At 45.5% G+C, this 57,497-nt stretch carries 56 protein-coding genes and 11 tRNA genes (1 of these 67 running past the window's edge); 43 read left to right on the forward strand and 24 right to left on the reverse strand.

Features of this window, described 5'->3' with window-relative positions; genetic code table 11:
* Positions 1 to 10: 10 nt before the first annotated feature.
* The 11 genes from CXF70_RS14190 to CXF70_RS14240 all read left to right on the forward strand — a co-directional run bounded on the left by CXF70_RS14190 (position 11) and on the right by CXF70_RS14240 (position 1,133).
* A tRNA-Phe gene (locus CXF70_RS14190) sits at positions 11 to 86 on the forward strand.
* A gap of 19 nt (positions 87 to 105) precedes the next feature.
* Positions 106 to 181: transfer RNA gene (locus CXF70_RS14195), tRNA-Thr, on the forward strand.
* A gap of 3 nt (positions 182 to 184) precedes the next feature.
* A tRNA-Tyr gene (locus CXF70_RS14200) sits at positions 185 to 268 on the forward strand.
* A gap of 6 nt (positions 269 to 274) precedes the next feature.
* Positions 275 to 348 (forward strand) — tRNA-Trp (locus tag CXF70_RS14205).
* A gap of 21 nt (positions 349 to 369) precedes the next feature.
* A tRNA-His gene (locus CXF70_RS14210) sits at positions 370 to 445 on the forward strand.
* A 44-nt stretch (positions 446 to 489) separates the two neighbouring features.
* Positions 490 to 565, forward strand: a tRNA-His gene (locus CXF70_RS14215).
* A gap of 9 nt (positions 566 to 574) precedes the next feature.
* Positions 575 to 646 (forward strand) — tRNA-Gln (locus tag CXF70_RS14220).
* Positions 647 to 653: 7 nt separating this feature from the next.
* Positions 654 to 728 (forward strand) — tRNA-Gly (locus tag CXF70_RS14225).
* Between the two features lie 6 nt (positions 729 to 734).
* Positions 735 to 808 (forward strand) — tRNA-Cys (locus CXF70_RS14230).
* A 9-nt stretch (positions 809 to 817) separates the two neighbouring features.
* Positions 818 to 901 (forward strand) — tRNA-Leu (locus CXF70_RS14235).
* A gap of 148 nt (positions 902 to 1,049) precedes the next feature.
* Positions 1,050 to 1,133, forward strand: a tRNA-Leu gene (locus CXF70_RS14240).
* 90 nt (positions 1,134 to 1,223) lie between these two features.
* Here the strand turns inward: CXF70_RS14240 and CXF70_RS14245 are convergent.
* Both CXF70_RS14245 and CXF70_RS14250 read right to left on the reverse strand, forming a co-directional pair.
* Positions 1,224 to 2,270, reverse strand: a complete 1,047-nt coding sequence (locus tag CXF70_RS14245) for a C45 family autoproteolytic acyltransferase/hydrolase (RefSeq protein ID WP_084242620.1) — start codon at positions 2,268 to 2,270, stop codon at positions 1,224 to 1,226.
* Between the two features lie 102 nt (positions 2,271 to 2,372).
* The gene (locus CXF70_RS14250; RefSeq protein ID WP_101803232.1) at positions 2,373 to 3,035 is read right to left on the reverse strand and encodes a B3/B4 domain-containing protein; all 663 of its coding nucleotides are present in this window, start codon (positions 3,033 to 3,035) and stop codon (positions 2,373 to 2,375) included.
* A gap of 67 nt (positions 3,036 to 3,102) precedes the next feature.
* Here CXF70_RS14250 and queG point away from each other — a divergent pair, with 67 nt between their 5' ends.
* From queG to CXF70_RS14270, 4 genes are all read left to right on the forward strand, one after another.
* Positions 3,103 to 4,248 carry a tRNA epoxyqueuosine(34) reductase QueG gene (queG, locus tag CXF70_RS14255; RefSeq protein WP_084242619.1) on the forward strand — a complete coding sequence of 382 codons (1,146 nt, stop codon included), beginning with the start codon at positions 3,103 to 3,105 and terminating at the stop codon, positions 4,246 to 4,248.
* Between the two features lie 9 nt (positions 4,249 to 4,257).
* Complete coding sequence (gene trmL / locus CXF70_RS14260) at positions 4,258 to 4,731, forward strand: tRNA (uridine(34)/cytosine(34)/5-carboxymethylaminomethyluridine(34)-2'-O)-methyltransferase TrmL (protein WP_101803233.1); 474 nt, start codon at positions 4,258 to 4,260, stop codon at positions 4,729 to 4,731.
* Between the two features lie 338 nt (positions 4,732 to 5,069).
* Positions 5,070 to 5,369 carry a hypothetical protein gene (locus tag CXF70_RS14265; protein WP_199172844.1) on the forward strand — a complete coding sequence of 100 codons (300 nt, stop codon included), beginning with the start codon at positions 5,070 to 5,072 and terminating at the stop codon, positions 5,367 to 5,369.
* 103 nt (positions 5,370 to 5,472) lie between these two features.
* The gene (locus CXF70_RS14270; protein WP_101803235.1) at positions 5,473 to 6,303 is read left to right on the forward strand and encodes an aldo/keto reductase; all 831 of its coding nucleotides are present in this window, start codon (positions 5,473 to 5,475) and stop codon (positions 6,301 to 6,303) included.
* 39 nt (positions 6,304 to 6,342) lie between these two features.
* On the opposite strand, the gene CXF70_RS14275 is transcribed toward CXF70_RS14270, so the two are convergent.
* Genes CXF70_RS14275 through CXF70_RS14285 form a run of 3 tightly spaced genes read right to left on the reverse strand, consistent with a single transcriptional unit; the run spans position 6,343 to position 8,140 of the window.
* Entirely contained in the window at positions 6,343 to 7,188 is an 846-nt protein-coding gene (locus tag CXF70_RS14275) for an RluA family pseudouridine synthase (protein ID WP_101803236.1), read from the reverse strand.
* Between the two features lie 54 nt (positions 7,189 to 7,242).
* Positions 7,243 to 7,713 (reverse strand): thioredoxin family protein, encoded by a 471-nt coding sequence (locus CXF70_RS14280; RefSeq protein WP_101803237.1) that lies wholly within the window; start codon positions 7,711 to 7,713, stop codon positions 7,243 to 7,245.
* 1 nt (position 7,714) lies between these two features.
* Positions 7,715 to 8,140, reverse strand: a complete 426-nt coding sequence (locus tag CXF70_RS14285; protein WP_084242613.1) for a disulfide oxidoreductase — start codon at positions 8,138 to 8,140, stop codon at positions 7,715 to 7,717.
* A gap of 131 nt (positions 8,141 to 8,271) precedes the next feature.
* Between CXF70_RS14285 and CXF70_RS14290 the strand changes: the two genes are divergently transcribed.
* The 4 genes from CXF70_RS14290 (at position 8,272) to CXF70_RS14305 (ending at position 13,644) form a co-directional block, all read left to right on the forward strand.
* On the forward strand, positions 8,272 to 9,816 hold the full coding sequence (locus tag CXF70_RS14290) for a carbon-nitrogen hydrolase family protein (RefSeq protein ID WP_084242612.1): 1,545 nt from the start codon (positions 8,272 to 8,274) through the stop codon (positions 9,814 to 9,816).
* Between the two features lie 121 nt (positions 9,817 to 9,937).
* Complete coding sequence (locus tag CXF70_RS14295) at positions 9,938 to 11,641, forward strand: phospho-sugar mutase (protein ID WP_101803238.1); 1,704 nt, start codon at positions 9,938 to 9,940, stop codon at positions 11,639 to 11,641.
* A gap of 231 nt (positions 11,642 to 11,872) precedes the next feature.
* Positions 11,873 to 12,988, forward strand: coding sequence for a GAF domain-containing sensor histidine kinase (locus tag CXF70_RS14300; RefSeq protein WP_101803239.1), 1,116 nt, complete (start codon positions 11,873 to 11,875; stop codon positions 12,986 to 12,988).
* Between the two features lie 14 nt (positions 12,989 to 13,002).
* Entirely contained in the window at positions 13,003 to 13,644 is a 642-nt protein-coding gene (locus CXF70_RS14305; RefSeq protein ID WP_084242609.1) for a response regulator, read from the forward strand.
* A gap of 444 nt (positions 13,645 to 14,088) precedes the next feature.
* Here the strand turns inward: CXF70_RS14305 and rsgA are convergent, their stop codons facing one another.
* Positions 14,089 to 15,144, reverse strand: coding sequence for a ribosome small subunit-dependent GTPase A (gene rsgA / locus CXF70_RS14310; RefSeq protein ID WP_101803240.1), 1,056 nt, complete (start codon positions 15,142 to 15,144; stop codon positions 14,089 to 14,091).
* Positions 15,145 to 15,515: 371 nt separating this feature from the next.
* On the opposite strand from rsgA, the gene CXF70_RS14315 reads away from it, so the two are divergent.
* The 5 genes from CXF70_RS14315 to CXF70_RS14335 all read left to right on the forward strand — a co-directional run bounded on the left by CXF70_RS14315 (position 15,516) and on the right by CXF70_RS14335 (position 21,646).
* Positions 15,516 to 16,724: an acyl-CoA dehydrogenase gene (locus CXF70_RS14315; RefSeq protein WP_101803241.1), complete on the forward strand. Its 1,209-nt coding sequence runs from the start codon at positions 15,516 to 15,518 to the stop codon at positions 16,722 to 16,724.
* Between the two features lie 16 nt (positions 16,725 to 16,740).
* Complete coding sequence (locus CXF70_RS14320; RefSeq protein ID WP_101803242.1) at positions 16,741 to 17,805, forward strand: phosphotransferase family protein; 1,065 nt, start codon at positions 16,741 to 16,743, stop codon at positions 17,803 to 17,805.
* 113 nt (positions 17,806 to 17,918) lie between these two features.
* On the forward strand, positions 17,919 to 19,118 hold the full coding sequence (locus tag CXF70_RS14325; RefSeq protein WP_233208651.1) for a cytochrome P450 family protein: 1,200 nt from the start codon (positions 17,919 to 17,921) through the stop codon (positions 19,116 to 19,118).
* A 145-nt stretch (positions 19,119 to 19,263) separates the two neighbouring features.
* Complete coding sequence (locus tag CXF70_RS14330; RefSeq protein ID WP_101803244.1) at positions 19,264 to 20,565, forward strand: DUF2254 domain-containing protein; 1,302 nt, start codon at positions 19,264 to 19,266, stop codon at positions 20,563 to 20,565.
* A gap of 19 nt (positions 20,566 to 20,584) precedes the next feature.
* On the forward strand, positions 20,585 to 21,646 hold the full coding sequence (locus CXF70_RS14335; RefSeq protein ID WP_101803245.1) for a mechanosensitive ion channel family protein: 1,062 nt from the start codon (positions 20,585 to 20,587) through the stop codon (positions 21,644 to 21,646).
* Between the two features lie 41 nt (positions 21,647 to 21,687).
* Here CXF70_RS14335 and CXF70_RS14340 read toward each other — a convergent pair whose 3' ends face one another.
* The 3 genes from CXF70_RS14340 to CXF70_RS14350 form a co-directional block, all read right to left on the reverse strand.
* Positions 21,688 to 22,251, reverse strand: a complete 564-nt coding sequence (locus CXF70_RS14340) for a hypothetical protein (protein ID WP_101803246.1) — start codon at positions 22,249 to 22,251, stop codon at positions 21,688 to 21,690.
* Between the two features lie 3 nt (positions 22,252 to 22,254).
* Positions 22,255 to 23,157 (reverse strand): cation diffusion facilitator family transporter, encoded by a 903-nt coding sequence (locus CXF70_RS14345; RefSeq protein ID WP_101803247.1) that lies wholly within the window; start codon positions 23,155 to 23,157, stop codon positions 22,255 to 22,257.
* A 65-nt stretch (positions 23,158 to 23,222) separates the two neighbouring features.
* Entirely contained in the window at positions 23,223 to 24,539 is a 1,317-nt protein-coding gene (locus tag CXF70_RS14350) for a hemolysin family protein (RefSeq protein ID WP_199172843.1), read from the reverse strand.
* Positions 24,540 to 24,738: 199 nt separating this feature from the next.
* Here CXF70_RS14350 and chrA point away from each other — a divergent pair, with 199 nt between their 5' ends.
* Genes chrA through CXF70_RS14365 form a run of 3 tightly spaced genes read left to right on the forward strand, consistent with a single transcriptional unit; the run spans position 24,739 to position 27,803 of the window.
* Entirely contained in the window at positions 24,739 to 25,908 is a 1,170-nt protein-coding gene (chrA, locus tag CXF70_RS14355; protein WP_101803248.1) for a chromate efflux transporter, read from the forward strand.
* Positions 25,909 to 25,925: 17 nt separating this feature from the next.
* Complete coding sequence (kynU, locus tag CXF70_RS14360) at positions 25,926 to 27,179, forward strand: kynureninase (RefSeq protein ID WP_101803249.1); 1,254 nt, start codon at positions 25,926 to 25,928, stop codon at positions 27,177 to 27,179.
* On the forward strand, positions 27,180 to 27,803 hold the full coding sequence (locus CXF70_RS14365; protein WP_233208652.1) for a cyclase family protein: 624 nt from the start codon (positions 27,180 to 27,182) through the stop codon (positions 27,801 to 27,803).
* Between the two features lie 36 nt (positions 27,804 to 27,839).
* Here CXF70_RS14365 and CXF70_RS14370 read toward each other — a convergent pair whose 3' ends face one another.
* Entirely contained in the window at positions 27,840 to 28,274 is a 435-nt protein-coding gene (locus CXF70_RS14370) for an arsenate-mycothiol transferase ArsC (RefSeq protein ID WP_084242596.1), read from the reverse strand.
* Between the two features lie 167 nt (positions 28,275 to 28,441).
* Positions 28,442 to 28,963: a universal stress protein gene (locus CXF70_RS14375; protein ID WP_084242595.1), complete on the reverse strand. Its 522-nt coding sequence runs from the start codon at positions 28,961 to 28,963 to the stop codon at positions 28,442 to 28,444.
* Positions 28,964 to 29,610: 647 nt separating this feature from the next.
* Between CXF70_RS14375 and CXF70_RS14380 the strand changes: the two genes are divergently transcribed.
* Positions 29,611 to 31,347 (forward strand): ABC transporter ATP-binding protein, encoded by a 1,737-nt coding sequence (locus CXF70_RS14380; RefSeq protein WP_101803250.1) that lies wholly within the window; start codon positions 29,611 to 29,613, stop codon positions 31,345 to 31,347.
* 2 nt (positions 31,348 to 31,349) lie between these two features.
* Positions 31,350 to 33,104, forward strand: a complete 1,755-nt coding sequence (locus CXF70_RS14385) for an ABC transporter ATP-binding protein (protein WP_101803251.1) — start codon at positions 31,350 to 31,352, stop codon at positions 33,102 to 33,104.
* 552 nt (positions 33,105 to 33,656) lie between these two features.
* On the opposite strand, the gene CXF70_RS14395 is transcribed toward CXF70_RS14385, so the two are convergent.
* Entirely contained in the window at positions 33,657 to 33,860 is a 204-nt protein-coding gene (locus tag CXF70_RS14395) for a YheE family protein (RefSeq protein WP_084242591.1), read from the reverse strand.
* Between the two features lie 73 nt (positions 33,861 to 33,933).
* Here CXF70_RS14395 and CXF70_RS14400 point away from each other — a divergent pair, with 73 nt between their 5' ends.
* The 3 genes from CXF70_RS14400 (at position 33,934) to CXF70_RS14410 (ending at position 36,330) form a co-directional block, all read left to right on the forward strand.
* A complete protein-coding gene (locus CXF70_RS14400) occupies positions 33,934 to 35,091 on the forward strand; it encodes a DUF445 domain-containing protein (protein WP_338088700.1) in 1,158 nt (385 codons plus the stop codon).
* 12 nt (positions 35,092 to 35,103) lie between these two features.
* Entirely contained in the window at positions 35,104 to 35,451 is a 348-nt protein-coding gene (locus CXF70_RS14405) for a YlbF family regulator (RefSeq protein WP_101803253.1), read from the forward strand.
* 99 nt (positions 35,452 to 35,550) lie between these two features.
* Entirely contained in the window at positions 35,551 to 36,330 is a 780-nt protein-coding gene (locus tag CXF70_RS14410; protein ID WP_101803254.1) for an enoyl-CoA hydratase, read from the forward strand.
* A gap of 51 nt (positions 36,331 to 36,381) precedes the next feature.
* Here CXF70_RS14410 and CXF70_RS14415 read toward each other — a convergent pair whose 3' ends face one another.
* The gene (locus tag CXF70_RS14415; protein WP_084242588.1) at positions 36,382 to 36,567 is read right to left on the reverse strand and encodes a YhzD family protein; all 186 of its coding nucleotides are present in this window, start codon (positions 36,565 to 36,567) and stop codon (positions 36,382 to 36,384) included.
* A 133-nt stretch (positions 36,568 to 36,700) separates the two neighbouring features.
* Here CXF70_RS14415 and CXF70_RS14420 point away from each other — a divergent pair, with 133 nt between their 5' ends.
* From CXF70_RS14420 to yhaM, 5 genes are all read left to right on the forward strand, one after another.
* Positions 36,701 to 37,600, forward strand: a complete 900-nt coding sequence (locus CXF70_RS14420; protein WP_084242587.1) for an ABC transporter ATP-binding protein — start codon at positions 36,701 to 36,703, stop codon at positions 37,598 to 37,600.
* Positions 37,593 to 38,840: an ABC transporter permease gene (locus CXF70_RS14425; protein WP_101803255.1), complete on the forward strand. Its 1,248-nt coding sequence runs from the start codon at positions 37,593 to 37,595 to the stop codon at positions 38,838 to 38,840. The genes CXF70_RS14420 and CXF70_RS14425 overlap by 8 nt, the downstream gene beginning before the upstream one ends.
* Positions 38,841 to 38,951: 111 nt before the next feature.
* Positions 38,952 to 40,169, forward strand: a complete 1,218-nt coding sequence (locus CXF70_RS14430; protein WP_101803256.1) for a metallophosphoesterase family protein — start codon at positions 38,952 to 38,954, stop codon at positions 40,167 to 40,169.
* Positions 40,170 to 40,173: 4 nt separating this feature from the next.
* Positions 40,174 to 43,014 carry an ATP-binding protein gene (locus CXF70_RS14435; protein WP_145990740.1) on the forward strand — a complete coding sequence of 947 codons (2,841 nt, stop codon included), beginning with the start codon at positions 40,174 to 40,176 and terminating at the stop codon, positions 43,012 to 43,014.
* Positions 43,011 to 43,949: a 3'-5' exoribonuclease YhaM gene (yhaM, locus tag CXF70_RS14440; RefSeq protein WP_084242583.1), complete on the forward strand. Its 939-nt coding sequence runs from the start codon at positions 43,011 to 43,013 to the stop codon at positions 43,947 to 43,949. Before CXF70_RS14435 ends, yhaM begins: the two co-directional genes overlap by 4 nt.
* A gap of 65 nt (positions 43,950 to 44,014) precedes the next feature.
* Here yhaM and CXF70_RS14445 read toward each other — a convergent pair whose 3' ends face one another.
* From CXF70_RS14445 to CXF70_RS14475, 7 genes are all read right to left on the reverse strand, one after another.
* Positions 44,015 to 44,899 carry a peptidylprolyl isomerase gene (locus CXF70_RS14445; protein WP_101803258.1) on the reverse strand — a complete coding sequence of 295 codons (885 nt, stop codon included), beginning with the start codon at positions 44,897 to 44,899 and terminating at the stop codon, positions 44,015 to 44,017.
* Positions 44,900 to 45,038: 139 nt separating this feature from the next.
* Positions 45,039 to 45,224 carry a hypothetical protein gene (locus CXF70_RS18480; protein ID WP_084242581.1) on the reverse strand — a complete coding sequence of 62 codons (186 nt, stop codon included), beginning with the start codon at positions 45,222 to 45,224 and terminating at the stop codon, positions 45,039 to 45,041.
* Between the two features lie 59 nt (positions 45,225 to 45,283).
* A complete protein-coding gene (locus tag CXF70_RS14455) occupies positions 45,284 to 45,829 on the reverse strand; it encodes a DUF3267 domain-containing protein (protein WP_084242580.1) in 546 nt (181 codons plus the stop codon).
* 110 nt (positions 45,830 to 45,939) lie between these two features.
* Positions 45,940 to 46,497, reverse strand: a complete 558-nt coding sequence (locus CXF70_RS14460; protein ID WP_084242579.1) for an HTH-type transcriptional regulator Hpr — start codon at positions 46,495 to 46,497, stop codon at positions 45,940 to 45,942.
* Between the two features lie 141 nt (positions 46,498 to 46,638).
* The gene (locus CXF70_RS14465; RefSeq protein WP_101803259.1) at positions 46,639 to 47,085 is read right to left on the reverse strand and encodes a YtxH domain-containing protein; all 447 of its coding nucleotides are present in this window, start codon (positions 47,083 to 47,085) and stop codon (positions 46,639 to 46,641) included.
* Positions 47,086 to 47,209: 124 nt separating this feature from the next.
* Positions 47,210 to 47,740, reverse strand: coding sequence for a tryptophan transporter (locus CXF70_RS14470; protein ID WP_101803260.1), 531 nt, complete (start codon positions 47,738 to 47,740; stop codon positions 47,210 to 47,212).
* 105 nt (positions 47,741 to 47,845) lie between these two features.
* Positions 47,846 to 48,277, reverse strand: coding sequence for an HIT family protein (locus CXF70_RS14475; protein ID WP_101803261.1), 432 nt, complete (start codon positions 48,275 to 48,277; stop codon positions 47,846 to 47,848).
* 464 nt (positions 48,278 to 48,741) lie between these two features.
* Between CXF70_RS14475 and CXF70_RS14480 the strand changes: the two genes are divergently transcribed.
* Both CXF70_RS14480 and CXF70_RS14485 read left to right on the forward strand, forming a co-directional pair.
* Positions 48,742 to 49,491, forward strand: a complete 750-nt coding sequence (locus CXF70_RS14480; protein ID WP_101803262.1) for an ABC transporter ATP-binding protein — start codon at positions 48,742 to 48,744, stop codon at positions 49,489 to 49,491.
* A complete protein-coding gene (locus CXF70_RS14485; RefSeq protein WP_101803263.1) occupies positions 49,475 to 50,680 on the forward strand; it encodes an ABC transporter permease in 1,206 nt (401 codons plus the stop codon). Before CXF70_RS14480 ends, CXF70_RS14485 begins: the two co-directional genes overlap by 17 nt.
* A gap of 49 nt (positions 50,681 to 50,729) precedes the next feature.
* On the opposite strand, the gene CXF70_RS14490 is transcribed toward CXF70_RS14485, so the two are convergent.
* The 3 genes from CXF70_RS14490 to CXF70_RS14500 all read right to left on the reverse strand — a co-directional run bounded on the left by CXF70_RS14490 (position 50,730) and on the right by CXF70_RS14500 (position 53,593).
* A complete protein-coding gene (locus CXF70_RS14490; protein ID WP_101803343.1) occupies positions 50,730 to 51,896 on the reverse strand; it encodes a M20 metallopeptidase family protein in 1,167 nt (388 codons plus the stop codon).
* Between the two features lie 132 nt (positions 51,897 to 52,028).
* Complete coding sequence (locus CXF70_RS14495; RefSeq protein ID WP_084242573.1) at positions 52,029 to 53,027, reverse strand: sodium:calcium antiporter; 999 nt, start codon at positions 53,025 to 53,027, stop codon at positions 52,029 to 52,031.
* 56 nt (positions 53,028 to 53,083) lie between these two features.
* A complete protein-coding gene (locus tag CXF70_RS14500; protein WP_101803264.1) occupies positions 53,084 to 53,593 on the reverse strand; it encodes an antibiotic biosynthesis monooxygenase family protein in 510 nt (169 codons plus the stop codon).
* A 208-nt stretch (positions 53,594 to 53,801) separates the two neighbouring features.
* Between CXF70_RS14500 and hemE the strand changes: the two genes are divergently transcribed.
* The 3 genes from hemE (at position 53,802) to CXF70_RS14515 (ending at position 56,677) form a co-directional block, all read left to right on the forward strand.
* Positions 53,802 to 54,842, forward strand: coding sequence for a uroporphyrinogen decarboxylase (gene hemE / locus CXF70_RS14505; RefSeq protein WP_101803265.1), 1,041 nt, complete (start codon positions 53,802 to 53,804; stop codon positions 54,840 to 54,842).
* Positions 54,843 to 55,182: 340 nt separating this feature from the next.
* Positions 55,183 to 56,115, forward strand: a complete 933-nt coding sequence (hemH, locus tag CXF70_RS14510) for a ferrochelatase (protein WP_101803266.1) — start codon at positions 55,183 to 55,185, stop codon at positions 56,113 to 56,115.
* An 88-nt stretch (positions 56,116 to 56,203) separates the two neighbouring features.
* Positions 56,204 to 56,677 (forward strand): FixH family protein, encoded by a 474-nt coding sequence (locus CXF70_RS14515; protein ID WP_101803267.1) that lies wholly within the window; start codon positions 56,204 to 56,206, stop codon positions 56,675 to 56,677.
* Between the two features lie 101 nt (positions 56,678 to 56,778).
* On the opposite strand, the gene yhfH is transcribed toward CXF70_RS14515, so the two are convergent.
* Complete coding sequence (gene yhfH / locus CXF70_RS14520; RefSeq protein WP_101803268.1) at positions 56,779 to 56,901, reverse strand: protein YhfH; 123 nt, start codon at positions 56,899 to 56,901, stop codon at positions 56,779 to 56,781.
* A gap of 142 nt (positions 56,902 to 57,043) precedes the next feature.
* Here yhfH and lplA point away from each other — a divergent pair, with 142 nt between their 5' ends.
* Positions 57,044 to 57,497: the start of a lipoate--protein ligase gene (gene lplA, locus CXF70_RS14525; protein ID WP_101803269.1), read on the forward strand. Its footprint extends 539 nt past the window's final position; 454 of the gene's 993 nt are visible here — the first part of the coding sequence; the start codon lies at positions 57,044 to 57,046; its stop codon lies off the right edge, out of view.

A 57,497-nucleotide genomic window follows, 5' to 3' on the forward strand; every position in this document is an offset into this window, starting at 1 on the left:
ACAAAAATATGGGTCAGTAGCTCAGTTGGTAGAGCATTAGATTGAAGCTCTAAGTGTCGGCGGTTCGATTCCGTCCTGACCCACCATATTTTAAATTTTCTCCATGCCGGAGTAGCTCAACTGGTAGAGCAACTGACTTGTAATCAGTAGGTTGAGGGTTCAAGTCCTTTCTCCGGCACCACACGGTGGGGTAGCGAAGTGGCTAAACGCGGCGGACTGTAAATCCGCTCCTTCGGGTTCGGCAGTTCGAATCTGCCCCCCACCACCAGTTTTTAGGGGCATAGTTTAACGGTAGAACAGAGGTCTCCAAAACCTCCGATGTGGGTTCGATTCCTACTGCCCCTGCCATTTTTATAAAAATACATCTTGGCGGTCGTGGCGAAGTGGTTAACGCACCGGATTGTGATTCCGGCACTCGGGGGTTCAATTCCCCTCGTCCGCCCCATTTTTTAAAAACATAATTTAATGCACTTATAAAATAATAACGTGGCGGTCGTGGCGAAGTGGTTAACGCACCGGATTGTGATTCCGGCATTCGGGGGTTCAATTCCCCTCGTCCGCCCCATCTTATTATTGGGGTATAGCCAAGCGGTAAGGCAACGGGTTTTGATCCCGTCATGCCCTGGTTCGAATCCAGGTACCCCAGCTTTAATGCGGAAGTAGTTCAGTGGTAGAACGCCACCTTGCCAAGGTGGAGGTCGCGGGTTCGACCCCCGTCTTCCGCTCCAAAAATTGGCGGCATAGCCAAGTGGTAAGGCATGGGTCTGCAACACCCTTATCACCGGTTCGAGTCCGGTTGCCGCCTCCATTATATTTTGCCGGCGTGGCGGAATTGGCAGACGCGCGGGACTCAAAATCCCGTTCCTTCACGGGAGTGTCGGTTCGACCCCGACCGCCGGTATCACAAAAGGGCCTGCCTGCCCTTTATAAACATCGATTCTGATATCAGAGTCGGTGTTTTTTTATATATAAGTTTCGATGCTCTTTAAAAACTGCTTGTCTAATTAATAGGTAGTATGTTATATTATTTATTGTCGCTTAGACATTTTGCCGGCGTGGCGGAATTGGCAGACGCGCGGGACTCAAAATCCCGTTCCTTCACCGGAGTGTCGGTTCGACCCCGACCGCCGGTATTATCCTTACTGTATGCCAAGCGGTAAGAAGAAAAAAGCCCTGACCAATAGTCAGGGCTTTTTTCTATCTTAATATAATGAAATTTTAAACTACATTTCTGACATATGTGCAAAAGGCAGATGGGTGTCTATTTTCCCGTTGATGCGTTTTGCATATAACCGTTCACCATCCACCCATTTTTGAAAATCCATCATTAAGGGGAGACGATCAGGTCCCAATGCAAAACCTACTTCAAGGCTATGAGGGAAGTAGGAAGCGGTGTGCAGCGTACCAGATGCGGTGCTGTATTTCATTGAGAAGACACCGCTGTCCAGATCGTTGAGCAGTCTGAATGCACTGTAGGCGTCTTCAGATTGCTTTTGGTGCGTTAGTAATGCCTGCTCACGGCGCTTTGAATCATCTGACTGGTAACGGTTTTCTTCTGTCAGCAATTCGAAGTGATTAGTGGATACAGAAGCTTCCCGAACAACAACAGATCGTGGAGATGCTTCTACGACCACTGATCTTCCGCTGCGGTCCAGCAATACATAACTGAACGAACGGCGGTGGGGGAGTTCTTCCAAAAGTTCGATTGCTTCATTGATATCGGCACAGTTTTCGAGGATTAAGCGGCCGATCATATTGCAGATGAAGCCGTCTTCCGAGTTACGGCGATTGATGAAATTATAGCCCATGGACAAGCCTTTTTCGTTGAGTCCATCGGTACGGCCGGTAATTTGCATGGTAGGTCCGATTGTTGCGTATCCGCCGTCAGTTGGTTGATAAAGCGCAAATCTCCCTTCATATCCTTGTGGAGAACTGTCATAATTGCGGATCATGAAATCAGAGCCGGTTAAAATGGAACAGCCACTTCTCGTGTATTCAAGGTAATAGCCGCCGAATTCACGGATGGCATCGTGCATGTTCCAACCGAGCGCATCCGCCAGGCCATTGATTTCTTCCCAAACTCTTGGGGCATATGTGAGCAGCATGTCTCTTGCTTCTTTTTCGTTGATCATCAAGTGACGGTTGGAGGTGCCAAATTGTTTACGGCGATTTGGCAGGATAAGTGAATCTTTCAGTTTCAATCCTTGCATATAACCGAAATCGTAATGGCTTCCCCGGAACTGGATTACATCAGTATAGATAGGTTTCAAAGTAAGATCCCTCTTTTATTCAGATTAATCCGAGTGTACTGCATGTAAGCGCTGCACGAAAAGAAATATGCCTGAGCAGCGTTAAACGGCTCAGGCATATTGTTAAATGACATAAAAATCTGCTTCTCCGCCGTTGATGCCGGTAAACATATTGGCGGCGGCCGCTAGTAATTCGAGTGCTGTGTCACGGTCCATGGAAGGGCGCAGATAAAAGATATGCAAAGCGTTTGTAGTCTGTTCGGTTACAGCGGTTCTTTTGGAGTCGACATATGGGCTGCCGAATGCACCTTGCTGGTCTTTTGTAACGAGTATATTCGCCAACGTATTCAGCCGGTTATTGATGCCTTCATATTGGTCACGTTCAGTCCCGATCGTTACGGAGACATCGCCTTCAATTTTATCGGCATCGTATAGTCCCAAGGGAATTTCATATTGAAGCGAAAGAAAGTTATTCATATCGACACCGGAATGGACCGGTGTGAGATAATTTTGTTTCTTCACTCTCCGGAACAGTGCTTCTGCCGACGGGCGGTAGCGGTTAGGGTCCGCACCAAGCGCTTTCCAGTTCACTTTCCATTCGAGCAGGCCAGGAAAATCAGACAGTTCTTTATCCTCCAGGTCGAAGAATAATTGTTCCTGGAAAAGCTGGAGACGGCCTTTTAACATTTGAGGAGAATCGGAAACGGTGATATTGTTATAATGAATGATTCCAACTTTAAAATCAGAAAGAATTTCAGAAATACGGGGATCGACTGTTATTTCCACTGCACTCATCCTTTCACATCAGCAATTTACTTTATCGTATCATATATTCACAGAAGGGGTTATCAGCATGAATCTTGGACAATTTCAAAAAGAGCTCGTTGCTTATGCCTCGGAAATCGGAATAGATAAAATCGGTTTTGCTTCAGCGGAACCATTCTTTAATTTAAAGCATCAATTGATACGCCAGCAGCAGCTGCAGTATCAATCGGGTTTCGAAGAACAGGATGTCGAAAAACGCACACACCCCGAGTTGCTGCTTGAAGAAGCGGTGACGATCATAGCAATCGCCATAGCATATCCATCAAAAATGAATGATGCGCCGCAAGGAACAAAAGGAGCAAGGAGGGGTATTTTTTCACGTTCGTCCTGGGGCAAAGATTATCATGCCGCTTTGCGTGAACGGCTGACTTTGCTGGAAGCGTTCATTGCCTCGCATTATCCCGATGCTCGAATGCGTTCGATGGTGGATACAGGGGAATTGTCCGACCGTGCCGTCGCAGAGCGCGCGGGAATCGGTTGGAGTGCGAAGAACACCAATATCATTACGCCGGAATTCGGCTCTTATGTCTATCTGGGTGAAATGATCACCAATATTCCGTTTACGCTGGATGAACCGATGGAAGATCAATGCGGCGACTGCCGGCTGTGCATCGATACTTGTCCGACAGGTGCTATTGTAGAAGGCGGACAATTGAACGCACAGCGCTGCATTTCGTTTTTGACGCAGACAAAAGGCTTTTTGCCGGATGAATTCCGTTCGAAAATCGGGAATCGGCTATATGGGTGTGACACTTGCCAGACGGTTTGTCCGAAAAATAAACGGAAAGCGAACCAGATCCACGCCGAATTTGAACCGGATCCTGAAATAGCCAAGCCGTTGCTTGAGCCGTTATTAAAGATCTCAAACCGGGAGTTCAAAGAGAAGTTCGGCTATGTGTCGGGTTCCTGGAGAGGCAAGAAGCCGATTCAGCGCAATGCCATACTTGCTTTGGCGCATTTCAAGGAAGTAAGCGCTGTGCCGGCATTGATCGATCTGCTGGTATCAGATGAACGTCCGGTTATTCGTGGAACGGCAGCCTGGGCAATCGGTAAAATCGGTACGGCTGAAGGGCTGCATGCTTTAAAAATAGCGGAAGAAAAGGAAAAAGACAGCGAAGTGCTGGAGGAAATTCAAAAAGGATTGGCATTTTTTGCTGAAAAGTCGAAAGGATAAGTGAAGAGAGTGGCCATAAATATTGTTTTATATCAGCCGTTGATACCGGCGAATACAGGAAATATCGCGCGTTCGTGCGCTGGGACCGGGGTCAGGTTGCATTTGGTTCGGCCGCTTGGATTTTCAACTGATGATAAAATGTTGAAACGTGCCGGGTTGGATTACTGGGAGCATGTGGATTTGACCTACCATGACTCACTGGATGAGCTGTTTGACAGTTATCCAGATGGCGAATTTTATTACATCACGAAGTTCGGTTCGAAACCTCATACGACGTTCGATTTTTCGGATCAGGAAAAAGATCATTTCTTCGTGTTCGGCCAGGAGACGAAAGGATTGCCGCCGGAATTGCTCGAAGCGAATCCGGACCATTGCCTGCGGATTCCGATGAATGATAATATCAGGTCGCTGAATCTGTCGAATACTGCTGCGATCCTGATGTACGAAGCGCTGCGCCAGCAGGGATATCCCGGTTTAGATTAAAAAAAGGACAGCGGAAATTTTCCGCTGTCCTTTTACAATGCTATTCTTTATCGTAAGTACCTGGTTTGTCGTCGTATCCAGCAGTGAAAATCGCTGCAAGGAAAGCAACACAAACGCCTAAAATAAGGATTAAGTTCATTTATAACGACCTCCTTGAAATATGCATCTTAGTTTAGTATAGCGGAAAGCAGGGAAAAATGAAATATAAGTCCTTATTGAATTATGGAGATTTTCTGTCGGTTTTATTGTTTTATGGAAACTACTGAAACCGTTTCAGGTTTCGTCCGTATACTAAGGTAGAGAAAATAATTAGAGGGAAAGGTTGATTATCGATGAAAATGAAAATTTCTGCTGCATTGCTATGGGTTTCAGCTATTGCAGAGGCATTTCTGGCAATCCCGATCATCGGCGGATCGTTTGTCATCAGCACAGGCTACGCGGTACTTGGTTTCATGTTTGTCTTGCACGCGGTGACCTTATTCTTCTGTTTCCGTGAATATTCGCCGAAATCGGGTCCGATTCTGGGATTAATCACCAGTTTATTGGCCTGGTTCCCGGTCATCGGTTGGGCATTGCATTTACTAAGTGCCATCGTGCTATTCATCAACGCAGCGGTTGCCAGCCGTCCACGCATCTAAAACCGCCATTTATGGCGGTTTTTTTCTTTGGAGTAAAGTGGAGTTGAAAAACTCGAAAATATGCTGTTGAATTTGTACAATAATAGAAGAAAGGGTGAGCCCAATGGATTTAACGATCAATTCTACAAAAACCTTACATAACGGTGTGGAAATGCCGCGATTCGGTCTTGGCGTCTATAAAATGACGGACAAGGAAGAGGCGGTCAATGCAATGATCACCGCAATCGAAGCAGGATACAAGGCGATTGACACAGCGGCTGTTTATGAAAATGAACAGGAAGTCGGGGAAGCGGTACGAAACTCGGCTGTAAAACGGGAAGATTTATTCATCACGTCGAAAGTATGGAATACGGATCAGGGATATGACCAGACGCTTCGCGCTTTTGAAGCATCCCTGGAGCGTCTCGGGTTTGATTATCTGGATCTTTATCTGACGCATTGGGCAGTACCGGGTAAATACGAAGAAACCTACCGTGCCATTCAGCGCTTGTACGATGAGAAACTGGTGCGCGCAATTGGTGTTTCGAACCATCATCAGCCGCATTTGGAGCGGATTTTGGCAAAAGCGAACACAAAACCGATGGTCAATCAAATTGAACTGCATCCTCAATTGACACAGGAACCGCTGCGCGAATTCTGTGCGCAACAGAAAATAGCGGTGACTTCCTGGTCGCCGCTTGCGCGGGGCCGTCTGCTGGATGACGCCGTACTGGCCGAAATTGCAGCTAAGCACAATAAGACGATTGCACAGGTGATCATCCGCTGGCATTTACAGAATGATCTCATCGTGATTCCAAAATCGGTGACGCCTTCACGCATTATAGAAAATGCGGATGTCTATGATTTTTCATTGGCAGCGGAAGAAATAAAAGCCATTGATGGTTTGAACCAGGATTGGCGAACGGGTACGAATCCGGATGATGTCAAAGCATAAGAAAAAGAAGTTCCCTCATTTTAAAAGGGAACTTCTTTTTTATCTTGCTTTATCTTCCACCACGATTTTCTCATCTGTGAACGGGTGGATGAAAGACATGCGAAAGGCGTGCAGGTGATAGGCGCCGTCCTGTGTCGGCGGTCCGCCGTATAATTCATCACCGATGATCGGATGCCCGATATGGGAAAGATGGGTACGGATCTGATGCGTCCGGCCGGTTTCAAGAGACAGATGCAAAAGCGACTTGCCTTCCATATGGCGCAGCAGTTTATAATGCGTTACAGCGCTTTGGCCTGTCGGTGATACCATGCGGCGTGTAGGATGATGGCGGTCGCGGCCGATGGCGAAATCGATGGTGCCGGATTTATTGTGCACTTTGCCTTTGACGACAGCCTCGTAATCCCGAACTAATTGTTTCTGCTCCAGCATGCGGTCCAGGATGTTTTTCGCTACCGGATGCTTTGCTACCATCAACAGTCCTGAAGTGCCCTGGTCGAGCCGGTGTACGTGCTCACCGTAAGAACCTCCGCCGCGGATGATGTGGCCGATGATGGCATTGATGAAGGTGTCATTTTGCCCGACTTCATTGGGATGTGTGTTCATGCCTTTCGGTTTTTGTGCAATCAAAAAATGTTCATCTTCGAAGAGCACCGGTAATTCGATGTCGTGGTTGGGTTCATAAGGCGAATCCGCTTTCGGCAAATCGAATTGCAGAACCGTTCCTTTTGAAAGCGGTTCTTTCCAGACGACTTCCTGGAATTTATCGTTCTTAACGGATTTAGCCATACGCAGTTCATGGACAACTTTCTTGCCGAGGCCCCATTCGGTGCGCAGCAATTCTTCGACGGTCATGCCGTCATCTTTGATTTCGTAATTCCAGCTCATTTCGTTTCCTCCATAAAAAAAGAGCATGCGCAGTGCACATTGCTCTCTTGTCAGTTATTTTTTAACGACTTCTGTGAAAAATTCCTCGATATTCTCTTTTGGCTGCGATCCGACCCAGCGTGAAACTTCTTCGCCGTTTTCATAATGGACAAGTGTCGGTGTCGCTTCGATGAAATAATCCGTCCAGCCCTGTTCATACTCTAACAGATTGTATTGCAGGACGTCCACATCCATATCTTCCGCGACCGGCATCAAAATTGGCGTCGTGTTCTGGCAATACACGCAAGTCGGGCTGAAGAAATAAACCGTAGTGGGCTCGCCGCTTTCAATCTGTTCAGCAACTTCATCCGGCAAAGCGATGTTCTGATAATTTTCATCATCCAGCTGGTCGATGGTTGCAGGGTCCAGATCATCTGTATCGTACGGGTTATTTGCCAGTTTCTCATTTTGGGACATTTGTGTAAGAACAATGATCAAAGCGAAAATGGCGAGGACAACGCCGCCGATGATAAGCATTTTTTTCAATTTAGTTTTCCTCCTTGATTGTTTTCAGCAAATAAATACTCATTCCGGCAATTAAAATGAAAGCGATAAGCGCTAAAAATGGAATGGTGATAAAGCCGAAATAATTAATGTACTGGCCTGTGCACGGAACCTGTCCGCATGAAGGGGCAGACTCGGAAAGAAAGGCCAATTTCTGAATTCCGTAATGATAAAGGGAAATCATGCCCCCGATTCCTGAGATGATCAGCGAAGTTAGGGCGATTTTGGCATTCTTCTGGAAATAAGCCACACCGACAACGATGACCAGCGGATACATGAAGATACGCTGGATCCAGCAAAGTTCACATGGAACATAGCCGCGGACCTCAGAAAAATAGAGGGAGCCGGCAGTGGCTATCAAAGCTGTCGCCCAGATGCCAAGCAAAAGATTTTCTTGGATTTTCGTCATATGGCAGGTCCTCTCTTGTTAAATAGCTACTATAGAATTATAATTCTTTAGCTGGGGCAAGTAAAATAATATTAACCTCTGTGTATATCCGATATAATAAGATGTGATACTTTTGTGAAGGAGTGGCTAAAGTGGCAGAACAATTCGATTTATCCCATTTTGAAAAGAGCATGATCATCCGTGAGATGAGCTATGCTGATATAAATGCCATTCTAGAGATGCAGCGTTTATGTTTCCCGGGCATGGAACCTTGGGAAGAAGAGCAGTTAAGAAGCCATTTGGGCGTATTCCCGCAAGGCCAGCTGGTTGCGGAACTGGATGGCAAAGTGATTGGTTCCTGCTCAAGTCTTCTGATAAATTTCGATGAATACGACGACCGTCATACCTGGGACGATGTCACAGATGGCGGTTACATTACGAACCATAACCAGGACGGCTACAATATGTACGGCATCGAAGTGATGGTGCATCCTGAATACCGTCGCATGCAGGTCGGCCAGCGGCTATACGAAGCCCGCAAGGAGTTGGCGCGTGAGCTGAACCTGAAATCGATCATCATCGGCGGACGGATTCCGAATTATCACAAACATGCAGACGAAATGTCGCCGCGTGAATATGTGGATGCGGTATCCCGCCATAAAATTTATGACCCTGTACTTACTTTCCAATTAATGAACGGTTTCCAGTTGATGCGCATCAATCCGAATTACCTTCGGGATGACAAGGCTTCAGGAAAATACGCGACATTGATGGAATGGAATAACGTGGATTACAAACCGGTATCCAAACGGCATTTCAAGACGAGCCTGCCGGTCCGTATTTGTGTTGTGCAATATCTGATGCGTGCCATTGAATCATTCGATGACTTGGCGAGCCAGGTGGAATACTTTGTCGATGTGGCATCCGATGCCCATTCCGATTTCGTCGTATTTCCAGAAATATTCACGACTCAGCTGATGTCGTTCCTGAATGAACCATCACCGAGCCAGGCAGTGCGTAAACTGACCGAATATACGCCTCAGTATATCGAACTCTTCACCGATCTCGCGGTCCGTTATAACGTGAATATAATCGGCGGTTCCCATTTCGTGAAAGAGGAAGATGATGAAATCTATAATATCGCTTATCTGTTCCGTCGCGATGGTTCCATCGACAAGCAGTACAAAATCCACATTACGCCAAATGAGCGGAAGTGGTGGGGGATTTCTGCTGGAGATTCAGTCCGCGTATTCGATACGGATTGCGGGAAAATCGCCATCCAGATCTGTTATGATATCGAATTCCCTGAACTTGCGCGCATCGCGACAGATATGGGAGCGAATATCATCTTCTCCCCATTCTGTACGGAAGACCGTCAAGGTTATCTTCGTGTACGCTACTGCGCACAGGCGCGTGCTGTGGAAAACCAGATCTACACCGTCATTTCGGGAACGGTCGGCAACTTGCCGCAAACTGAAAATATGGATATCCAATACGCGCAATCCGGAATTTTTGCTCCATCGGATTTCGAATTTGCGCGCGATGGCATCGTTGGGGAAACAAATGCCAATCTTGAAATGGTCCTGATCGGGGATGTCGACTTGGAAATTCTTCGCCGCCAGCGCCAGAACGGTACCGTCAAACAATTGAAGGACCGGAGACATGATGTCTACCGCGTCGAGTACAAGAAAGATTAAATTCGGCCAATAAAATGAAATTCACTGACCGCTTCCTGATGGAGGCGGTTTTTTTTCTTCATTTTTGGTAAACTGGAAATAGATTAAATATGTTGTACGTATTATGGATGGAGGGATCTTTATGAATTGGAAGGAACGGATCAAACGCTGGCTGGATCACGAGGGACTGGATGAAGATACGAGAAAATCGCTGGACCTGCTTCAGGAAGATGAAAAAATGGCGGAAGACGCATTCTATCAGGATCTCACTTTCGGCACAGGCGGCATGCGAGGGGAAATCGGGCCCGGCACAAACCGCATGAATGTCTACACAGTGCGCAAAGCATCACAGGGGATAGCGGATTACATAAAGTCAAATGGAGCCGAAGCGATGGCAAGGGGAATTGCCATCGCTTACGACAGCCGTCGAATGTCTCCGGAATTTGCGGAAGAAGCTGCCAGAACTTTTGCTTCAAACGGAATCCACACATATTTATATAATGGTACACGCACAACGCCGCAACTTTCTTTCAGCGTCCGTTACTTGCACGCGTTTATGGGTGTGGTCATCACGGCCAGCCATAATCCGCCTGAGTACAATGGCTATAAAGTTTACGGGGAAGACGGCGCTCAACTGAATTTGGAAGATGCGGACCGTGTCACTGACTTCGTCAGCCAGGTAGAAGATGAATTGACAATTGTTAATGAAAACTATGCTCCGGAATTATTGGTTACAGTGGGGGATACTCTCGATCAGGCTTATCTGGCAAATGCTTTGACTGTCCGCGAGCAGCAAGCAGCTTCGCCGATTCAGGCTGTATTTACACCGCTTCACGGTGCATCGGGTGCAACGGTGCAGCAATTGCTCCAAAAAGCAGGCTACACGGACGTCACTTACGTTGCTGAACAGATGGAACCGGACGGCGAGTTTCCGACTGTATCTTCACCGAATCCTGAAGAAGCGGGCGCTTTTGAATTAGCGAAGCAATACGGCAAAGAAGCCGGTGCCGAATTACTTGTCGCAGTCGATCCTGATGGAGACCGCGTCGGTATTGCGGTGACAAACGGGGAACATTACGAATTGCTGTCCGGCAATCAAACAGGGGCCATCCTGATTGAATATTTATTGAGCCAGAAAAAAGCAAAAGGTGAACTTCCTGGCAACGGCCGTATTTTCAAAACGATTGTGACTTCTGAGTTCGGCCGCGCGGTGGGGGATTCCTACGGAGTCAAAACCACTGATGTCCTGACCGGCTTCAAATTCATCGGTGAAAAGCTGAGAGAAAATGACAGTACAGGAGAATTCGAGTTTTTATTTGGCTACGAAGAAAGTTATGGTTACCTGATCCGCGATTTTGCTCGCGATAAAGATGCAGTGCAATCGGTGCTGCTTCTCGTTGAAGCGGCTGCGTATTATAAGACGCAAGGGAAAACCCTGCACGAGGTGCTGGTCGAGTTATACAATCGCCATGGCTGGTACCGGGAAGCGCTGGTATCGGTGACGAAAAAAGGCGCGGACGGTGCACGGGAAATACAATCGTTATTGGATGGCATGCGTCAGAACCCATTGCAGTCCATAGCCGGAATCGCTGTGACTTCCATAGAGGATTACGAAACACAGAATCGGATCTTTACCGACTTGGATAAGAGCGAAAAAATCGAATTGCCGCAGGCCAATGTGCTGAAATATTTCCTCGAAGACGGCTCCTGGGTATGCCTTCGCCCAAGCGGAACGGAACCGAAAGTGAAATTCTATTTCAGTGTTAAAGGAAATACGGAACAGGAAAGCGATGAAAAGCTGGAATTGATCAAGGAATCTTTTCTTGATGCAGTGAATAACAGATAAAGAGAAACTTCATTCAGTGGGGACGCTTCATCCCCACTGAATGTTAGTTGATCCAAACGGGTTTATACGGTCAGTTGATCTCACGCTTTGGAAAAGCGTAAGTCTTACTGACCGTTAATACGGGATAAATGGAAGGCTCCCTTGTGAAAGGGGGCTTTTCTCATTCGAAAGTATGAAGCGCAACCAGGCTCAAAACAGGTATGGTTGGATTAACGGTGGTGAGGTGGAAATATGGAGCTGAGCGAGCATTCCAATGTAATTCTGCTGAAGGAAATTGCAGAATTGCTGAATGAGGAAACGGATATGGAACGGATGCTGACTGGGGCCATCCGGAAGCTTTTGGATGGTTCGAATTTTGAAACAGCCTGGATTTTCTTTATTGACGGGGAAGGGAAGCATAGGCTCATGGCGCAGGCGAATCTTCCTTCGGCACTGAAGGAAGATGATTGCCGCCACCTTCAAAAAGGCGGCTGCTGGTGTGTCAAAAGGTATCATGATGGAGATTTGGAGAAAGCTTCAAATATCATCGCCTGCCAGCGAATCGAGAATTCAATAGCGGAAAAGACTGGAGACCATGGCAACATCACGCATCACGCGACGGTTCCGCTGCAATCCGGAACGGAAAGATTCGGCTTGCTGAATATCGCGGCGCCTGACCGGGAGCGTTTTTCTACGGATGAACTGGCGTTGTTGGAATCCGTCGCTTTTCAGATCGGTTCCGCCATCAAACGCATCGGCCTGACCAAGCAGGAGCAGGAATTGGCGCTGGTGACTGAACGCAATAGACTGGCCCGTGATCTGCATGATTCAGTCAACCAATTACTGTTTTCCGTAACGCTTACCGCAAGAGGCGGCGTGGAGATGTCAGAGGAGCCGGCAATCCGGGAAACGTTCAGCGATATTCAGCACCTGACACAGGAAGCGCTGAATGAAATGCGTGCGCTGATATGGCAATTGCGGCCGAAAGGACTCGAAAGCGGCTTGCTGGAAGGGATAAAAGGCTATGCTGAAATGCTGGGTCTTGAGCTGGAAACGAAAGTGAACGGCGTCATCCAGCTTCCTTCAAGAATTGAAGAGACTTTATTCCGCATTGCGCAGGAAGCATTGAATAATATCCGGAAACATGCGGGCACAGACCGGGGACAATTATTCCTGTCGGTTACCCAGACGGACGTACTCCTTGTGTTGAAAGATGAAGGCAGAGGGTTTGTGATGGATGAAAAACTGTATATTCCATCGATCGGGATGCTTAGCATGAAAGAGCGGGCAAAATCCGAAGGCGGCACAGTGGAATGGTCCAGTGCAATGGATAAAGGGACGGAAATTCTTGTAAGAATTCCTTATTAAGGGAGGGGGATGGATTGATGAAGGTTTTAATAGCGGATGATCATCATGTAGTCAGGAGAGGGCTGCTGTTTTTTCTGAAGACCCAGAAAGATATTGAAGTGGTCGGTGAAGCGGTGAATGGCAAGGAAGCGGTCGAAATGGCTGAGAGACTCCGTCCTGATATTGTGTTGATGGATTTGGTGATGCCGGTCATGGACGGAATTCAGGCTACACGCAAAATAAAGGAAAAGCATCCTGGAATCATTGTGCTGATGCTGACCAGTTTTTCGGACCGTGACCACGTCGTGCCGGCGATCGAAGCGGGAGCGGCGGGCTATCAACTGAAAGATATCGAACCGGATGAGCTGGTGGAATCGTTGCGCAGTTTGATGAGAGGCGAAAATACGCTGCATCCGAAAGCGACTTCTGAATTGTTGAAAGGGCCGGCAGAACCAGCGCCGCATACCGTCAATTATTTGACGCCGCGGGAAAAAGAAGTGCTGGCGGAATTGACAAAAGGGAAAAGCAACCGGGAAATCGCGTCGGCGTTATATGTGACAGAAAAAACGGTGAAAACGCATATTTCAAATATCTTTACGAAGCTCGAGGTGCAGGACCGCACGCAGGCTGCTCTTTATGCAGTTAAGCATGGACTGACAGAAGCGGGGATGGAATAGGAAAGAGGCAAGAAACCGACACTTCTCAAATCATTTCGCTTTAGGCGGACGCGTTCCGCAGGGAGCTGCCTGAGCCTCCTCAGTCGCTACGCTCCCTGCGGGGTCTCAGGACTCGCTCTATTTCCTGCAGGAGTCGCCGCCTGACGCTTCATTTAAGTTTCGTCTTAACTGAAGGAACGTCTTCTTCAGACATTAAAAGTAATAGACTTTTCTATTTTAGAACGCGAATTGAGATATGGAGCAAAACAGCGAAGACTCCTAGGGGATTGCGGGGAATAACATGTGCTCCTGCATCGCTTCGCTGCTTCGTCGCAAAGACTTAGCCTCGCAAGTGTCGGCTAATGTCTTCGAAGCTGTTTTGCGGAATATCGGCTTTAAAACTATATTTTTCTCGACAAGCAGAGGCAAGACGCATCAATGCGTCTTGCCTCTTTTCATTTCTATTCAGCGCTTTTTAACTGGACGTTTTCTTGAATCTTTCGTAATCTGCTTCCACTTCGAGCGCTCGGCTTTTTGTGCCGCCAGATCGCTTTTGCGTTCCATATGGGCAAGTTCGCGTTTGAGTTTTACATAGCTGCGGAAGCGCTCAGGCTCAAGTTCACCTGTATCAAGTGCTTCCCGGATTGCGCAGCCGGGTTCATTGCCGTGGGCGCAATCACGGAAACGGCAGGCGTCCGCCAAAGTTTCCACATCCGTAAAGCCGGATTCCACGCCTTCAGAATAATCGCCGAGCTGGAATTCGCGCATTCCGGGTGTATCGATCAGCAATCCGCCGCTTGGCAGCAGCACCATTTCACGGTGCGTTGTCGTGTGGCGTCCTTTACTGTCGTCTTCCCGGATTTCCTGGACGGCCATCAATTCGGTGCCGGCGAGTGCATTGATCAGGGAAGATTTGCCGACGCCGGACGAACCGAGCAGCGCACCTGTCCTGGAACCGGCCAGTATATTCTGCAAATCAGAAATCCCTTCCAGAGTGACACTGGAGACGGTATGGACCGGTATTCCGAAAGCGACCGATTCCACTTCTTTCAAATAAGGTTCGATGTCGTCGCATTGATCCTTTTTGGTCAATACGATTACCGGATTAGCACCTGAATCCCAAGTGGCCAATAAATAACGTTCAAGCCGCCGGACATTAAAGTCGTGATTCAATGACATCACGAGGAACGCGTAGTCAACGTTGACCGCAATCGTCTGGATATCGGAAGTTTCACCTGCCGCTTTACGTGAGAAGCTGGAGATGCGGGGAAGGACTTGATGTATGATCCCTTTTTCTTCACCCGGCATCTGTTCGATAACGACCCAGTCACCGACAGAAGGGAATTCTGATTTCGCATGGCTGTGTCTGTATTTTCCGGATAGTGAGCTGAGCCACTCACCGTGATCTGTAACCACGCGGTAAAGATTTTTATGTTCCAGTACCACACGCCCCGGTACACCGTTTGTTTCAATTTTCTCTTGCCAGTTTTCATTCCAGCCGTACTTTTCAATAATTGTCAATTTAAGTTCCTCCAATTTTTATGCATAATAAAAAACCATGGATGCGTCTTGCAAATCGCAGTCCATGGTTCCCGGGCATAATGGAAGAAGCGTATCTTCAGCGATACACGGAGCGGGATACTATAGACTGGATTTGCTGTTTCGTTGCAATGATATGGATAGCCATAATACCCCACCTCTTTCCTCAAGTTATCTTTAAGATACCGGATAATTCCGAAATGGTCAATAAGTTTTTTATTCATGATTCCAATTTTTAAGAGAATTCGGAAGAAGAGCTTTCAAAGCCTTGCAAAGAATGTATAGAAAAGCTACCATTAAACTAATATTCTGAACATACCAACTGGTCAGTATAAAGAAAGGTGGAAGTTATTTTGGATTTTTCCTATTCTCAAAAAACTAAAGATTTGCAGAAGCGCTTGAACAATTTTATGGAAGAGCATGTCTATCCAAATGAGAAGGTTTTTGAACAGCAATTGAACGGACAGAACAACCGATGGTCTCAAGTGCCGCCTGTGATGAAAGAGTTGAAGCAGAAAGCGAAAGAACAGGGGCTGTGGAATCTCTTTTTACCAGACAGTGAATACGGAGCAGGCCTTAGCAATCAGGAATATGCGCCTTTGTGTGAAATCATGGGCAGATCGCTGATTGGGCCGGAAGTCTTTAATTGCGGGGCACCGGATACCGGCAATATGGAAGTATTGGTGCGTTACGGCACAGAAGAGCAGAAGAAGAGATGGCTCGAACCGCTGTTGAATGGTGATATTCGTTCGTGCTTTTCGATGACTGAACCGGCTGTGGCATCGAGTGACGCGACTAATATCTCTGCAACCATTATGAGAGATGGAGATGAATATATCGTCAACGGAAGAAAATGGTGGTCTTCAGGGGCTGGCGATCCTCGTTGCAAAATCGCCATCGTCATGGGGAAAAATGACCCGGATGCGCCGAAATATGAACAGCAATCCATGATTTTGTTGCCTTTGGATACACCAGGTGTAACGATCGAGCGCATGCTGCCGGTTTTCGGCTACGATCATGCGCCGCATGGCCATGCCGAAATCAATTTTGATAATGTCCGGGTTCCGGTTGGCAATATGATTTGGGGAGAAGGAAAAGGCTTTGCCATTGCGCAGGGAAGGCTGGGGCCAGGCAGAATCCACCATTGCATGAGGCTGATCGGTGCTGCCGAACGTGCGCTTGAGGAAATGTGCCGCAGAGTTGCCGAGCGAGCGCCATTTGGCAAGCCATTGGCCAATCAAGGCGTAATCCGGGAATGGATTGCGGACTCGCGCATTGATATCGAACAGGCACGGCTTTTGACACTGAAAGCGGCCTATATGATGGATACAGTCGGCAATAAAGAAGCGAAAGCGGAAATTGCGATGATCAAAGTTACAGCACCAAGTATGGCCTTACGCGTTATCGACAGAGCCATTCAGGCATTCGGGGCAGCGGGCGTCAGTGATGATTTTACTTTGGCGGCACAATGGGCGAATGCCCGGACGCTTCGGCTTGCTGACGGACCGGATGAAGTACACAGAAGCCAGATTGCCAAATTGGAATTAAAAAAATATCTATAAGAAATGAGGGGGACCAATGGGAGATTTTACACAAGCAACGATTCCGGTCAGAAAAGGGGAAGAAATCGATCTGCAAAGACTTGAAGAATTTCTTCGTTCGTCAATTGAAGGACTGCCTGAAGGTGAACTTGAAATCCGCCAATTTGGCGCGGGCCATTCCAATTTAACCTATGCACTTAAAATTGGGGGATGGGAAGGGGTTCTCCGTAAACCACCGCTTGGACCAGTGGCTCCGAAAGCGCACGATATGGAAAGGGAATTCAAAATTCTGCAATCGCTGGCGCCGATTTTTCCAGCAGCCCCGAAACCATTTGTATTTTCGGAAGAAACCTCTATAACAGGGAGTCCATTCTTCATCATGGAAAGACGTTATGGCGTCGTGCTGGATACCGATTTTCCGTCAGGAACTGAAGCGACTGCAGAACTTGGCAGGAAAATATCCGAGAAAATGGTGGATACACTGGTTGAACTCCATGCCATCGATTATAAAAAAACGGCGCTAGCCGATATGGCGAAACCGGAAGGATTTATGGAACGGCAGGTCAATGGATGGATCGGACGGTATGAACGCTCAAAAACAGATGATATCGAAGAGGTCGAAGCATTGAAAAAGTGGATGCTTACTAATTTACCGGAATCACAGGAGCCTTCAATCATCCATTACGATTTTAAATTGAACAATGCGTTGTTCGGTGAAGATTATACAGAAATTACAGGACTTTTCGATTGGGAAATGACAACTGTCGGTGATCCGCTGGCAGATTTGGGCGCGGCGATGAGCTACTGGATCCAAGCCGATGACCCGGAACTCCTGAAAAAGGGGATGGGTAAACCGCCTGTCACTGTCAATGAAGGATTTTACACACGTGAGGAATTTATTCGCAGCTATGCAGAGAAGAGCGGCCGGGACATCACTCAAATTGATTTTTATCTGACGTTCGCTTATTTCAAGCTGGCGGTGATTGTCCAGCAGATTTATTTCAGGTATAAAAATGGCCAGACGCAGGATCCGCGCTTTGCGAATTTCGATCGATTCGTCAAGAGCCTGATCCGCTATGGGCTTGGAACAGCAACTAAATAGATTCAAGTAAAATGCTGGCCGGAATTTCCGGTCTTTTTTCTTTTCCAAATAGGTGATTTGGTGGAGAAAAAGGTGGATAGGAGCGGGTATGAAGAGAGAAAGGAGGCGGTATGATGGACTTCGATAAATATAGCTGGCAATTATTTACAGAAACATTTGTGGAAAATCCTTACCCCTATTATGCCCAGCTGCGAGCGGGGGATCCGGTTTATAAAACAAGGTTTCCTGATGGCCAGCAGGGTTGGCTGATTACTGGTTATGAGGAAGCGGTGGAAGCATTGAAAGAGCCGCGTTTCATCAAGGATTTCAGTAAACTCTATGGAGGCTCGATGGACGGAATGAATGTCTTTACTCAGAATATGCTTTTTTCTGATCCGCCCGATCACCGCCGTCTCCGGGGCTTGGCGCAAAAAACGTTTACGCCGCGGGTAATTGAAGGAATGAAAGAACGAATTGAGGAAATAACCGATCAGCTTTTGGACGAAATGGAGCAGAAAAAGGAAATCAATTTGATTGATGATTTCGCTTTTCCATTGCCCATCATCGTCATTTGCGAAATTCTCGGTGTGCCATCGGAAGACCGCGATAAATTCCGGATCTGGTCAAATTCACTTATTGAAGGAAGCAGCGGTGAACCGGGAGTCAGTGTTTACCAGCATATGAATGATTCTATCCGTTATCTTGGCGAGTGGTTCAGCAGAACAAGGCTTGAGACGGAAGATGATCTGATCAGTAAACTCATAGAGGCGGAAGAAGAGGGAGACCGTTTGACGGAAAAGGAATTATACGGTCTTGTAACCTTATTGATCATCGCCGGGCACGAGACGACGGTCAATTTAATAGGCAATACATTTCTGAATTTATTGAAGCATCCGGAACAGAAAGAGCTGTTAAGAAAAAAACCGGAGTTGATTGGACAGGCAATCGAGGAATCATTGCGTTTCGATGGGCCTGTTGAATTCAGTACGTCCAGATGGGCGGGTGAAAATTTTCAGTTTGCAGGAAAAAAAATCAGCCGCGGGGAATTGGTGGTGGTTGCCTTAAATGCAGTGAACCGGGACCCTGATCAGTTCGATGATCCGGAAGTATTTGAGATCAGCCGGGAAAAAAGCCCGCACCTCGCATTTGGGAAGGGAATCCATCATTGTCTTGGAGCGCCGCTTGCACGGCTCGAGGGAAAGATAGCTATCAGCAGGCTGCTGGATCGTTTTCCTGATTTGAAATTGCGTATACCAGAAAGCGAGCTTAAATGGCGACAGGGAATGATTGTCCGGGGTGTAAAGGAAATTCCCGTCATGAAGAGACAATCATAGTTTGTTCGATTGGAAAGATGCTCCTTTAATCGGGAGTTTTTTTTATTTTTTATGGAAAGTGGAGTGTTATTGAAAAATGTTTAACGTGTTTGTCATAGGCGGTAACAGGGGAAATATTTATTAAAGGACGAATTGGGGGGCACTTATGAAAAATTTCACTTTTTGGATCAAGGAAAAGTTATGGGTGACTCCGGCCGTCTACAGTATTTTTGCTGTGGCGCTGTCAATCATCTTCTTTTATATCGATTTGTATTTAATCGAATCACTCAGTGAGTACATACCTTCGATTCTATTGACGAATGTCGACCTGGCAAAAACCATCATGGGGAATTTATCAGGTGCATTACTTACGATGACGACATTCACGTTTTCCACCATCCTCGTTGTGCTGACAATGTATTCCTCTCAATTTTCACCCAGAACGTTAAAGAATTTCGTACATGACCGGCTGACATGGAGAGTGCTTGGCGTTTTTCTTGGTGGATTCATCTACAATACTTTATCGTTGCTGTTCATGCGTGCGCACCTCTACAGTCACGATGTGATTTCGACATTTATCGGTATCTTGATCGCATTCTACTGTTTGGCGACTTTTGCTTATTTTATTCATCATATATCCACTACTGTTCAAGTAGGAAAATTAGTGATTGATCTGATAGGCGACACTGAACGGGTTATAAAAAAATTCGAAGGATTATGGGAAAAGAGCAGCGATGAAGGAACAATTTGGAGGCCGGATGGCATCAAGCGGTCATTTGCTGCCGGCAAAGCAGGTTTTATAGGTTATATCTACTTCGAAGAACTTCTGGAATATGCTGAAAAAAATAATATGGAAGTGGAAGTTCTTGTATCTATAGGTGATTACATCCATGAAACAAAATCCATAGTGAATGTTTATATGGCTGATTCTGAAGAATTTCCAATTAATGAATATTTTATAATCGGAGAGGAACGGACTTCTGAACAGGATGTAGAGTTTGCTCTGCAAAAATTAGTGGAAATTTCGCTGCGGGCAATATCGCCAGGCATCAACGATCCGAATACAGCCAATGATATCGTGATCAGGCTTGGTAATCTGCTTGGGAAAATCGGCAGCCTTAAAACAGATGAAGTCGTACTGACTGACAAAAAGGGGAATGGCCGGATACTGTACCCTTATCCGAAGTTTAGAGAGATTCTGTATAAAGTCTATTACCAGTTCTCCTATTATGGAAAAGATGATATATCGGTGCTGGGCGCCTTGACGGATTCTTTGATAATCACGTCAGAGACAGTGCCTGAAAAGCATAAGAACGATTTATGGGATATTCAATTGTATATATTAGAAGGAGTTGCCGCAAAGGATTTAAAATCGATGGACAGGATATTTCTGCAGAAGAAAATTGATATTCTGGCTGAAAGAGTGAACAAGAGAGCAGTTAACCTGATGGACATCAATGGAAATTAAACAGGGGGAGGCTGAGTAGATGGATAACAGTCAGCTCTTTAATGGCATAGACGTACTGAAAGATTTATCCGTTAGGGAATTTTTTATGTTCTTTATTTACCTATCATTGATATTTGTCATCAAGCTGACAATTGAATGGGCTTTTAAATTCATACTGAAACATACCCGTTATAAGGAAAGAGTTTTGCCGATGATTGAAGCGATCTTGAATTGGCTCGCTTTTTATAGTTCCATCATCCTTTTCCTGTTTTATTTTTGGAAGGAAAGCTGGCTGACATATGCATTTTATGAAACTGATGGCGTAGAGGTATCGGTATTTCTGATTGTTGTGGTCGTCATGATTGTGACATTTGCCAGCCGGATCATCAAGACTTTCAACAGGCATGTAATGCCGTTCATTTATGAACAATTCGATATCGATGTAGGTTTAAGTTTCACGATCAATCGGCTGATTTACTATACGGTCATGTTCCTGGCTCTGGCCTTGAGTTTCACGACTGTCGGCTTGGATCTCACAGCATTGGGCGTTGTGTTCAGTGTGCTCGGCATCGGTATCGGTTTCGGCGTCCGCAATATAGCAGCGAACTTCGTATCGGGTATCATCATCCTGTTTGAACGGCCCATGGAAGTGGGCGAAATGGTTGAAATAGACAAAAAGATCGGTAAAATTACGAGAATCAAGCTGAGGTCTACAGTGGTTGAAACATTGAAAGATGGAACAATGGTCGTTCCGAACCAATACTTCATTGAGCAGATCGTTAAAAATCGTTCCAGTGCCGAGTTGTTTGCAAGAGTGGAAGTCAGTGTGGCATATGGCAGCGACACGGCAAAGGTGGAAAAGCTCATTTTGGAAGCGGCAGAACAGGAAATTCCAGCGATGAAGGGTGTGCCGCTAAATCAACAGCCTGATGTCCGTTTTATCGGATTCCGCAATTCTGCGCTTGATTTCCAAGTGGAAGTGCATGTCGTTGACGTCCAGATGAAGGAACAGTTGGAAAGCAGGCTGAGACACGCTATTGCCAAATTGTTTTTTGATAATGATATTGAACTGGCGAAAACACATGCCCCCGCTAATGATTAAAGCCCCGTGCCGGTCAATGGCAAGGGGCTTTAAGTTTTGATTCATTCTTCAGTGATCCTTTCATGGACACCACCGGAAGCCTGGACGTTATTGATGATGCTGCCGCTCATTGTGAGGATTGCTCCTGCCGGCATGTCGATGACCGTTCCATTTTTTAAATGGAATGAAAATGAATCAATCTTTGTCATTCCATTTTCTTTGACAATACGTTCCTCCACTTTTTCAAAATCCGTCCACTCATATTTCTCGGATGTGATGGCTAATGGGGCATTATAAACAAACCCGTCGGAAGTTATGTAATAATAATCGGTCAAAGAAAAGCTCAGCGCAATTATCCCCGATACAAATAGAGCAAATGCAAACCCGTATTTCTTCAATCGCGGTTCCAGCATTGCTAATACGATCAATCCCCCCGCCATAAGCGCAAGGCCGATGCCTCCGGTCAATAGCGACATGGAAGAAGTGCCGATGGCCAATGCATCTGGTGTGATGAACATGGTTTTAATTGGATAGAAGAAAGCCACGGGTGCAAATAAAGCGGAGATGAACAGTATAACCGCAAACGTAATATATACTATCCTCTTTTGATCAATGAAATCATACATTTTCTAATCCCCCTCTTGTACCGGATCGTCATAGTCAGAATAATCCGGCTCTATATGTACGAGCACGACACAATTAGGTTTCGATTTTTTTACTTTTCTTTCAATTTCTTCCGTTATCCAGTGGCTTTCCGTTACATTCAACAAAGCATCGACTTCAATTGTCAGATCCACAAACATGACATTGCCATGATGGCGCCCTTTAAAATCACTTAATTTCCTGACACCCGGCACTTTACGGATAATGGCAGACAAGGTTTCAACTTCATCTTCATTGAAGGCATCTGTCAAAGTCATCACCGATTCCTTGAAAATATCCAAAGCGGTTTTAAGAATGATTAATCCGACTATAAAGGCGGTGATGACATCAATGACAGGTGCTCCCAAAATAGCGCCCAGGATTCCGATGCCGGCTCCTATACTAACCAGTGCATCCGAACGGTTGTCATATGCTGCGGCTTTTACAGCACTGCTGTTAATTTCGCGGCTCAACTTAAGATTGTATCGGTAGACGCCATACATGATGATGGCCGAAAACAATGCGATGCCAGCGGTATAGAGGGAAGGTTCAGTTTGTTCGCTGGGACTGAAAAGATTGCGTCCCGCTCCGAGCAATACCTGAAGCCCGATCACAGCCATTATGAACGAAGCGAGAAGGGAAGCGACAGTTTCGGCTCGGAGATGACCGTAATGATGGTTTTCATCCGGTGGCTTCTGGGAGATCCGCAGTCCGACCAGTACTGCGACAGAAGCGATGATATCCGTCAGGTTGTTCAGGCCATCCGCTTTTAACGCTTCCGAAGATCCGGCGAATCCGAATACAAGCTTTATAGTGCTAAGGAACACATAAGCGCCAATACTCAGCCACGCGCCTTTTTCCCCTCGGCGTAAATTTGTATATAACTCCATAAAGTTTCCTTCCTCCAAACCTTTTTAACAAATTGAAAACGACCCTCACTTGAGAGTCGCCTTTGCTATTCTTCGTTTTCGGGTTCTTCAATTTTGCGGACTTCCAGGTAAAGGATGTGATGTCCGTCAACTTCTTTGATCTGGAATTCATACCCCTGCTCAATGATTTTCTCACCTGGGATGGCATCGAAATTCATGCTCATCATCCAACCGCCGATGGTATCAATATCTTCTTCGTCTATTTCAATACCCAGTATATCATTTATGCTCTCAATGAGCATCTTGGCACTGAAGATATAATGGTCCTCGCCCATTTTTTGGACTTCAGGAACTTCCTCCAAATCAAATTCATCCTGGATATCGCCGACAATTTCTTCAATGATGTCTTCGATTGTGACGAGGCCGGCTGTTCCTCCGTATTCGTCGCGCAAAATCGCCATGTGGATCCGTTCACGCTGGATTTTCAGCAATAACTCGCTTAATGGCATCGAGTCAATCACCTGGATAACCGGCAGCACAAAATTTTCAACCGCTTTATCGCCGTTCAGCGGATTTCGGATATAGGCCGTTAAAAGGTATTTCATATTTAGGACGCCGATGATGTGATCTCTGTCTCCATCGATTACAGGATAGCGGGTGAATTGTTCAATGCCGGCTTTTTCAAAGACTTCTTTCAATGTAAGATCTTTTTCAATGATTTTCATTTCTGTCCGCGGAACCATTATTTCTTTCGCGATGCGTTCATCGAATTCAAAAATCTTGTTGACGAAGGCATATTCGGAAGGATTGATTTCCCCTTTTTCCAGACTGTCCGCAAGGATGATTTTCAAATCTTCCTCGGTGTGGCCAATATCCGATTGAGAAACGTGGCTGACACCAAACACGCCGGCTATCAGTCTTGTCGTCCTATGATAAAACCAGAGGAGTATGTACATCAGGTGATAGGCAACAATAAGCGGTTTGGCCGTAGCCAATGTTATTTGCTCAGCCTTGTGGATTGCGATTGTTTTCGGGACCAGCTCACCGGCAATCGTCAAAACTGTGAGGACGATAAAAAAAGCAATCAAAAAGGCGAGTACGCCGGCAATACTTTCCGGTATACCCAAGCTGGCTGTTAAAGGGGTGATAAAATCGATGACTGATGAATGGCCAAGCCATCCCAGCCCCAGAACAGAAATCATGATCCCAATCTGGCACGCGGACAAATAATCATCCACATTCGTAATGACCTTTTTTGCAGCCAGAGCTTTGGGATTGCCTTCTTCAATCATTTGATCAATTCGGCTGCTGCGGACTTTTACGATAGCGTATTCGCTTGCCGAGAAAAAAGCGGCCGCGATAATAAGCAGGATAAATAGCGGCAATTGTATGGCTATGTCCAAATAAGTCCTTTGTTCCAGTCAAATCAGGAGTGGAACAAAGTTTGCACCTCCCGCGGAGAAATATAAATTAATTCAATGATACGGGAAGAAAAATAAAAAAACAAATAATTCCGTCAATAAAATTTACAAGCTTGTAATTTAATTCATATAAGCAATCAGTTATGCTTAAAGCAACAGGATAAAAAAAGGAGAGGCTCGAATGGCACAGAATAAGTATTTGGAAATTTTGAAAGCTTCGACAAAACTGGGGCTAACCTCATTTGGCGGACCGACTGCCCATCTTGGTTATTTCAGGGATGAATACGTAGAAAAACGGAAATGGCTGGACGATAAAGCGTATGCGGATATCGTCGCATTATGCCAATTTCTACCGGGACCCGCCAGTTCGCAGGTGGGCATATCCGTGGGGATGCTGAGAGGCGGAATTCTTGGGGGGTTCATCTCATGGTTCGGCTTTACTATGCCGTCTGTGCTGATTCTTGCTTTGTTTGCAATGTTCATTTCAGGAGCCGCATTTGATACAGGCTGGATACAGGGATTAAAAATTGTAGCGGTTGCGGTTGTTGCTCACGCATTGCTCGGCATGGGCAAATCATTGGTTCCGGATCGTCAGCGAGTGGCTATAGCGGTTTTATCAGCAGCCGCCATTTTATTGGTGCCTACAGCCTGGGCACAAATTGGTGTCATCATTATTGCCGGGATAATCGGCTTTTTGATATACAAAAATGATCAAGCACCCGAGGCAGTGAAGCTGGTACTCAGTTTCGGTAAAAAGACGGGTATTGCAGCATGGACGATCTTCGCTGGATTGCTGATTGGATTGCCATTGCTGCGTCCAGTCATCGAGTCCGGTTACTATGCGATTTTTGACATCTTTTACCGTGTCGGATCGATTGTTTTCGGAGGCGGGCATGTTGTCCTGCCGATGCTTGAACGGGAAGTAGTCCCTGGGTTCATGGACGCAGATACGTTTATTGCGGGGTACGGTGCTGCCCAAGCGGTTCCGGGCCCTCTATTTACTCTTTCAGCTTATCTCGGTCAATTGATGGGAAGTGGATGGGGCGTCGTGGTAGCGGTTTTCGCGATGTTTCTTCCTTCATTTTTACTGGTTATCGGGACACTGCCGTTTTGGAGCATTATCCGGACGAAATCTGGAGTCCAGGCCGCATTGAAAGGTGTGAATGCGGCAGTTGTGGGGATCCTGCTTGCGGCACTTTATGATCCTGTATTCACTTCAGCGATCAATGGTCCGGCTGACTTTGCCGTTGCGGTAATTGCATTTGCCATGTTAGTCTATTTTAAACTCGCCCCTTGGATCGTTGTTTTGATAACGGCTATTTTAGGTGCGGCAATGTATGCATTCCTATAGATGAAAGGAAGATGACAATGGTGACCGCCAAACAATTGGATGAGCAGGATTTGCTGAAAAATTTCAAAGATGAATTTTATATGGAAGACGGACAGATCTATATGGACGGAAATTCACTCGGCTTGATGTCGAAACGGGCAGAATCAAAATTGCTGAGTTTGATGGACAGCTGGAAAAGTTTCGGGATCGATGGATGGACCGAAGGAGATAATCCGTGGTTTACACTGGCGGAGGATATGAGTTCCCGCATTGCTCCTTTTGTGGGTGCGAAAGCGAATGAAGTAATGGTGACAGGTTCCATCACCTCGAATATCCACCAGATGTTATCGACTCTTTTTCAACCGACAGCAGAAAGAGCGGTTATTCTTGTCGACGAACTGAATTTCCCATCTGATATTTATGCAGTGGAAAGCCATCTTCGTTTACGCGGCCTTGACCCCGAACAATACATGAGAAAGGTCAGAAGCCGAAACGGTTATACATTGGAACTGGAAGATATAATGGAACAACTTACAGAGGATGTTGCCATTGTGTTGCTGCCTTCTGTGCTTTACCGCAGCGGCCAATTATTGGCGATCAAGCAAATAACAGAAGCGGCACACGAAAAAGGGATTCTGGTTGGCTTCGATTTAGCGCACTCCATTGGAGCTTTGCCGCATAAGCTTCATGAAGATGATGTGGATTTTGCGGTCTGGTGCCATTATAAGTATATGAATTCAGGTCCTGGCGGAACAGGTGGACTTTATATTCACGAGCGGCACCATCATCTATTGCCTGGCAACGCAGGATGGTTCGGCTCAGACAAAACAAAGCAATTCGACATGGATCACCAATTCAGCAAAGCGGAAGGTGCAGGGGCCTATCAGATCGGTACGCCGAATATTTTCAGTATGGCGCCACTGCTTGGCAGCATTGAAATCTTTGAAGAAGCCGACATTGCCCGTGTACGTGATAAGTCTCTTCAACTGACTTCCTTGCTTCGTGACCGGCTTGCTGTGAATGTCCCGGAACTTGATGATGTAACACCGCGGCCGGATGATGAACGCGGTGGGCATATTGCGCTGTCGCATCCTGAAGCTGCCAGAATCTGCAAAGCGCTGAAAGATGAAGGCGTCGTGCCGGATTTTCGTGCTCCGAATATTATTCGACTGGCGCCTGTCGCGTTATATACGTCGTTTGAAGATGTTGAACGCACCGTAATGATCCTGAAAAAAATCATGGTTGAAGAACTCTATAAGAATTACAGCAATGAAAGAAATGTGGTGGCGTAATTGAAAGCAAAAGAGATTTTTGATATTTCCATGGAACTGAATACAGAAACCCCGGAATGGCCGGGAGACCATCCGTTCGAGTATTCGCTGTCAGTTACCAAAGAGCAGAGCGGTTCTGTGAATATCGGCCAATTCAAAACGAGCACACATATGGGCACTCATATCGATGCCCCGTTCCATTATGATGACAATGGTTTGACGATAGAGGAGATGCCGCTTGAGATATACTTAAGCACAGCACAGGTCATTGATGTGCAGGGATTGAAGGAGATCAGCAGCAACGATCTGCCCCAACCTGCTGAAGGGGTGACGACTGTTTTATTGAAATCGTGCAGCTGGGTAGACCGCACGAATTTTCCAGGATCTTGGCCAGTATTCGATGAATCGATTGCCGGTTGGATGAAGGAAAAAGGAATTCGTCTGCTTGGCGTTGACGTGCCATCTGTCGATCAGGAAACCAGTAAAGAGTTACCGATGCACCAGGCTATGAATATAAATGAAAGATATATTCTTGAAGGGATCGTGCTGGATAATATCGATGCAGGCGTCTATCAGTTAGCGGCATTGCCGTTGAAGATCAAAGGCGCTGAAGGAAGTCCGGTGCGAGCAGTTCTCTATAAATAAAAAATAAACCTTCACCTGATTATCGGGTGAAGGTTTTTACATATAGTCTGAACGGAAATAATTTTCCATATTTTTTATGTTCATGGCGATTTCATCACATATTTCCTGATACAGAGCCCATTGTTCTGTTTCATCCAATGACCGCAGTTCGGGATTGCGGATATCCCATCGCAGCAATTTTTGAGCGGGCAAATCTGCAGGTATATCATCTTGTTCCAACTCACCGTCATGCATCGCGATTATCAAATCCGCTCCGCTGACTTCATCGTGATTGTAGGATCTCGGTTCAACCTCTGGCAGATCGAGAATGATTTCCTTCATGATTTCCATTGGAGTCTCGCTGATTGAAGGCTGACTCCAAGCGGCGCTCCGAATTTCCCAATCAGGAAGTCCGAGGCGATTTGCCCATATCTCAGCCATCAGTCCACGGTGCTGGTGTGAAGACAGAAAGTAGACAGTTTGCTTAGACATGGCTGTTCTCCTTCTTCCTTTGTTTCGAGTTTTCTATACTTAGAAATGTTTACCCATTTCGATTTGAAGTAAACTAATATATTTGTGACAGAAATAGCACGAAAATATCATTTGGGTCAAAAATCTATAAAGCCCCATAATTAGGCGACCCAAGTGTTCGTCAACCATTATTTAACGACAAGAACCGAACAGGATGCTTCTTTCAATAACTTCTTGCTGACCGATCCTACGAAGAACTTCTGCATACCTGATTTTCCGCTGTTGCCCACAACCAGCAAATCGATTTTTTGTTCATCAATGAAGGCAGGGATCGTCTTAGAAGCGTTTCCTTCCAAAGCCAGAACATTTGCTTCTATGTTTTTCTCATCCAATTGCTGCTGAATCGAATTATGCATATGCTTGGAAAATTCGGATGGCCGCTCCATCGGGTCTCTTGGTACCCGGCTGCCGCCATTCTCACCAATTCCATAAGGCATGAACTGGGCATAGGTGCTGTCGACATTAGAGGATGTGACAGGTGCCGAAGCATCCCCCGCACTCATGAAACCGATGCCTTCCTCAGTTTCTTCATTGACATAGATGATCGATAATTGAAGGTCGGGAAAATCCTGTTTCAGTTCCAATGCTTTGTCAAAGGCCATTTTGCTGCCATCCGAACCATCGTATGCTACCGCCAATTTTTTATACATATGCTTTCACCCCGCTAAGTTTTACTCTTACTATGAAAGTACCCTCCTGGCTGACAATGAAAACATTCGTTTGCCAAGCCTTGACCGAAGCTTCCGAGGGCAAGGCTTTGCGACGAAGCCAGCGAAGCGATTCAGGAGCATGGGGTTGGAAAGCCCAGCTGTATTGCAGAATAACGCTTATTAAAAATCATTAATTCAACTTATATAGATAAAGAATATTCTCTTTTTTTAAAATAATGTTGACAATTCAAAAAAGGCAGTGGTAGGCTTGAACTATCAAATTTGAAGGAATGGAGGTTTTGACAATGAAAAAAGTATTTGTAAACACTGAGTCCAATTTCATATCTATGTCAGGCCATCCTGTTTTTTGTCTTTGAATTTATTTCGTAACTAGAAGTTTCAGGACAGGTCTGAGCACCTGTCCATTTTCCTGAGCGCATGCCGAGAAAAATTGGCATGCGCTTTTTTATGGTTCAGAGACGTTTTTAACCAGCATTTGCTGTTTAAATAATAGGCACTGGGGAACAGTTGCCAAATAAAAACAAAGGAGAATATGAAAATGGAAAAAATCCAACAAAGAAAAATTATGACGAAGGAAGCGCTTGAAGGAGACTAGCTGAAATCGGAAACGAAAGAAGGAATTGCAGATGTTTGATGTTTTATGGAAATTAAAATGGTTTTTTAAAGAAAATTGGATCCGCTATACAATTGCAGTCGGCTTATTGCTGATTGCCAATGTGCTGGAAATCATACCGCCGTGGCTGATCGGGGTCGCAATCGACTCGATTGCCCAGAATGAACTGACAGCAGAACTTTTATGGCAATACATTATCGTATTGGCGGTTGCAATGATACTTGCCTATCTGATCAACTTTGTCTGGCAATATCAATTGTTTGGCGGTGCTTATGTAATCGAGCGCCAGCTCCGTTCAAGTCTGATGGGGCATTTCCTGAAAATGACGCCGACGTTTTTTGAAAAGAACCGGACAGGCGATTTGATGGCGCGTTCCACAAATGATTTACGGGCTATATCAGAAACCGCTGGATTCGGGATACTGACCCTTGTCGATTCTACACTGTATATGGGGACCATCATCGTCGCAATGGGAATCCTGGTGTCGTGGGAACTGACTTTATTGGCATTGATCCCGCTGCCGATCCTGGCGATCGTCGTGCAGATTCTCGGGCGCAAAATCCATGAACGCTATACATTGGCGCAAGATGCGTTCGGTGATATGAATGACAGTGTTCTCGAGTCAGTCGGCGGGGTCCGGGTCGTGCGCGCTTACGTGCAGGAACGTGCTTCCGAGAGGCAGTTTGCTGAAATGACGGATGACGTCTATGAAAAGAATATGGCGGTCGAACGGATTGATGCGCTGTTTGCACCAGTAACAAAAGTGCTGACAGCAATCAGTTATATGATCGGCCTCGGCTACGGTGCATTTCTTGTGGCGGAAGGTGTCATGACTCTCGGTGACCTGGTGGCATTCAACGTTTATCTCGGTATGATTGTCTGGCCGATGTTCGCTATCGGCGAATTGATCAACATCCTGCAACGGGGCAATGCTTCATTGGACCGCGTAAATGAAACATTGGATTACGAGGAGGATGTTGTCGATCCGGCGAAACCGGCATATGCGGATAAACCGGAAAACATCGGTTTCCGTGATTTCAGTTTCACCTATCCGCAGTCAAGCTCCATCAATCTGCAAGGAATCAACTTGTCGATGAACAGCAGGCAGACGCTTGGAATCGTCGGCAAGACGGGAAGCGGCAAAACGACCTTTGTGAAACAATTGATGCGGGAATATCCGGCAGGTGAAGGTTCGATCCTGCTGAATGGAATCGAACTTCAGAATCTGACGAAAGATCAGCTGAGAGGCTGGATCGGATATGTACCACAGGATCATGTCCTGTTTTCAAGAACGATCCGGGCGAATATCCTGTTCGGTAAGTCTGATGCGACCGAAGAAGACATTGCGGAAGCGATTCGCCTTTCCCACTTCACGAAAGATCTTGAAATGCTGCCAAACGGCCTGGATACATTAGTGGGGGAAAAAGGGGTGGCATTATCAGGGGGCCAGAAACAGCGGATTTCAATCGCGAGAGCGCTAATCAAAAATCCTGAAATTTTAATACTTGATGATTCGCTGTCAGCTGTGGATGCGAAGACAGAAGCACGGATCATCGAAAATATCCAACAGGAACGTTCCGGAAAAACAACTATAATCACCACTCACCGCTTGTCGGCGGTGCAGCATGCTGATTGGATTGTTGTCCTGGATGACGGAGTCGTCATCGAAGAAGGAACGCATGAAGATTTGCTGAAGAAAAATGGATGGTATAACGAACAATTCCTCCGTCAGCAGATTGAGGAGGTGTAGGAATGACTACAGGAAAAAGATTATTAAAATATGCTTTGAATTTTAAAGGGATATTGATTGTCGGCCTTATATTTCTGTCCATTGCGGTTGCTGCTGACTTAGCGACACCGCTTATTGCCAAAGAAATAATAGACAATCACATTGCAACTTCCGGTGAAGCAATCGATTTTGAGCCGATTGCTTACCTATTGGCGTTATTCTTTGCACTCGGAATCGTCACTGCTGTATTCCGCTATCTGCAATATATCCTGTTGCAGAAAGGCGCCAATAAAATCATCCGGAAAATGCGTAATGATGTTTTTGAGCACGTGCAAAGATTGCCGATCCGTTACTTTGATAACCTGCCGGCGGGCAAAGTTGTCGCAAGGATAACGAACGATACGGAAGCCATCCGTGAATTATTTGTCACGGTGCTGTCGCAGTTTGCGACAAGCTTCATGTATATGGCTGGTATCTACGCAGCCTTGTTCTACCTTGACTGGCGCATGGCGCTGATCACCTTTGTCATCGTGCCGCTGTTATACGTGTGGATGCTGGTATACCGGAAATATGCGGCGAAATACAATCACGTGGTCCGTGAGAAGGTCAGTGACATGAATGCGATGATCAATGAGTCGATTCAAGGCATGACGATCATTCAGGCCTTCAGACGCGAGAAGCAGATGAAAGAGGAATTCGAGAGTATGAACAATGTGCATTTCAAATTTCAGCAGAAATTGCTGATTTTGGAAGCCGCCGCCTCACATAATATGGTCGGCGTTTTGCGTTCGATGGTTTTTATCGCCTTCATCTGGTATTTCGGTGGAGCGACAATGTCAGGCAACGAAGTTGTAACGGTGGGCGTACTTTATGCATTCGTCGATTACATCATCCGCCTTTTCAATCCGATCAGCGGAATCGTCAACCAGTTTGCGAAATTGGAACAGGCATTGGTGGCTGCTGAGCGGGTGTTCCGCCTGCTAGACCGCAGCGGGGAAAATGTCAGTGATGAGAAGATTGCAAGATACCGCGGCAATGTTCGTTTTGAGGATGTCTGGTTCGCTTACAAAGAAGAAGAGTACGTATTGAAGGATTTGACCTTTGAAGCGAAGCAGGGGGAAACAGTTGCGCTCGTCGGACACACCGGATCCGGTAAAAGTTCCATCATGAACCTGCTGTTCCGTTTTTACGATGTTTCCAAAGGCAGCATTACGATTGACGGCGTCAACATCAATGATATGTCAAGGCAGGCTGTCCGTGAACATATGGGAATCGTCTTGCAGGATCCATATTTGTTCTCTGGCACAATCGAGTCGAACATAACGCTCGGCGATAAGAAAATTACCCGCGAACGCGCCATTAAAGCATTGGAAGAAGTCGGCGGTGAACGGGTGCTGAAGCATTTGCCGAACGGCATTGATGAACCTGTTGTTGAAAAAGGGAGCACGCTGTCTTCCGGCCAGCGCCAATTGGTATCTTTCGCGCGCGCTTTAGCTTTTGACCCAGCCATTTTGATACTGGACGAAGCCACGTCGAACATTGATACCGAAACCGAAGAAATAATCCAGCATGCGATGGAAGTGCTGAAAAAAGGAAGAACCACTTTCATCATTGCGCACAGATTATCTACTATTAAGAATGCGGATCGCATCCTGGTGCTCGACCGCGGTGAAATTGCAGAGTCCGGTTCACACGATGAACTGATGAAACTCGGCGGCACTTATTACCAGATGTATCAGATCCAATCAGGAATGTCTTCTGCCCAGAAAATTGGGTAAGGGGACATTCCCTTTTTTTATTTTTGGATTTATTTATTTGAATTAATAATACATTCCAACCGATATTCCGCAAAACAGCTTCGAAGACATTAGCCGAAGCTTAGCGAGGCTAATGTCTTTGCGACGAAGCAGCGAAGCGATGCAGGAGCACTCGAAGCGTTTGCACTTCGTCGAAACGTCGTTGGATAGCCAACGCCGTTTCTGCTCCCCATGGCGTCTTCGCTGTTTTGCTTCATATCTCAGATTTTCTCTCAATCATAGCAACTTCCCCAGCGCCGGCGCGGCTCAGGAGCAGGCGAATGCCGACCGGAGCAATAAGACGAGTGGTCTTCTCGGCTTATTGCGGGAGGCAAGGTGTGCCATACGTAGATGGCACCTCCTTTGCGACGAGCTTGCGCAGGAGCATAATCTTGGCACTGTCCAAAGTGCCGAAGCGAATGGAAATTGTGTACTTTAATTCAACCATTCAAATTGCTATTACTGTTAACTTTGCAAGTCTTTACTTTATAATGAAGGAACGGATGAAAAAAAGCGCTGGAACCTTCCAGCGCTTTAATCGTATACATGAAAGAGCATGAGCTCATGGATCATCTTTTTGACGGCCTCTTCATCCTCAGGCTGTTTGTTTCTCCAAGTGATGGTCCCATCGGGATGGTATTCTCCTGTAATGCGTTCATTCTTATAAAAAAATGAGATGTTCCAGCCAGGCAATTGGTGATTCTCGAACATCGGTGTAAATTTAAAATGCTGCAGCATAAAGATCCCCCTTTGTCTCTTGCATTCATTATAAAGGCAGGAAACAGGATTGACAAAGATGAAAAAGAAATGAGTGACGAATTTGAATATCCTTCTTACATTGATTTTCATGGCATTCATCGGTGCGCTCATCGGTGGCGTCACCAACCATATTGCCATTAAGATGCTTTTTTGGCCATATGAAGCAAAATACATCGGCAATTTCCGTATCCCGTTCACGCCCGGTCTCATACCCAAAAGACGGGATGAACTTTCGACCCAGCTCGGACGCACTGTGGTGGAGCATCTCCTGACGCCGGAAACATTCAAAAAGCGTTTTTTCAATGAAGAAATGCGAATGAAGACAGAAAAATGGATTCAGCGGCAACTAGCCAAGCATGTATTTGAATCTCCGAAAACGTTTAAAAATTGGCTGGATGCAGCCGGTCAAAAAAATGTGGAGATGAAAATCGAGCGGAAAATCGACAGATTGGTGGAAAGGCAATACGATTCACTTCTTTCTTATATTGATGGCAAGACAATCCGTGAATTGATGCCGGAAGCCTGGAAAGACGAAGCCGAAGTGAAAATGATCCAGTCGGTGAAATACGGCATTGACAGAGGTTCCGATTACTTCGAATCGATTGAAGGAAGACGCGCCATCAAAACCCTGCTTGATGAATTTTTGGCTTCCCGTGGCAGAATCGGCAATATGCTGCATTCGATACTCGGCGAATCCCGTCCCTTAGTGGACCGGATCCAACCGGAAATCATAAAATTCCTTAATTCGCCGAAAACATTTGAATTACTGGTCTCCATCGCATACGCAGAGTGGGATAAATTGCAGGATCGCCGGGCCGATGCCTTGCTGAGTGAATTTGACTTTAATCCGGCCCTTGAAGCAGTGAAACAATATGTACGCGAAACCGCGAATGTGGAAGGACGCTTAAACACGACACTTGCACAGTCCTGGCCGGGAGGGTTAGAATGGACAAGTGAAAACTTTACTCCGCTTGTCACCGATTTCATTTTCGAGCAAGGGGAGCAAAAATTGGAAGAGACCATACACAAGATCAACATTGAAAGTATGGTGAAAGAGCAAGTGGATTCTCTGCCGCTGAGCCGTCTGGAAGAATTGGTTCTGGGGATTTCACGGAGAGAGTTCAAGATGATCACAGTGCTTGGCGCATTTATCGGGGGAGCTGTTGGTATTCTCCAGGGAGTGTTAGTCTCGGTACTGAATATATTGTAGAGGAGAATCATAATGGCAGTTAACATTTATGACGACATCAACAAATTGGAAAGCACTTTCCGTTCGACGGAGGAATTTCAGAAACTTGAAGCAGCTGTGGAAAGCGTGAAATCAGACGATGAGGCCAATGAATTATTCAAGAGCTTCCGCGATCTTCAGATTTCGTTGCAGCAGAAACAGCAGCAAGGCGAAGAAATCACTGAAGAAGAAATGATGGGTGCGCAAACTACAGCTCAGGCTGCACAGCAAAACGAGAAAATTCTTGCGATGCTTGAAGCTGAAATGGGCCTTAGCCAAATGATCGAGGAAGTTAACCGCGTATTGATCAAACCTGTACAATCTTTGTATGAAAGTATGTAATTAAAAATTCCCTCATCTAAAATAGAGGGATTTGGAAAAAGACACCGAATAAGTAAAGATGAATGACAATTCATTTTTATGAAAGGGTGTCTTTTTTCTATGTTTGAAACAATCCGATTGGAAAAACAAGGCCGCGTTGGCCATGTAGTATTGAACCGCCCGAATTCAATGAATGCGATGAACGGGCAGATGATGAAGGAGCTGGCGGACTGCTTTGAATCGCTCCAGAACGAACATACACTCCAGGTTGTAAAAATTTACGGGGAAGGCCGTGCATTTTCTGCCGGTGGCGATATCAAGGAGATGATGGATCCGGACAATCCGATGGATATCGAATTGGTCATGAAGGATGTCAGCAGGCTTGCGAAAGCGCTTTATACGCTTCCACAATTAACGATAGCCGTAGTCCATGGTGCTTCAGCAGGACTCGGGTTCTCGATGGCGCTGGCGTGCGATCATGTTATTGCTGAAGAGAACAGCAAATTGGCGATGAACTTCATCGGCATCGGACTCGTTCCGGATGGCGGTGGGCATTTCTTCATGAAAGAACGTGTCGGTGTGCCGAAAGCGAAGGAAATCATCTGGGCAGGTCAAACATTGAAAGCCCATGATGCGCTTGCTAAAGGCCTGATCGAAGAAGTGACGGCAGAAGGGCGCGCCATGGAGCACGCGGACAATTATGCTAACGAAGTTTTAAGTTCGCCTGTTCTTTCAAGACTTGCTTCGAAAAATATCCTTCATACGTTAAAACTGAAAGAACTTGAACAGGTGTTGGAAATGGAAGCATCCGCACAATCGGCGATGCGCAAAACGAAAGATCATATGGAAGGAATTCAGGCTTTTGTCCAAAAGCGCAAACCTGAATTCAAAGGTCAGTAAGTTAAAGAAAAGGTGTCCCGTCACAATGACGGGACACCTTTTGCATTCGTTTCAAGAATGGAATAACAATAGTTTGCCAGCCGGCGAAGCGAGGCGATGGGTCTGATCTTCAAGTTCTTTTTCCTTAAGGATCTCTCTGCCTTTTTCTTTAGCCAGGTCATCGTTTTCAGCTGTGAAAGTTTCTTCGGTTATCAATTTGCCGGTCTGTTCGAATGCGGTTAATTTATAAGTTCTCATTGTATATCAATCCTTTCTGAATCACTATTCAGTTTCAGTATAAAGGGTTTTAGGGGAAATGTCGTGCAATTATTTGAAACATTTCCGGACAATTGCCGTATAGATACTATACATATTAAAAGGAGGATTTAAAATGGCATTGTCTGTTGAACAAGCAACAAAAAAGTTCGGTGACTTCACTGCAGTCGACAATTTGTCATTAAGTGTCGAAGAAGGCCAGATGCATGGCTTTCTGGGGGCTAACGGCGCAGGCAAGACGACTACTTTCCGAATGATACTGGGATTATTGGATCCGACTCACGGCCAAGTCACCTGGAATGGTAAACCGATCACTTATGATTCAAGCCCTTTTATCGGTTATTTGCCGGAAGAAAGGGGACTCTATCCAAAAATGAAAGTGGAAGATCAATTGATCTATCTGGCACAGCTGCGCAAAATGTCAAAAGTGGATGCAAAAAAGGAGACAGCCGCTTGGCTTGAACGTTTTGAAGTTCCTCATTACGCGGGCAAAAAAGTGGAAGAGCTGTCAAAAGGCAATCAGCAAAAGATCCAATTGATCGCTTCATTGGTACATAAACCCTCGTTGATCATTTTGGATGAACCATTCTCCGGACTTGACCCTGTGAATGTCGGAATGCTGAAAAGCGCTATATTGGATGTTCAAAAACAAGGAGCAACCATTGTGTTTTCGAGTCACCGGATGGATCACGTCGAAGAATTGTGTGACGATATGAGCATTCTTGACCACGGAAAAGTCGTGGTCGGCGGGTCTATCAGAGAAGTGAAGCGGAATTTCGGCAAACACAATATACGCCTTAAAATGGATAAGGAATTAACAGCACTCAGCCAATTGCCTGGCGTTGAAAAATATACAGGCACCATCGATGGTGCAATCCTCCAGGTAACAGACGAATCCACCGCGGATCTGATACTCGCGGAAGCGATGAAGCTGGGGCAGCTGCGCCATTTCTCCATTGAAGAGCCTTCGCTAGAAGAGATCTTTATTGCAAAGGTGGGCAAAGCATATGCATAGTTTTTGGATCATTTTTAAACAGGCTTTTATGACAAAAGCACGGACTAAATCGTTCATCATAACGACCATTATCGTGGCAGCCGCTTTTTTCCTTCTGGCAAATCTGCCGGATATCATCGAATCCTTTGGGGGCGATGAAGATGGCCAGGTTCTGCACGTAATCGATGAAAGCAGTGAGCTGGTTCCCCAATTGCAGGCACAGTTCGAACAGACTGACAGTGATATCCAAGCGATGCCGACTGAAATGTCAGAAGAGGAATTGCGGCAAGGCATCACCGAAGGCACAATCGAATCGTACCTGGTAATTGAAGAAGGCGATACCTTAACAGCCCGTTACATCTCTGAATCGGCAAATGAAATCGGAGCGGGTTCTGATGTTGAAAACGCTGTCCAGGCGATTCAGACAGCCCAGACAGCCGAAAGACTTGGCCTAACCGGTGCTGAAGTGGGGGAACTGTTCATGCCGGCTCAATTTGAGAGGGAAGCGGTTTCCGACAGTTCGAAAACAGAAGAAGAGCTGAGCCAGGCCAGAGGGCTCGTCTATGTTTTGATCCTGCTCATTTATGTTGCAGTCATTTACTATCCGAATATGATCGCTATGGAAGTGGCGAACGAAAAATCTTCACGTGTGATGGAAATACTGATTTCCAGTGTGTCGCCGGTCAAGCATATGTTTGCGAAAATTGCCGGAATCGGAACTCTTGGAATTGTGCAGATGCTGATATTTGGAATCGCCGGCTATTTTGCTTTCCAAACTTCCGGTTCTGATATGGCGGAAGGATTTTTCAGCGTCATGGGATTCTCTGATATCAAGATTAGCACGTTCCTGTTTGCTGTCCTGTTTTTCCTGCTGGGCTATTTCCTTTATGCCGTTCTTGCAGCTTTGCTCGGCTCGCTTGTCAGCAGGACCGAAGATGTGCAGCAATTGATGCTGCCGATGATGTTCCTGATCATCATTTCATCATTCATCGCATTTTCAGGGATCGGCATGCCGGAAGCAAGTTATGTCACCATCTCCTCATTCATCCCATTCTTTGCGCCGCTTGTCATGTTCCTGCGCGTAGGTATGCTGGATATACCCCTTTGGGAACCGTTGCTGTCCATCGCCATCATGCTCCTGACCATCGGGGTGCTTGGCTGGTTCGGTGCCCGCGTTTATCGGGGAGGCGTATTGATGTATGGTTCCTCACAGTCCTTGAAGGATATAGGTAAAGCGATTCGTCTGGGCAATAAAAAATAAGGAATTGAAGCATGAAGCTGTTTGCGGATAGATTTCCGCAAACAGTTTTTTTTATAAGGTGGGCATGGTAAAATTAGAACAAATATTCGCTTTTGGAAAAGAGGGGAAAGTATGGCACAAGTCCGTTTTATACACACAGCAGATTTGCATTTGGGCAGTCCGTTCACCGGCGTCTCAGGTCTTGCTTCAGCGCAGCGGAAAAGATTGGCAGATAGTGTTTATGTGGCCTTTGATACGCTGATAGATTACACATTGAAAGAAAAGCCCGATTTCATGCTGATTGCCGGTGATATTTATGATGGAGAAGACCGGACGCTTCGCGCGCAATATAAATTCCAAAAAGGAATGGAACGATTAAACGAAGCGGGAATCCCTGTGGTCATCAGCCACGGCAACCATGATCATCTTGGGGGCGGTTGGAAGCGTTTTGATTTGCCCGCTAATGTGCATGTATTTAATGACGAAGTCAGCAGCCACAGTTTAACAATTTCCGGGAATAAGGTGACCGTCACGGGTTTCAGTTATGGGGAGCGTCATGTAAAAGAAGCGAGAATCCTTGAGTTTCCACAAGCTGATGAAACGTCTACCTATCATATCGGCATGCTGCACGGCAGTATGGACGGGGATTCCAGCCATGCGGTATATGCGCCATTCAGAAAAGAACAGCTGCTCAGCAAAAATTATGATTATTGGGCGCTCGGCCATATCCATCTTCGCCAAATTCTCCATTCGGATCCCTGCATCGTCTATCCGGGAAATATACAGGGAAGGCATCGGAAAGAAATCGGTCCAAAAGGATTCTATGATGTGTTTATGAGTAATGGAGAGACCAGCCTGCAGTTTATCCGGACATCCGCTGTCTGTTTCGAAACGCTCGAAGTGTCCTGTAAGGAAATGATGCACATGAATGAATTGATTGATGCCTGTACAGCAGTTGCTGAAAGATACATAAATGAGAATAATGCTGTTATGGCTGTACTTCACCTGAAAGATGTAGATGAATATGCAGGTGAACTTTTAGAAGGGATTCCGGAAGAAGCATTATTGGAGGCAATTCAGGAATCACTTGAATCCAGTACAGCTGATGCCTGGATCACTGGTATCGTTGTTGGTGAAGATTGGGGTGAAACCCGTGTTTCCGCTATCGGTGAGAAAATCTCCACAACAATGAGTGAATGGCAGCAAAGCGACTGGAAATGGGTGCTGAAAGATCTTTATCAGCATCCAAAAGCAAGCAGATACCTGGATCCCTTAACGGATGAACTGATAAAAGAAATTGCAAACGAAGCCATACCCAAAATCCATAAAGCCATGAGAGCGGGTGAATGAAGAAATGAAAATCGAGAAATTGATGATCTACGGATTCGGCAAGCACGAAAATCTTGCATTGGATGTCAATGAGGAGTTAGCTGTCTTCTATGGCAATAATGAAGCAGGCAAAACCACGATCCAACAATTCATCATTCAGATTCTTTTCGGATTTCCATCTCGCAACCAGGCGGAAAGCCGTTATGAACCAAAAGCGGGAGGGAAATATGGTGGGCAGCTCTATTTGAATGATTCACAGTATGGAAAAGTGATAGTTGAACGCGTAAAAGGCAAAGCGGCTGGAGATGTAACGATCTATTTCGAAGATGGTTCCCGGGGGGCAGAAACCGAATTGAAAAAGATTTTACGTGATTATGACCGGGCTTCATTCGATGCGATTTTTTCATTTTCCATCCATGAACTGCAGGGGCTGGATAAAATGACAGAAGAGCAATTGAGCCGTACACTGCTCGCGTCAGGTACAACAGGAGTCGATTCTATTACAAAGATGGAATCGGAACTTGAAAAGGATATGGGCGAGCTGTTCAAGAAAGGGGGCCGCAATCCCCGGATGAACCTATTGATCGAGCAGCTCCGGAACGATGAGCGGGAATTGAAGGAACACCGCGGGCAGGCGGATCTATACGGCCCTTTTGTGGAACTGATGGATGGGTTGGACAGCAGCCTGAAGGGACTGATGGAGCGAGAAAATTCCATTTCAGAATTGCTGTCCATTATCACCAAACGCCAGCAGGCGGCTCCGATAGCAGAACGTAAAAGACAGCTGGAAGAGCAGTTGGCGTCGTTGTCGATCGACTTTTTTCCAGCGGATGGCAGCAGACGCATGGACCGTTTGTCTGAAAGGATATCCGATGCCTCAGCAAAAATGAAGCAAGCTGAAAAAGAATTAGCAGCATTACCTGAAATTGAAACTGCTGGAACAAGCGGTGATGCACTGGCAGAAATGCTTGAAAAGGAATCGCAGTGGCTGAGATTTTTATCACAATATAGGAATATGGAAGAAGAAGCTGAAAAGTTGAATGATGAACTTGGCCGGCAGCTTGGCTTGGCCGGCATGGCTTTAAATGAGGCGCTGACATTCGACACTTCCTTGATAAATGAAGAAAAACTACGGAATTTAGCGGTGGAAGCGGATAGGGAAGAAGAAAACAGCCGATTCCGTGAACGGGATCTTCAAGAGGAAAAACAGAAATTGATTGAAGCTGAAAAAGAGATGTCTTATCTTGAAAGCATTGCTCCGACTCCGGAACAGGTGGAGACAGCGGCAAAATGGCCTGAAAATTCGCTTAAGCTGGCAGAAGCGAAAGCCATGAAAAGGCTTGGCGCGGAACCGGCGAATCAGCTCTTCCCCTTGATACTCGCTGCAATTGGCGCAGCCGGGGTTCTGGCCGGCTTTTTGAGCGATAATATCCTGGTTGCGATTATCGCTTTTGCGGCACTTGCAGCCGGAGTATGGCTGTTTATGAAAACCCGTCAAAAACCAGTTTCAATGGATGAGGATCTTGAAGAAGTCATTAAGCGTTTCAGTGGCAAAGAAGCCGAAATGGAATCGCTGCAGCATAGAATAGCGGAGCATGACCGAAAAGTTGAAGAAACTTTGCGTATAATCTCAAAGGCTGATCAGAAAATCGAGGAACTTACCACAAACATGGATGTACAGCCTGCTAAAAAGGAATTCACTGCTTTTATCGAAAATATCGGAATTACATCTTCTGCGAGTTCTTCTATTGTCATCGAGCTCTTTCAAACAGTCAGGAAAGTGCAAGAGCTTCACAGTAAGCTGCAAAGAATTGAAGAGTTTTTAAAGAAGGCAGAAATCGAGAAGGCGGATTGGATAAGAGCAGCAGCTGCCGCAACAGGCAAAAACGTTCAACCAGGAGAGATGTATACTGTTCTCCGGGCAGAGTCAAAAAAATTCAATGAAGTGAATGACAGAAACCAGAGGCACAGTGAAAAAAGGGAAGCTTTGAAAGAAGACGTTGAGAGGCAAGCAGGTTATTTGCAGGAGCTTGAGAAGGAAAGAGACGAGCTTCTTAAGGAGAGTGGAGCCGCAAATATGGAACAGTTTCATCAGTTTCATCTTGAGTGGCTGCATAAGAAAGAGCTGGAGCAGGAATTTGGACTCGTCAGCAGCCAATGGCGGGCGATTGGAGCGGCCGAACCTGAGGAAGGTGAGACAGGTAATTCATTAAAAGAACACATGAATGAACTGGAACGGGAGCTTACTGAAATAAGAAAGGAACGCAATCAGATTCTGAATGAAAGAGCTGAGCTTCAGCAAAAAGTGAACCACTTGCTGACGGATCAGGATTATGAATTGAAATTGCAGAAATATGAAGAGAAAAAAGCGGAATTCAACAAGCTTGCTTTTCGGTGGTCAGTGGACAAAGCGATTACTGAGGCTATTCGCAGTACAATGGCTGAGCTGAAAGAAAAATCGCTGCCAGCCGTTCTTTCCAAAGCCTGTGAGTATTTTGGGCGTTTGACCGGAAATTCCTATATAGCGATGGAAATTCATCCGGATGGACATTTTGAAGCAGTCAGAAAAGACAATATTCGTTTTCGCATAGCGGAATTGAGTCAGGCTACGAAAGAACAGGCATATCTGGCGTTGCGCCTAAGTCTGGCTGTGTCCATGCAGAAGAGCCACCCTTTCCCGATTATCATGGATGATCCATTTGTCCATTTTGATCGCCTGCGGCTTCAGCAAGTGATAAACTTGATAAAAGAGCTGCAGACGGATCATCAGTTCATTTATTTTACTTGCCACGAAGATATGTGCCAGGCTTGGCCTGAAGCGCAGGTAGTCGATGTGGCCAACACTGGAAGGAGTGTGTATTTATGAAAAAAGGCATTACCCAGCGGGCTGTTGGCGAAACAATAGATGAATTCCTTTTGATCAAGCAATCGGTAAAAGGGGTGACCACAACGGGCAATCCTTTCATGTCACTGGTTTTACAGGATAAAAGCGGGGATATCGAAGCAAAATTATGGGATACCAAAGATGAACACGAAAAACTTTTTGCCGCTGAAACGATTGTGCGGGTAGGGGGAGAAATCCATAACTATCGTGGAAAGAATCAGTTGCGGATAAAGAGTATCCGACCGGCAAAACCGGAAGAAAACCAATCGATTGGCGATTTACTGCCGGCTTCCGAAAAAAGCACAGAACAGCTTTTTGAAGAAATCATGCAATACCTGTTCGAAATGGAAAACCCACAGATTCAGCGGATTACACGCCATATCCTGAAAAAACACCAGCAAAGTGTATTGACTTTTCCGGCAGCAACACGCAATCACCATGATTATGTGTCAGGCTTGGCGGATCATGTGGTTTCGATGCTGCGTTTAGGAAAAGCGTTGCTCGGCATCTATCCGACCTTAAATAAGGATCTGCTTTATGCAGGGATCATCCTGCATGATATCGGCAAAGTATTCGAATTATCCGGACCTATTGCTACAACTTATACGGTGGAAGGCAATCTATTGGGCCATATCTCAATCATGGTGACGGAGATTTCAAAAACTGCCGAAGAGCTGGAAATTGAAGGGGAAGAAGTAATGCTTCTCCAGCACATGGTTCTGTCCCACCACGGCAAAGAAGAGTGGGGAAGTCCGAAACGTCCGATGATCAAAGAAGCGGAGATGCTTCATTATATCGACAATATCGACGCGAAAATGATGATGCTGGACCGGGCACTCGAAAAAACAAAACCCGGCGAATTCTCCGAAAGGCTTTTCCCATTGGAAAACCGCTCATTCTACAAACCGAAAATATAATACAAGGAAAATCAGCAAGAATAAACCCCCATTTCAATTTGAAATGGGGGTTTTCTGTATAAAACTTATTCTTCAGCAGGTGCTCCTGCATTCATGATTTCGTCCAATGCGCCTTCAAGTTCTTCGTCCTTGATTTCTACATTAGCTTGTTCCATCAATTCTGCAATTTTCGGAAGCAATGCGGCTTGATCGGCTTTTTGCATAGCGATCTCGCTGCGGATGTCCTCTTCCTGTCCTTCAAGTGGTTCAGCGCCTTCTACTTCGCGTTTGTCAGTGATTTGAATGATATGGTATCCGAATTGGGATTGTACAGGTTCACTGATTTCATCAACTTCCAACGAATAGGCAGCTTCTTCAAATTCCGGCACCATAGCGCCGACTCCAAACCACCCTAAATCTCCGCCTTCTGCTGCTGAGCCATCAGTCGAATACTCCTGTGCCAATTCAGCAAAGTTCGCGCCGCCGTCAAGTTCCTCTTTGACTGTAGCAGCAGTCTCTTCATCAGCAACTAAAATATGGCGTCCGTTCAGTTCCATTGTCTGACGCTCGTATTGTGCCTGAATCTCTTCGTCAGTCACTTCAACACCGTCAGTCAGAGCTTTTTCCTGTAAGAGATTCAAACGGATCACTTTTTCATAGCTTTCCTCAGTTTGATTGTTCTGCTCTAGGAAGGCTTTATAGTTTTCGCCGTATTCTTCTTTCGAACTTTCGATTTCAGCCTGAACTTCTTCGTCAGTTACTTCATATTCTTCGGACAGGACTTTTTCAATCATCAAAATTTGGATCGCCTGCTCACCGATTGAAGTTTTCATTTCCTGATATAGTTCCTCTTTAGTGACATCTCCGACTTCTGATGTCACTAGGACTTTGCTGTCAGCATTGTCGTCGCTGCAGGCTGCCAGGGCCAATACCGAAGCCGCTAAAGATAAAGTTAATACTGTTTTTTTCATAAATTCCGCTCCTATCATACATTCTTGTTGCCGTAGTTACTATACCATAAACGTTTAAAAATTAAAAAAGTTTCTTTAACCGGATAATCCGTATTTATTTTTGGATAAAAAAAATCTACCTGCCAAAGGGCAAATAGACTTAAGGAGTAAATTCTACACCTACATAAAGCGAGACCAATAAAATTGTAATCAATATATTAATCGTACGGAATATTTTCTCGTGATTTTCTTCTGGAATTTCCCGTGATGTCACCAATGCCAAAGTCATTCTATTGATTTGGAACAGGTAAAACACTGAGAACATAACTATAAACGCGATAATCATGGATTTCCTCCCCTCTGCCTTAGATTCAAGTATAACAAATTCGGAAAGAAAATACAGGATTAACCGATTGCCTGTGGAACCAGGATCTCAAAGCCAGTCTCAGTTTCTTCAATCAATGCATGCTTTGGTGTACGGAGCAAGTGACGGATATAGATAAGGTCTGTCAGGCAAAGGCTGCAATGATAAGCAAGCAGAATCGCGAAATAATGGATATAGGCAGGGAAGAGGGCACTAAGCAAAATGATCACTGTGTTCAAAAGAACAAACGGTGTCAGCAGTGCCAACAGGAATCTTGTTTTTGCCACCGGCTCTTTTACATGCAATGATATTCCGGGTAACAAGACCATTTGTTTACGTAAAATGATTTTCAAACATTTTCGGCTGCCGATCAGCGGCACAAAGTGCAGCATTTTATGAAGCGGATAAATTGCTAATATCGCCAGGAAGAAAAAGAAAAAATAACGATCGGATAAAGGTGTGGTATAAAAGAAATTTAATAGGACATAAAACGTCGTGAATACACCCATCCCAGCCAACACTGCAAATGTGAAAAGGCGGTTAAAGCCATATTCTTTTTTAACATTTATCGTTTTCCAGCAGTGCATAAAATGTATCCCCCGCAATTAGGTATTCTCAGATGAGTCGATACATACAATACAACGATTTTTCGATAAATGCAAGCCTATTTAAAAACTCTGTCCTGACAGCGTTTTCATTATTTTTCGGCAGCTTCGACAATATGGTTTTCTTCATTGAACTTGCTTTCGATATTTTTGAATGAGGCCTCGAAAATTTCCATGAAATCATCGCCATAAATGGTTCTGATAACAGCCATAACCTCTAAAAACTCTGGGAATTTTCCATAAAGCTCCCGCAGCTTCAAAGATCCATCAATCACAGAATGAGGTGTGTCGTGATAGCGTTCAATCATTTCCTGCATCAAATCTTCACCTTGGCTGGTCAATTCGATATACGTATTCCGTTTATCGGTATCACGCTTTGAGAAAGCCAGAAGTTCCCGTTCTTCAAGTTTTTTGGAAAAGTTGAAGGCGGTTGATACATGCATGACGCCGAATTTTGCCACGTCTGAAATCGAGGCACCTTTCAAATGATACGCTATCCACAGAATATGATGCTCATTAATATTCAGGTCATACGGTTTAATCCATAATTGCCAATCTTTTTCAACTGCTTTCCATAACGCTTTGGATAATTGTCCGATACGCTGGCTGAACATCATCGCTTCTTTCATCGTATAATCGCGTTCGACCACAAAAGCACCTTCTTCCCATATTTTGAGATTTTCTTCATTATAGCAATAAAGTAAAGTGAATAAAAGTCCGAATAGTAAAAAAACTTATTAAAAAAACTGCCAAATGGCAGTTTTTTTGTTCCTATTCAGCTGAAAAATGGGTTATTGTGAAACTTTTTTATCATCTTCTGTTTCGATTTCATTAAATTCTTCGTTTTTAACGTACTTTTTGTCATCATCTTTATCTTCTTTTTTATCTTTGCTGATGGATTTCTGCAATTCTTCGATTGCATTTTGGATAGCCATTATTTCCAACTGAAGATGTTCTTTAGCTGGAGCTGTGCCTTCCTGCCATTCAGCCATTGATTGTTTCAATCCATCCATTGCAGGTGGAATCTGGGTTTTCGCTTCGATTTTCAGGTGATTGACCGATTCCTTCAATTGGTTTACCTGTTCTTTGACATCTGCCAACTTTTCTTTCCAGTCTGAAGAAGCGGTTTTGACAGAAGTCCGAAGATCTTCACCCGATTGAGGTGTTGAAAATAATGTTGCTGCCGCCCCTGCGGCCAGCCCTGTCGCAAGTCCTATAAAAAAGTTCGATGCTTTCATAAATGATGCGCCCCTTTCGTCCTATAAAGGTCTTTTCCTCTATTTAACTTAATTAAAACATAAAACTGAATTGCTGTTCAAAGAAAAAAAGCTTTCCGGCAAATAATATGCCGGAAAGCTAATACTATACTGTCTGAGAGACAGCTGTTTCAAATTTGGATCTTTTCACCAAAGTGATGACAATCGGATAAATCAGGCCGAATGCGATTCCGTTGAATACCATTGCAGGCAATACGACTGTTGTAAATAAAAGAGCGAATGGAATTTCTGCACCGATCAAGAAAATTGCGGCTGACAGAAAAATGGAGCCGGAAAGTATTGTTCCGCCTGCTACTAAGGCAACAGCGGCCGGCAATTTAGTTGCAGCTCTCTTCAATAGGAAAACAAATGCCAAAAAGACAAATGCTGTAATGAATTTATCGATGATATTAGGGAAAAATCCTCCAGGGAATGTTGAAAACAGTCCTGAAATCACGCCTGTTGTTACTGCCAGTAAAAATGTCGATTTTAAATTAGGGAATAAAAGGATACCGACAAACATCATAGTCAGCATAAAGTCCGGTTTCATTCCACCGTTGATTCCTGGGATGACCACATATAATGCCGCCCCGACGCTGACCAACAGCGCCATTAGTACAAGATTCTTCGTATTCATTTCTCATCTCTCCTCAGCTCATGGCTATTTTAGCTCCTCCCGGCGTGTCCTCGTGACCGCAGGCGAAAAACTTATTACTGATTCTATACTCTCTGTTGCATTAAATCAAGCATCAGCGGCTAATTTATTTTTGACTTCTTCAGCCAGTTCCTGGATCCGTTCTGCTGTGAATTCTTTTTCCTTGGTTATCCATTTGGCGCCGAACCCATCCGACTCGCCGTAGCGGGGGATGAAGTGGAGGTGGAAATGGAAAACGCTTTGTCCGGCTTTAGCTCCGTTATTGTTGAGGAGGTTCATGCCTTCTGGATTGAAAGTCTCTTTGATGGCAGCTGCTATTTTAGGTGCCACTGAGAAAAGGCTGCCTGCTTCTTCGGGTGTAAGATCATAAACTGATTCGCGATGTGTTTTCGGGATGAGAAGGGTATGTCCCTTTGATAAAGGCATGATGTCCATAAAGGCGAAGACGTTTTCATCTTCATAAATTTTTACACTTGGAATGTCACCTGAAATGATTTTGCAGAAAATGCAATTCGTCATATACAACATCCTTTCCATTTTCTTCAGTCTACCATAATTCATTTTAAGAAAAAGAAATTGTCCGCAGATTTTGATACAATGGCTATAAAAGTTGAATAAAAGATTTAGTCTATATATACCGCTTCGGCGCTTTGGACAATGCAAAGATTATGCTCCTGCGCACTGCTCGTCGCAAAGGTTGCACCATCTTCGTATGGCGAACCTTGCCTCCCGCAATAAGCCGCGCCTTTGCTGAGAAACATCTCTAAAGATATGGAGCAAAACAGCGGAGACTCCCAGGGGAGTAGAAACGGAGTTGGCTTTCCAACTCCGTTTCGAGCGAAGTGCTGAGATCCACTCGGGCGAAGTGCAACGAGCACGAGTTAGCTCAGTGCAAGCCCCCAGGAAAGCGAAGCTTTTTTGCGGAATATCGACTACAAAGAATTATTAGTTCAACTTATTATAGTAAGAAAGAGGTGTTTGGATTGGCAGTTTTGGAAGTTGAATCATTAACAGGGGGCTATACCCGAAAACCGGTGTTGAAGGACGTCAGTTTTTCAATCGGGAAAGGTGAGCTTGTCGGCCTGATCGGTTTGAATGGCGCCGGTAAAAGTACCACCATCAAGCATATAATCGGAATCATGCAAGCGAAATCAGGTGAAATCCGTCTGAACGGAAAGAGTTTTCAGGAAGATATGGATGCGTACCGTTCTTCATTCTCCTATATACCGGAGACACCTGTTTTATATGAAGAATTGACTTTGCGTGAACATCTGGAATTGACAGCAATGGCTTATGGCCTTGACCGGGATGTATTCGAAAAACGTTCTGCAGAATTATTGAAGGAATTCAGAATGGAAAAAAGGCTGAAATGGTTTCCTTCCCATTTTTCGAAAGGGATGCGCCAAAAAGTGATGATCATGAGCGCTTTTTTGGTCAACCCGGCGCTTTATATCATTGATGAACCATTTGTCGGACTGGATCCGCTGGGCATAAAATCGTTGCTTGATCAAATGGAAACGCAAAAGAAAAAAGGGGCATCGGTTTTGATGTCGACCCATATTCTTGCGACTGCCGAGAAATATTGCGACCGCATCATTCTGCTGCATAATGGAAAAGTGCGGGCGATCGGAACGATGGCTGACCTGAGAAAAGAATTTGGAATGCCCGAAGCCACACTGGATGATCTCTATATCGCGATGACCGAGGATGATAATAATGAAGAACCTGCATGATGTGTGGTCCAAGCGTCTCGGCAGCTATACAGTAGAGGTGCAGAATTATTTTAAATATATTTTCACCGGACATATCGCAGTAGTGCTGCTTTTTGCAATCGGTGCAGCTGGTTACGCCTACAGCGACTGGGTGCAGAACGTTCCGGAAAATTTCCCGGGTGCTTTGCTGCTGGCGGTCATTTTTGGTGTTCTGCTTGCTTACAGTCCGCCATCCACTTTGCTGAAAGAAGCTGATATGGTTTATTTTCTTCCGCTCGAGAGCAAATTGGATGAATTCCTTAAGCCAGCCATAAAATGGTCCTTCTTGTCCCAGCTATATTTGCCGGTGATTGCCTTTATAGTGTCTTTGCCGATGGTCAACGCATTATACGGATTGGAGACATCTTATCTAATCGGATTTCCTATATTATTGCTGATCATCAAATGGTGGAATGTCCAGACCGAATTCTCCTTCAGAAAGGCGTTCGCAGGTCAGAAATCCTGGCTGGACCGCTTGTGCCGGTTTGTATTGGCATTTGCCTTTACATATTTTTACGTCGATAATCTGGTTTTGGTCGCTGCCTTGCTGTTGTTTGCCATGATCCTATATGGCAAATGGGTTCAGAACCGGGCGGCAGGGCTGCCATTTCCGTATGAGCATTTTGTCCGGTTGGAAGAAAATCGGATGCTGCGTTTCTATCAGTTCGCGAATTATTTTACGGATGTACCGCAGATAAAAGGGAAGATCAAACAGCGCAGCTGGCTGAATTGGATCTATAGATTTATCGGAAAGAATCCGGAAGATGCCCATTATTATCTTGTGTGGCGCACATTTATCCGTTCCGATGAATTGTTTTATCTCTGGGTGCGGCTGACATTATTGACAATAGCTGGTGTATTGCTTATACCATTCACTATAGCCATGGCCATTTTTGCCGGTGCATTGGCATTCGCGACAACTATTCAGCTATGGCAGGGGTTGAATCATACCCAGCATTTCCGGATGGATAATCTTTTCCCGTTATCTCGATTCACCCGGGAACGCGCAGTCAGGAAATTAGTGGTTATTCTGCAGTTGCTTCAGGCTTTACTGGCTGCTTTGGCTCTTATTATTGCGGGCCAATTTGTTACAGCCGGCATTGTGTTCTTGGTGGTTATTGCGATTTCATTAATCACATTGACTTTTGCGTCGAATAAAAAGAAAGCTTAGAAAGAGAGAAAATCCCGTTTCCATCTTTATAGATGGAAACGGGATTTTTTTATTTATGGGCATGAATTGCGGCACTGCCCAGTGTCTTAGCCGCAAGGAGCATCGCTTTTTCTTTGAAGTCAAATTTAGGATGGTGATGAGGATAGACCTCGCCTTCTGGCATAGCACCAGTAAGGAAAAAGGTGCCCGGAACCTTTTCGAGATAATAGGCGAAATCTTCACCGATCATCAATGGAGGCGTGTTATACAATTTCTCGACGCCTGGAACCTGCTCAGCGACTTCTTTTAAATACATCGTTTCCTTTTCGTGATTCACGAGAGGTGAGTAGCCTCGGTTGTAAGTGAACTCATAGGTGCAGCCTGCGGCCAGGCAACTACCTTGTATGATTCGTTCCATCTCCGCTTCCATCAGATCTCTGGTCTGTTCATTGAAAGTGCGAATCGTTCCTTTGAGAACAGCTTGGTCAGCGATGATATTGAAGGGATTTTCTGCTACAAACGATCCAACCGACAGAACAGCTGATTCCAGAGGGTCGACACGACGGGATACTAATTGCTGAAGGTTCATAACGATTTGGGAGCCGAGAACGATAGCGTCTCTTGTATTATGCGGCATGGCGCCGTGTCCGCCGCGTCCTTGGATTTTTAAAGTGAAACTGTCGGCAGCAGCTATGATTGGTCCGACGCGATAATCAATCTGCCCGTAAGGCGTCATAGACCATAGATGGGTGCCGAAGATCTGGTCAACGCCATCAAGCGCTCCATCTTTGATCATTGCCATCGCCCCGCCGGGAACCAGTTCTTCGGCATGCTGGTGAATGAGGACGTAAGTTCCTTCAAGTTCGTTGCGCAAACTGTGGAGAATTTTACCCAATACAAGAAGGGTGGCGGTGTGGCCGTCGTGCCCGCAGGCATGCATGACATCCGGTGTCTGGGATTTATAAGGCACATCTTTTTGGTCTTGTATGGGCAAGGCATCGAAATCCGCCCGAAGCGCAATTGTTTTTCCCGGTTTCGCCCCTCGCACCGTAGCAACGACGCCATTGCCTCCGACATTATGACGAACGTCGACTCCCAATTGTTCATAATAATGCCGGATATAATGAGCGGTTTTTGTTTCATTGAAGGAAACCTCCGGATGCATATGCAAATGGCGGCGGATGTCCACCATTTCCGGATAAGCGGTATCCAGCTCAGCGTATAGTCTTTCAATCACCAATAAAATCCCTCCTCTGAAATTATGTATTATTCAGTAAATAATAACATAAAAAAAGGCTACAAAAAAAGAGGGCGAATTTCGCCCTCTTTCGCTGGCTGGATATCAGCATCCAAATCTTCCGGTCTTCACTTAATAAGTGAAGTTCATATAGGAAGCGACAAAGTAAACAATGACAATAATGAGAGAAGGCAGTGCGTAAGTCATGACGGTTGCGCTGTTTCTTCTGATCAATGAATACAATGCCAGGAATGACATGATCAATACGCCGGTCGCGATGATCATAGTTGCTCCTGGTGTAGCAGCAGCTATCAGGTTGCCGTCCCGGTAAACAGGGTCTGACAAAGCAAGGATGATCATGTTGAATATATTGGATCCCAGAATTGCACCAACAGCCATATTGACATTATTAAGGCGCAATGCAATGAATACAGAAATTGCTTCCGGCAGTGAAGTGGCAGCGGCTATGAGGAAACTGCCGATAAAGCTGGAGCCGATTCCTGTAATAATTGCGATCTGATCACCTGTTATCGATAAAGCTGTACCCGCACCCAGGATGACAATTGCCGCGATGATAAAACGGACAATCGCTCCTTTCGGGGAAAGGCCGGCACTTGGGTTGTTCGGTTCTTCTTCTTCCTCTGCTGCCTCTTCTGCCACAGGGTCAAGCGACGGCAATTTATTGATGGCAAACATACCGACGATATAGGTGACAGCTATGATCAAAGCGTCCAGGCCGACACCGAAAATTTGGGTTTCAATCCGGAGCCACAGCGCCATCATGACCAAAATGGTCAACAGGATACCAAGCAGGGAAGTATAGATATTGTTCCGTGATGCCCGGTCCAGGATACGGCGCCTTCTCAATAGGAAGTCGAACGCAGCGAGTATGAATAAGTTGAAAAGGTTTGAGCCGATCATATTTCCGACGGCAATATCAGCATTGCCGATGGCAGCTGCAGAGAAACTGGTTGAAACTTCAGGGAGGGAAGTGGCACCCGCCAATAGCAGGGTACCTACCATCATGCCGCCCATCGCAGTTTTTTCACTGATGACATCGGCGTACTCCGACATTTTGATCGAAGCATAGACTGTGATGATGCCAGCGATGATGAAATAAACAAAAACCAATTAAATTTCCTCCTGTTCTGGTATGTATTTGCCCCGCGTTACGCGGAGCCGATCAATCACTCGTCTTCAGGTTTCGCGGAATAAGTGGTGACATAGGAAGATCCCGCAAAAATATTGGCCGGTTTTGAAGCCGGAGCTTCTTCCGATTTTGAATGCGCTTTTGAAAATGCCTGTGATTCTTTCCATTTTTCAAAGAAAGCGGGAGATTCCCATTCGGTCAATACCACATATGTGTCAGAATCGAGGGGACGCAAAACGCGGAAAGCGACATAACCGGGTTCATTTTCAATTGCGCCGGCACGATTTTTAAAGCGGTGTTCAAAAATCGGACGACCTTCATCGGTCACCGGAATATTATTGAAAACAAAAAAGCCTTTCTCTTTGAATTCACCAGTGCCGTCCACTACTTCATATCTGCGTGGTGTTTGAAAAATACTTTTGCCTTCCGTTTCATGCAGGATCAAGGTAGTGTTTTCACCCTGCATCACCACCATCGTTTCTTCAGGGTGCTTTTCACGCATTTTTCTCATATATTCGTATGTGCCTGTTGTCATGAATAAATTCATCAATATCCCTCCTAAGTATATATTCAGTATAACTTTCCCTGAAAAAAAATACAGCAAACCCCCTTTGTCGATCTGGTGAAGTCATAAGCGTCTAATTTATGACATTTGCCCACAGAATCTATACAATAGAAAACAGAAAGTCTATAGTATATACGGATATAAGAACGATATGCAGTGGACGATATATTTTGAAGGGATGTTTTTTGCAATGGATTTTAACGATACTTACCTGAAGGCGGCCAGAGGAGAGAAAACGGATCACGTGCCAGTCTGGTTTATGAGGCAGGCAGGCCGTTCACAGCCGGAATACCGCAAGATCAAAGAAAAATATTCATTGGAAGAGATTACACACCAGCCTGAGCTGTGTGCATATGTCACAAAATTGCCCGTCGACCAATACAATGTCGATGCAGCGATTCTTTACAAAGACATCGTGACACCGCTTCCTGCAATTGGTGTTGATGTAAAAATCAAGGCTGGAATTGGTCCAGTGATCGACAATCCGATCCGTACAATGGAAGATATCAGCCGTCTTGGCCAGATCAATCCTGAACAGGATGTTGATTATGTATTAAAAACGATCAAATTATTGACTGAAGAACAATTGAATGTGCCGCTCATCGGTTTTTCAGGCGCACCGTTCACACTTGCCAGCTATATGATCGAAGGCGGACCATCAAAAAGCTATAATAAAACAAAAGCGATGATGGTGTCGCAGCCGCAAATGTGGTTCGCGTTGATGGAAAAACTGGCAGATACCATTATTCCTTATGTAAAAGCACAGGTAAAAGCGGGAGCAAAAGCGATCCAGATATTTGATTCGTGGGTGGGAGCTCTGAATGTGGAAGATTACCGTATTTTCATCAAACCGGTGATGGACCGTATCTTCAACGAATTGCGGACAGAGGGCGTGCCATTGACGATATTCGGCGTCGGCGCAAGCCATCTGGCGAAAGAATGGCATGAATTGCCGGTTGATGTGGTCGGACTCGATTGGCGTTTGCCGATTGCAGATGCCCGTTCAATGGGATTGACGAAATCCCTGATGGGGAATTTCGATCCTTCTTATCTGCTGGCTGATTGGCCTGTGATTGAGGAGCGCACGAAAAAGATCCTTGATATGGGGATGCAGGATGATGGCTATATCTTCAATCTTGGCCATGGCGTCTTCCCTGAAGTTAATCCGGACACATTAAAACGCCTGACAGCATTCGTACATGAATACAGCGCGGCCTATAAAGCTAAATAATTTGAACTAAATTAACTATAATAACCGATATTGCGCTAAACAGCTTCGCTTTCCTGGGGGCTTGCACTGAGCTAACTCGTGCTCGTTACTCTTCGCCCGAGTGGATCTCAGCACTTCGCTCGAAACACAGTTGGAAAGCCAACTGTGTTTCTGCTCCCCTGGGAGTCTTCGCTGTTTTGCTTCATATCTTTAGAGATTTCTCTAGCGCAACCTTTGCGACGAGCAGTGCGCGGGAGCATAATCTTTGCGCTGTCCAAAGCGCCGAAGCGGTTTATAAATGCTAGTTATTTAATTCAACTTTTATAAAAACTAATCGACTATAAAATTTCAGAGGTGACTGATGATGAAAAAGACAATGGGGTTATTGATAATGGCGTATGGTACGCCTTACAAAGAAGAAGACATTGAAAGGTATTATACCCACATCCGCCGCGGCCGCAAGCCGAGCGAAGAGAGCCTGGAAGATTTGCGCAGCCGCTACCAGGCAATCGGTGGACTTTCACCATTGGCGAAAATTACAGAAGACCAGGCCAATGGATTGTGCGACCGCTTGAATGAAATTCAGGATGAAATCGAATTTAAAATGTACCTGGGATTAAAACACATCGAGCCTTTCGTTGAAGACGGCGTCGAAGCGATGAGAAAAGACGGCATAACAGAAGCTGTATCCATCGTACTGGCACCACACTTCTCGACTTTCTCAGTTAAATCCTATAATGGACGCGCAGCTGAAGCGGCTGAAGCAGCGGGCATCAGCCTGACTTCAGTTGAGAGCTGGTATACAGAACCGAAATTCATTCAATACTGGAGCGAAAAAGTCAGCGCGGCATTTGCTGAAATGTCAGAAGAAGAACGGGCGAAATCATGCCTGATCGTTTCAGCGCATTCATTGCCTGAAAAGATTATTGCAAACGGCGACCCGTATCCGGATCAATTAAAAGAGACAGCTGATATGATCGCGCAGGCTGCCGGCGTTGAAAATTATGAAGTCGGCTGGCAAAGTGCCGGGCAAACGCCTGAACCGTGGATTGGGCCTGATGTTCAGGATCTGCCCCGTGAGTTGCATGATGTGAAAGGCTATAACTCGTTTGTTTATACACCAGTAGGATTTGTAGCGGATCACCTGGAAGTGCTTTTTGATAATGATTATGAATGTAAAGTTGTCTGTGACGAAATCGGTGCAGCATACCGCCGTCCGGAAATGCCGAACGTTCAGCCATTGTTCATCGATGGACTTGCTGATGTCGTCATGAAGAAATTGGCTGAAAAATAATCGGTGCATTTTTTAGGCTGATTAAATTGGAGTGAGCTGGGGGATTCCGGCAAACTTTCAATGAATGAAACCTTGGAGGATTAAACAAATGAAAAAATTTAGTTGGATGGCCATCCCAGCTGCTGTATTGGTGTTGGCTGCCTGTGGTCAAGAAGATGAGACAGCAGGAGCTGGCATGAATGTAAACCCGATTGAAACTGCTTTTAATTCACCGGAAACTGCTGAACCTGGAGAAAAAATGACGCTTTCAGTGACTGTGGTGCAGGGCGAAGAAGTCGTGGAAGATGCTGATGAAGTGGTTTATGAAGTCTGGGAGTCCGGCCATCGGAGTGACAGTGAAATGCTGCCGGCTGAACATATCGGGGACGGCGTATACGAAGCGGAAACCGTATTCGAAGAAGAGGGACTTTATTTTGCGCAAGCGCATACGACAGCCCGGCGCCTTCATGTAATGCCTAAACAGGAGATTACAGTCGGTAGCCCGGATCCCGATTCCATTGTTCCGGATGACAGTGATGATGCAGAAGGTATGGATAAGATGGAAGGCCATGATGGTCATTGATACAGTTTCAATAGAAGCAACAAGAAAAGGCAGGCGCCCTTGGCGCCTGCCTTTTCTTGTTCAATTATGGATTCCATAAGAAAAATTGCTTGATCATCAAATCATTCATTGCAGGAGTTGCATTTAGTACCATAGCATTCGTGCTGTTCCTCGATCTGTTCTCCACAAGTTGCACATTGTTTCGGCGGCAGGTTCTTGAAAAATTCAACTACGTTTTCAATCATTCATCCCAGCTCCTTTTGTTATAGTACTGTGTTAATTAAAACTAGTGTATTATAACAGTTGAGGTAAGTCAACTATAAACCGTGAATAATTTTCAATTATCCGTTAGACTGAAATAAGGAAACAATCTAAAGGAGAGAGATTATGTATTTCGTAGACAATAAGGGAATCACCGATCCACGCATCAATCTGGCTATTGAAGAATATCTTTTGAAAAACATGGATGTAGAAAAAGATCCTTTCCTGCTGTTCTATATCAATGAACCATCAATCATCATCGGAAAAAATCAGAACACCGCTGAAGAAATCAACACAGACTATGTAGATGCCCATGGCATCCATGTCGTGCGGCGCTTGTCCGGCGGTGGAGCGGTCTATCATGACCTTGGCAACTTGAATTACAGTTTCATCACCGTTGATGATGGGGAAAGCTTCCGTAATTTCCGTAAATTCACGGAGCCGGTTGTAAAAGCGCTGAATGATTTAGGCGTCAATGCCGAATTGTCAGGCCGCAATGATCTGATGGCAGAAGGCCGTAAAATTTCCGGCAATGCCCAATTTTCTACAAGAGGCAGGATGTACAGCCATGGAACGCTGT

The organism is Planomicrobium sp. MB-3u-38 (assembly GCF_002836425.1).
Taxonomy (GTDB): Bacteria; Bacillota; Bacilli; order Bacillales_A; family Planococcaceae; genus Planococcus; species Planococcus okeanokoites.

Excerpts from the sequence above, each read along its gene's own strand:
- CXF70_RS14375 (WP_084242595.1), bottom strand. The coding sequence starts at position 28,963 with ATGTATAAAAAATTGGCGGTAGCATACGATGGTTCGGATGGCAGCAAA.
- CXF70_RS14330 (WP_101803244.1), top strand. The coding sequence starts at position 19,264 with ATGAAAAATTTCACTTTTTGGATCAAGGAAAAGTTATGGGTGACTCCG.
- CXF70_RS14405 (WP_101803253.1), top strand. The coding sequence starts at position 35,104 with ATGGCAGTTAACATTTATGACGACATCAACAAATTGGAAAGCACTTTC.
- CXF70_RS14300 (WP_101803239.1), top strand. The coding sequence starts at position 11,873 with ATGGAGCTGAGCGAGCATTCCAATGTAATTCTGCTGAAGGAAATTGCA.
- CXF70_RS14385 (WP_101803251.1), top strand. The coding sequence starts at position 31,350 with ATGACTACAGGAAAAAGATTATTAAAATATGCTTTGAATTTTAAAGGG.
- CXF70_RS14420 (WP_084242587.1), top strand. The coding sequence starts at position 36,701 with ATGGCATTGTCTGTTGAACAAGCAACAAAAAAGTTCGGTGACTTCACT.
- CXF70_RS14475 (WP_101803261.1), bottom strand. The coding sequence starts at position 48,277 with ATGACGAATTGCATTTTCTGCAAAATCATTTCAGGTGACATTCCAAGT.
- CXF70_RS14285 (WP_084242613.1), bottom strand. The coding sequence starts at position 8,140 with ATGACGAAAATCCAAGAAAATCTTTTGCTTGGCATCTGGGCGACAGCT.
- CXF70_RS14345 (WP_101803247.1), bottom strand. The coding sequence starts at position 23,157 with ATGGAGTTATATACAAATTTACGCCGAGGGGAAAAAGGCGCGTGGCTG.
- kynU (WP_101803249.1), top strand. The coding sequence starts at position 25,926 with ATGGTGACCGCCAAACAATTGGATGAGCAGGATTTGCTGAAAAATTTC.
- chrA (WP_101803248.1), top strand. The coding sequence starts at position 24,739 with ATGGCACAGAATAAGTATTTGGAAATTTTGAAAGCTTCGACAAAACTG.
- CXF70_RS14295 (WP_101803238.1), top strand. The coding sequence starts at position 9,938 with ATGAATTGGAAGGAACGGATCAAACGCTGGCTGGATCACGAGGGACTG.
- CXF70_RS14370 (WP_084242596.1), bottom strand. The coding sequence starts at position 28,274 with ATGTCTAAGCAAACTGTCTACTTTCTGTCTTCACACCAGCACCGTGGA.
- CXF70_RS14425 (WP_101803255.1), top strand. The coding sequence starts at position 37,593 with ATGCATAGTTTTTGGATCATTTTTAAACAGGCTTTTATGACAAAAGCA.
- CXF70_RS14340 (WP_101803246.1), bottom strand. The coding sequence starts at position 22,251 with ATGTATGATTTCATTGATCAAAAGAGGATAGTATATATTACGTTTGCG.
- CXF70_RS14500 (WP_101803264.1), bottom strand. The coding sequence starts at position 53,593 with ATGAATTTATTCATGACAACAGGCACATACGAATATATGAGAAAAATG.
- queG (WP_084242619.1), top strand. The coding sequence starts at position 3,103 with ATGAATCTTGGACAATTTCAAAAAGAGCTCGTTGCTTATGCCTCGGAA.
- CXF70_RS18480 (WP_084242581.1), bottom strand. The coding sequence starts at position 45,224 with ATGATTATCGCGTTTATAGTTATGTTCTCAGTGTTTTACCTGTTCCAA.
- CXF70_RS14470 (WP_101803260.1), bottom strand. The coding sequence starts at position 47,740 with ATGAATACGAAGAATCTTGTACTAATGGCGCTGTTGGTCAGCGTCGGG.
- CXF70_RS14465 (WP_101803259.1), bottom strand. The coding sequence starts at position 47,085 with ATGAAAGCATCGAACTTTTTTATAGGACTTGCGACAGGGCTGGCCGCA.
- CXF70_RS14335 (WP_101803245.1), top strand. The coding sequence starts at position 20,585 with ATGGATAACAGTCAGCTCTTTAATGGCATAGACGTACTGAAAGATTTA.
- CXF70_RS14275 (WP_101803236.1), bottom strand. The coding sequence starts at position 7,188 with ATGAGCTGGAATTACGAAATCAAAGATGACGGCATGACCGTCGAAGAA.
- CXF70_RS14270 (WP_101803235.1), top strand. The coding sequence starts at position 5,473 with ATGGATTTAACGATCAATTCTACAAAAACCTTACATAACGGTGTGGAA.
- CXF70_RS14430 (WP_101803256.1), top strand. The coding sequence starts at position 38,952 with ATGGCACAAGTCCGTTTTATACACACAGCAGATTTGCATTTGGGCAGT.
- hemE (WP_101803265.1), top strand. The coding sequence starts at position 53,802 with ATGGATTTTAACGATACTTACCTGAAGGCGGCCAGAGGAGAGAAAACG.
- yhfH (WP_101803268.1), bottom strand. The coding sequence starts at position 56,901 with ATGATTGAAAACGTAGTTGAATTTTTCAAGAACCTGCCGCCGAAACAA.
- CXF70_RS14485 (WP_101803263.1), top strand. The coding sequence starts at position 49,475 with ATGAAGAACCTGCATGATGTGTGGTCCAAGCGTCTCGGCAGCTATACA.
- CXF70_RS14415 (WP_084242588.1), bottom strand. The coding sequence starts at position 36,567 with ATGAGAACTTATAAATTAACCGCATTCGAACAGACCGGCAAATTGATA.
- yhaM (WP_084242583.1), top strand. The coding sequence starts at position 43,011 with ATGAAAAAAGGCATTACCCAGCGGGCTGTTGGCGAAACAATAGATGAA.
- CXF70_RS14325 (WP_233208651.1), top strand. The coding sequence starts at position 17,919 with ATGGACTTCGATAAATATAGCTGGCAATTATTTACAGAAACATTTGTG.
- CXF70_RS14395 (WP_084242591.1), bottom strand. The coding sequence starts at position 33,860 with ATGCTGCAGCATTTTAAATTTACACCGATGTTCGAGAATCACCAATTG.
- CXF70_RS14320 (WP_101803242.1), top strand. The coding sequence starts at position 16,741 with ATGGGAGATTTTACACAAGCAACGATTCCGGTCAGAAAAGGGGAAGAA.
- CXF70_RS14265 (WP_199172844.1), top strand. The coding sequence starts at position 5,070 with ATGAAAATTTCTGCTGCATTGCTATGGGTTTCAGCTATTGCAGAGGCA.
- CXF70_RS14380 (WP_101803250.1), top strand. The coding sequence starts at position 29,611 with ATGTTTGATGTTTTATGGAAATTAAAATGGTTTTTTAAAGAAAATTGG.
- CXF70_RS14455 (WP_084242580.1), bottom strand. The coding sequence starts at position 45,829 with ATGCACTGCTGGAAAACGATAAATGTTAAAAAAGAATATGGCTTTAAC.
- CXF70_RS14435 (WP_145990740.1), top strand. The coding sequence starts at position 40,174 with ATGAAAATCGAGAAATTGATGATCTACGGATTCGGCAAGCACGAAAAT.
- CXF70_RS14445 (WP_101803258.1), bottom strand. The coding sequence starts at position 44,899 with ATGAAAAAAACAGTATTAACTTTATCTTTAGCGGCTTCGGTATTGGCC.
- CXF70_RS14515 (WP_101803267.1), top strand. The coding sequence starts at position 56,204 with ATGAAAAAATTTAGTTGGATGGCCATCCCAGCTGCTGTATTGGTGTTG.
- CXF70_RS14410 (WP_101803254.1), top strand. The coding sequence starts at position 35,551 with ATGTTTGAAACAATCCGATTGGAAAAACAAGGCCGCGTTGGCCATGTA.
- hemH (WP_101803266.1), top strand. The coding sequence starts at position 55,183 with ATGATGAAAAAGACAATGGGGTTATTGATAATGGCGTATGGTACGCCT.